Here is a 57,299-nt window from a genome sequence, read left to right as displayed (position 1 = left end):
GAGACCAGCGACCGCTCCAGCTCGCGCTCGACTCCCACCAGCGACGCCCCGCGAACCTCAGCCACAGCGCCCGACCGATCACCAACGCCCTGGAACGCGAGGGTCCCCAGGACGATCGTCGCTACGGCAATCGCGACAAGGACCCCAGCACGCAACGCCCGATGTGGCCCTCTGCCCGCGTGGCTCGCGCTCGGCCGGGCCGGCCGGAAGTCAATGGCATCGCCGGCTTCCGGCGCTTCAGGCTCCTCGTCGGCCGGAGACGACGACGCGTCACGCAAGGTCCTCTCAAGCGGCCCCGCAGTTGCCGCGTGGTCGCTCGGTCCACCGCTGGCGGAGCTGTCGGTTGGCTCGAGGCCGTCCGCAGCGCTCGCCCCCTCGGTCGCCTCGAGCTCGCTAGACGGCCTAGCACGTCGCGGCTCCTCATCGGGGTTCAGCCATGCGTGCAGCTCGGCATCGTCGATCTCCGCCCGCGGGACGCGGCTGACGCCGTCGAGGGCTTCGACCGGCAGCAGCCCAGCCGTTACCAAGTTCAACGGATTCGTATAGACCCGGCCACCGATCCGCACCACACCAACGCGACGTGCCCGGATTCGTGCCCGCAGCGCCGCCTCGCTGATCGGCGCAGACCCGCGCTGGGCGATCAGATCGACCGCCTGACGGACCGTCAAACGCTGCTCGGGGGACATGGGGATCAGGGCCCGGGGGGTTGGAGCCGCCCTAACGCTACACACGAAATGCGACCCTGTGTGTTCTTCGTGCATTGGCGAACGTCGTCGAAGTCCGGCCGACCGGCGAACCGGCAACTCGCGGGCCCGCGAGGGCGTGGCCGCACCGACGTTGGCGCTTGCTCGGGAACCTCCGCCCTTGGCACTCAGGCCGGTCTGTACGGGTAGGTCGCCTTCAGTTTCGTGCGGTCGACGACCTACGGGTCCGCCCCGGCGAGTGGATCGAGCGCGCCGGAGTCGCAGGCCCGACCCTCCGCGACGCCTTCGACGGCTAGGTCGATCAGATCTGTCCTCGCGAGCAGGCAACATCTGCGTTGGGCGGGGCGCCTTCCCAAGGCAGGAACACCGCATGTCCGACAGCGTCGAAAGCACCGCGATACTTCTGCCGCTCCGCACAAGCGTCGAGCTCTTCAGCGACCCGACCCAACCGTCGGCCCTCGCGCGAGCGAAGCAGGCCGCGGTACTCCACGACCACGTGTTCGTCGAGACCGGGTACCTCGATGTGACGCTGACGGACCGCGGCGGTATGAGCATTGTGATCCCGCCAGAGAGGCTGACCGACGAGCACATCGCTCGCGCGAGGAAGCCGCCGGCCATCGGAGCGCCGATGACGATGGCGTTCGGCAGAGAGCCCGCTCCCGGGGACGAGCCCCGCGAAATGGTCGCAGCCGTCTCGGGGGAGATTTCGATGTCCTACGGTGCCGAGTGGCACAGCGACGTGCTGCGCCCGCTGAAGGCCATGGGCGTCGATTGGATCGAAGAGGTGCACACCCCCGGTGGGGAGTTTCCGCGGCGCGACCCTATTGGGAAGGAGATCGCCGCTCAGAACTACGCGGATTGGACGGACAAGACGCTGTTGCCAGGTGTCAACCAGTTCCGGCGAGACTTCATCTACAAGTCGTTCAACCGGGACGCAGCGGTGGCCCGGGAGCTCGATGCGTCGTTCCAGATCACCTCGTTGTACGAGCCGATGCTTGTCCGCCATGGGTTTGGTAGCGCCCCTTCAGGAGCCACGGCTCTCGAGATCGCAGCCCCCAACCTCGGGGCGCTTCGGTGGGAGGAGATCCTGGACTTCCGAGAGCATCCGGGGGCCAAGGAAGCTCGGGCGCTTCTGTTGAGCTTCGAACGCGTCGCAGCCGCGGAGGAGCCGAGCGATGCGGCGGACTTCCTGCGCAAGGTCTCGCAACAGGTCACCGATGCCCTGCTTAACGCGCTGGCGGACCGCCGGACGAACGTGCCGAGAGCGGTGGCCGGCGAGGCAGTCAAGACCGGCATCTCGCTGATCCCCGTGGTCGGGCCTTTCCTGGAGAAGGCCGCTACGGCGGCCCAGATAGGTCGCGCGGTCTCGACCGAGCGCAGATCGGGTATCGCCGCGCTGATGAAGCTGCGCGAATAGTCGGGGCTGGCGATGACCTCGTCATAACGCCGCCCACATCCAAGGCCCGCGCAACGACGACAGCCGAGCAAAGAATCGAATCCGCCACTAGCCCGCGGGGGCCGCGTCCTGCGCCGGTTCGCTTGCGATGCTCAACCGTGCGTGCGCCGACGACCGTTCATCAGCTCGAAGTTCACCGTACGCCCGTCCGGCCTGCTGGTGCCCCGCGAGCACCCCTGGCGGCAGTCGCCCCGCGCGTGGGGATCGGCTGTGAGCGGAGATGGCCACCCGAAGCTCGTGGTTCCAATCGAGACGCTGGCGTCTGCGGAGATGTCGGTAGGGGTCACGGCCAGCCTCAGCGCCCTCGACGTAGCCCCCGTGCCCCTCGAAGACGTCCGCGAGGCGCTCCGTGCAGTGCCATTCGAGCCGGCGATGCGATTCCTCAGCCAGATCTCGGCCGAGCTGCATCACCATCCGACAGACCGAACGCGCCATCGGGCCCTCGTCGCGAAGCTGTTCGGCGAGGGGCCCGTCGCCGACGCGCTCCTGCGGTTCCTCGACGCTCCCGCCCATGTCCTTCTCGATCGCCGCATCGTCACGGCCCTCCAACGGCTCCTCCTCACCGACGCCTCCTGGGACGCGAGAGAGCTGACGGCGGACGATCGAGCGACGCTGCTCCTTGCCTTGCTTGCACTCGTGGACGCGTTGCCGGACGCGAGCCCGCCGGACTCCGACGACGAATCCACGGAGATCGAGGACCTCGAGCCGTGGCTCCCCTTCGTCATCCAGCTCGGGTGCGCCGCCGCAACCGACGTCTACGTCGTAGAGGGGATCGCCCGTGCCCATGCGATGTACCGCGTCTTCGCAACCGACGACGAGAGCCGAGGCCACCCGCAGTACTGCGACATCGCCGCGCTTCTCGAGCGTGCCGGCGACGGCCTGTCGGCTGATGAACAGCTCGCGGTCGCCTTGTCGATCATCAGCGGCACCTCCACGCTGGACCGCGACGCCGCCCCGGAGGACCGGCGCACGCTGGAGATCCAACCGACGTACCTGAAAGACACGTCGATGAATGATCGCTCGGACGGAGCCCTCGCCGCGATCGCCGCCGACCGTCGGTGGTTCGTCGACCGAATCGGAGAGACCAACGACGACCCCAGGCTCGTGGCCTGGGACCACAGCCTGTTCGAAGCCCGCCCGTTGTTGCGTTTGGAGAGCGGCAACATGCTGCTCTCAGGCCCCTCGGCACTCATGGCCTGGATGGGCCGCGGCGTGTACTTCCGCGCTCTCGCCGCAGCCCAACAGACCGCCGACCCAAGCAACCCGGGGCAACAGATGTCGAGGCGGTTCCTCAACTTCGCCGGAACGCTCGGCGAGCGATACGTCAGGACGTTGGTGAAGCGCTCGTTGGCTGCCGCCGAACGTGCCGGAGCGGTCGTGGTCTGTGGCGACCAGCCCTACAAGGTCCGGCGCCAGCTTCGCCGCGCGCCTGACGTGACGGTCGCGTCCGGTCCCGACCTCGTGCTCATCGAGGTCTGTAGTGGTCGCATCAGCCTGGACGCCCGCACCTCAGCCGCCCCCGCCCGCGTGCGTGAGCAGGTCGACAAGCTCGTCACCAAGAAGCTCATCGAGTTGGATCGCCGGGTCGCGGAGTTCCTCGACCCGAAGCTGCGTTTCACGCTCGATGGGATCGATCGGCCTGCCATCCAGCGCGTTCTGCCTTTGCTGGTGCTCTCCGGCGACTCGCTCGCCGTCGAGTCGGTGCTCCTGCGCTACGTGGCCACGGCGCGCCCGGGTCTGTTCGCCGACGCCCGCGTCCAGGCTCCCGTCATCACCGACCTCGAAGGACTCGAACGGGCACTCGCGCTCTGTGAGCACCGCGGCCACACCCTCACGGATCTTCTCGCGGATTTCGTGGCGGACACCGGCGGTCGGGTCCCGCTGGTCAACTGGATCGCCCAGCGCTACCGGCCGCCTGCCCATCTCCGGCCAACCTTCGTCGGCGAGATGTTCGACGAGGCGATCGGAACGGCCGGAGAGCGTCTGTTTCCCGGTTCCGCAGACCGATGGAGGGCCCGCCGAGACAGCCGCCACCGTCCGCCGGCCTGATCGCCGGCTATCGCGCCAGCGGCGTGATCTGCCCGCGGAGGTAGCTTGCGGTCTGAGCGAAGAGCTGCCAGGCCTGCACGAGTTGCTCGGCATCTGCCTGGCAGGAGGCCTCGGCGAGGCGATCCGCGGCGCCGGCGAGGGCGATCCACCCGTCGGGGTGCTCGGGGCGCTGGTCGGCGGAGAGTTCGCCGGGGAGGTCGTAGCGCGACGCTGGCCCGGGGAAGGGGTTCCAGGCGAGGCCGATCGCGGCGGCTCGGGTGAGGGTGCGGGCGCAGCTGTCGGCGGCTGCGGCGGTGATGGCGAGGCGGTCGGGGAGGGTGACGGGGTCGGTGTTGATCTCGTGGGCGTGGAGGGCGTCGCACCAAGCGCGGTCGGCGAGGCGGGCGTCTTCCCAGACCTGTCGGTAGGCGGGCAGGGTGTCGATCGGCTCGGGGGCGGTGTCGGTCACGAGGGTGCTCCGGATCGTGTCAGGTGGGTCGGCCGGGGAGGCGGGCGATCCCTATGTGGACGTGGTCGAAGTGGTTGCCGCCGACCGTCGACTTCCAGATGATCTGGAACCGCAGGCTGGCGTGGACGATCGTGAACGCGCCGCCTTGGCGGGCCATCCGCGCGGCCTCGGCGCGGGGCTTGCCGGCGACCATGAGCGCGGCGGTGGCGACCTGATCGCCGTAGCCGCCGCCGGTCGCGGGGAACCCGTTGGCGGAGGAGCAGAGGTCCACGGCGTTGCCGGACCAGTGGTCGGAGACGTTGCCTGAGGTCGAGCGGCGGTTGTGGTTGGTGCCGGTGCAGACCTTCAACCGGCGGGGGAGCCGGCCGGCGATCTGGCGCGTCACGCGAACCATGTCCGGGGTCAGCGGCACGCCGGGCCGGTTGGCGTTGGGCACCAGATCGAAATCCCTGCCCGGCCCGTCGGCCAACGACGCCAGCTGAGAATCGTCGGCGTCGCATCGCTCGCCGGTCGGCGGCGCAGTGTCGACGCTGGCCAGCTGGGTCGTGGGTTGGCCCGGGCGGAAGCCGTAGCGGCGGGCGCGGTCCATGACCTGGTCGCAGTAGGCCACGCCGTTGCCGCTGCAGGCGCCGTAGTAGCGGCCCGCCGCCTGGCGGTAGGCGGCCTCGCTACCGCCGGTCGGCGGCGCGCCCTTCTCCTTGCGAAGCCCCTTGGCGGCGGCGCAGATGTTGTCCCACGGATCCAGGACGTCCGTTTGGCCGTCGCGGTTGCCGTCGCACTGGTTGCGTTGCCAGTAGGTGCCGCACTTGCCGCCGACGCCGAGCTGCATCCAGCCGACGCAGCCGGCCCAGTTGACTTGGCGGATCGTGGGGCAGCGACCGTGGTCGCACTCCTGCGCCCCGATCGACGCGAGGAACGCGACGTCGATGTTCCAGCGCTTCGCGATCGCCTCGTACATCCGCGCGGCTCGGGTGGGGATCTCCTCCCGGCCCGTCTGCGACAACGCGCCTCCGTGACCGTCGGGGTCGCTGGGGTCGCAGTCGGCCGGCGCGCCGACGGTGAAGGAGACCAGCGCGACCACGACGACCAACGTCAACGTGCTCAGCAGCTTGAGTGCGCCGCCCATCGCCGGTCCTACCCGTGCCCGCCCGCGTTGGCGTCCACGACGATCAACCGTCCCCGCTGGTGCTCGAGACGGAAAGTCAACGACAGCCGCGCCGCCTCGCGCGACGCCGCTGGGGTCGTCGGGTCGGCCACCAGGACGGTCGCCGTGGCCAGCCAGCCCCGGCGGTCGGCCCGGACCACGACCCCCTCGACACGAGCCGACCCGCGCGCCGGTGGTGCGTGGAGGTTCGGCGCCGCGCCACGGGGCGTGGCGTTCGCGATCCGGTCGGCGAGATCGGACGCCGCACCGGCGGCTTGGAGCTCGCGAGCGGTGATCGGGCCGGAGAGCGACCGGGAGAACGTGGCCGTGAAGCGGTCCGCGGTGGCCTGCGCGGCCGCGCGCTGCGCCTGACTCGGTGCCAGCCGGCCGTCCGCGATCGGGGTGCCCTGGGCGGTGGTCCCGCTGCCGGTGGGGGCAGCCAGGGCGAGGATGACCGCGCTCGTGGTGAGGGCGGCCGTGGCGGCGGTCAGCGGCGGCAGCGGCCATCGCGTCGGGGACCAGGAGCGATCGAGGGGGCGGTGTCGGTGGTCAGTCGCGTCGGAACGGGTCACGGGTGAACGGTCCCCAGTTGGGGTCGTAGATCCCGCCGCCGGTCGGGGCCTGCTCGCCCCGGCCGAGCTTCGCTAGGAGCGAGGACTCCAGGACGTCGTAGGCGCGGCCACGCTTGCGCGCCTGCAGCACGCCCTCGCGGATCCAGCGGCGGATCGACTCGGGATGCATCCCGGCGATCCGGGCGGCCTCCTCCGTCGTGACGTACCGCACCTCCTCGACCCCGAGGGTCGGGTCGGTCGCAGGGTCGGTGTTGCGTGTCGTGGACGGCACGGGATCTCCAGTAGCTCGAACAACATACACAACGACACGCTGCACAAGTAGTGCAAAGTTGTCTTTTGTGCGCTATAGATCCCTCCAGACGCAACAAAAGCCACGACAAGACGGTTCCTAGTCGCGTGTCGTGGCCCGAATCGCAGCGGAGGGATCGAGCGATGTCTCACATCGTGTTGTACAAGGCGGGCGGGACGTCTGGTGTCCTGCTCGCCCAGGCGACCACCACCACGACCGACGACAGCGGCGGCGGCGCGGCGCCGCGCACGAAGACCAGCGGCGGCTCCGGGAAGAACGAGAAGACGACGGGCACCAGCGGCGCGGGCTCCTATCAGCCCGGCGGTGGGTTCCCGTCGCTGAAGGTCTCCCCCGACGTCCGCGCGCTGCCCGGTCTGTCGAAGGCCAACGACGGCGTCGACGGCCTCGCCGCTGCCGCACTGATCGTGCTGCTGGCCACCGGCGTGGTCGGGGTGCTGACGGTCGCGGCGTCGAACTTCGTGCAGCTGCCGCGGTGGGCGGAGCAGGGCAAGATCGGGATCATCATCGCGCCGGTCGGCGCGTTCGTGCTCGCGCTGCTCGGCCAGCTGATCGGCTGGGGCTGGTCGCTCGGGGTCGGGTGAACCGGCCGTGTTCGCCGACGAGACGATGTCGCGCCGAGGCGTGGTGCTGCGGATCCTGCTGGTGCTCGTGGCCGCGGGGGCGTTGGTGGCGATCGGACGCCTCACCGCCTCCGACCACCACCCGGTCCGGTTCGTGGCGGGGGTGCCGGTCGGCTACCCGCGCAGCGAGACCGGTGCCCGGGCCGCGGCGGCGACCTACGCCACCACCCGCGCCCAGGCGATCCTGCTGGAGCCCGCCGCGCGACGGCACGTCCTGGACGCGATCGCCATCCCGGCCTTCGCCCGCACCGCGGATCGCGAGGATCAGGCGCGCGATCTCGCGCCGCTGGCTGGCCAGGAGCAGGCCCGCTACCTGGTCGCCGCGTTGGGAACGACCGTCGACGCGTTCACCCAGGATCGGGCGCGGGTCACGGTCTGGCTGCTGCAGGCGCTGGCCTCCGACCGGGCCGTCGGGTCGTTCCTGACCCAGACCGTCGAGCTGGAGTGGGTCGACGGCGACTGGCGGCTGGCCGGCCAGGCCGACAGCCGGGTGCAGGCGGTGCCGGAGATCACCCAGGCCCCGCGGCATGCCGACTCCCGGCGGCTCGCCGCTCGCCTCCAGGCCCCGACCTATGGGCGCCCCTGACCCCCGGTCTCGTGGTTCGTCGACGGCAGCGGCCATGTCCACGCGCACGACCATCCCGGCCGAGTACCGCGACGCGTCGATCCGTGGCGCCGGCCAGGCGGGGCGGCCCTGTCCCGCCCGCCGCGCCGCTGCGCGCCGGTCGCTGTGGCGCTGCCGGCCGCGTCTGTGGCCCAGGCAGTCGCGCGGCCCGGTCGTCGCCGCGGCGGCGGCGCTGCTCGTGACGATCGTCGTCGCGCTGGCGGTCGCGCCGTCCGTTGGACGGGCGGCGTCGAAGCCCGACACGGACGACCGGCGCTCGGCGACCGATGACCGGCGCTCGGCCAGCGAGCCGCCGCCGTTGCGGGAGCTGACCCGCCAGGCGCTGCGCCAGTCGTTCACGCCGTCGGCGCTGCTGGGCAACGACGCGATCGGCGTCGAGGGCCTGAAGCCCGTCGTGGCGCGGGTCGGGCGGGCGTGGGAGACCGCCAAGCGCGTCTACCTCGGCCATCCCCAAGACCCCGCCAAGGCACGGGCACTCCACGAGGTGTTCAGGCGCGAGGAGCGCCGCGAGCAGCAGATGCGCGACGACGAGCACCTCAACGACGTCGCGATCGCGTCGGTCCGGATGCGGCTGATGAGCCCCAACCGGGTCTGGCCCGGCGAGAGCGACCGCCAGCGCCGCACCCGGGTGGCAACGATCCTGGCCCTCGATCGCACGACCTCCAAGGACTTCTGGGCGCAGGTCGCCGCGGCGAAGGGCAAGACCCCGTCGACCGGGGTGAAGACCGTCTGCGGCGTCATCACCCTCGGACCGTCCGTGCTCGGCGCCGTCGTCTCCGTCCTGGGGTCCGACAAGGGCACCGGCGAGGCCCGCAAGTTGCGGCGTGCGTGTCAGCAGACCGGGCAGCGCGCTCAGGACGCCGCGGTCGCAGTCGGCGGAGCCGCCGTCGACTTCGCCAAGGACCCGCTCGGCACCCTCGCCCGCGGCCTGTTCGGGCCGCTGTTGAAGGAGCTGCACAAGGCCACCGCGTTCGCCGCCCGCCAAGTCGGCAAGGGCATCGACCAACTCGCCGCCCCCGACCTCGACCAGGACTGGGTCGGTCAGATGCTCTCGCGCTCCGCCACGATCGCCGTCCTGATCGCGCTCGTCGCCGGCGTGCTCGGCGTGATCCACGCCGCGCTCACTGCCAACCTCGGCGCGCTCGCCTCGGTCATGGCCCGCGCCGGACTCTCCGGCGTCGTCGGCTCGGTCGTACTGACCGTGCTGAACGTCGCGGTGCTGTTCGTCGATCAGCTGACCACCATCGTCCTCGGCGCGCAATCGGGCGCGGCCGGCAAGCCGTTTCAGACGTTCGCCGACACCGCCACCGAGGCGATGGCCAAGGCCCAGGTCCCGTCGCTGTTGGCGCTGCTGCTGATGCTCGCGCTGCTGCTGGGGCTGGTGGTCGTGTGGTGGGAGATGTGGCTCCGCGCGCCCTTGCTCTACGCCGCAGCGTTCTTCTACGGACCGGCCTACAGCGCCTCGCTGTTTCCGCCCGCCCGCCAGGTCCTCGGCCAGCTTAACGCGCTCCTCGCCGCAGTGGTGCTGATGCCGCTGGTCGTCCTCTCGCTGCTGCAGATGGCCGTTGCCTCGCTCGACGGGCAGGACTCGATGACCGCTGTGCTTCAGGCCACCGGCCTGATCCTGCTCGCGGCCGCTTCTCCGGCGATCTTGGTGGCGTTGTTCTCGCCGTCGGTCGCGCTCGCCGCCGGCGCCGGGACCGCCGCGGCGCTGGGCTGCGGCCGCAGCGTGCTGCGACAGGGCCGCCGGGCGGGGTCGGCGTCGCTGTCGGCGGTGGGGTTCGCGCGCGAGCGGCTCGCGCAGACGCGTGGAGGACCACACCCCGACGGCCCGGCCAGCTCGACCGGTCCCGGGCGCGCCCTCGGGCCCGGATCGGGGCCAGGCGGTCCCGCCGGCGGAGCCAGTCAGCCCCGCGGCCAGGGTCCCGGCGGTGGAAGCCCCGGACTCGCGCCGGCCTCCGACGGACGCTGGGGCTCTGTTGCGGCTGCGGGGCGGGCCGGCCGCGCGCCGACCGAGGAGGCGCGCAGCGATCCGCGCACCACGGCTCCGCTCGGGCCGACACGGTCGTCGAGCCAGGAGCGTCCGGACCCCCGCGACCCGGACCACCCCGGCGCACCGTCGTCCGGTGCGTCGGGTCCGCCGGCCGGGCCACGCGCGCCCACCTTCGGCGGCGGCCTCGACCCCGCAGACGCGACGCCCGGCCGTCCCATCCCGCAGCGGTCCTCGGGCGGTGCATCGCGACCCACGACCGGGCCGCAAGGCCCTGGCCCGGCCGGTGTCGCCCATGACGGCCCGGCTACGAACCGGACTCCCGCACCGGCCCCGCGTCCCGGGACGGCCGGTCTGCCGTCCCCGGACGCGCCGCCCGCCGATCCCGGCGCCGCCAGCCGACGCCCACCGCGGCGGCGTCCCGGCGGACCGCCCCCCGGTGGCGGCCTGACCCCACCCACCCACTGACCCCCTTGTTTTGGAGGTGCTCTCGATGTCCTCGACCACCACAACGACCACGTCCGCGCCGCGGCGCTCGCATCAGCTCGGCAGCGAGGAGCCGCGCGTCCTGCTCGGGCTGCGCTGGCCCGAACTCACCACCCTTGGGCTGCTGCTCGGCGCCGGGCTGTTGGTGCTCTCCGCCCGCAAGGACCCCACCGGCGTCGCCATCGGTCTGCTGCTGGCCGCGATCGGCGGCGTCCTGGCGTGGGGTCGTCACGGCGGTCTCTCGCTCGCCGTCTGGACCGGCATCGCGATCCGCCACGCCACCGGCACCGCGATCGGCCAGCAGCAGTGGCGCCGCCGCGTCACCCACGGCACCCACACGGCCCAACGCGGACGGCTCGCCGAGCACGTCCAGCTGCCCGGCGAGCTCGGCCGCCTCCACCTCCTGGAGACCGCGTTGCACGAGGACGGGACCGGGCCGCGGATCGGGGTGCTGCACGACCGCCGCGCCGACACCTACACCGCCACCCTGTTGGTGCAGGCGACCGGGAACTTCGGGCTGCTCGGCCACCCCGACCAGGACCGCCGGCTCGCCGACTGGGCCGGCGCCCTCGAAGAGCTCGCCCGGGACCAGTCGCCGATCCGGCGCGTCGCGTGGGTCGAACGCACGTTGCCCCAGCCGTCGGACGCGCTGGCCGATCACCTCCACGAGCACCGCGACCCGCAGCTGTCGCTGGACCTGTCGCCGGTGCGCTCCTACCTCGAGCTGCTGGACCAGGCCGCCACCGCGACCGACCACCACGAGCTGCTGATCTCCCTCCAGATCACCGGCCGCGCCGCCCGCCGCCACGCCCGCGGCCGCGGCTGGACCCGTAGGGAGACCGCGCTGCGGGTCCTGGCCGGCGAGCTGGACCTCGCCGCCCAAGCGCTCCAGCACGCCGGCCTTGACGTCCGCCGGCCCCTCGACAGCCATGGGCTCGTGACGTCGGTGCGGCTCGGCTTGGACCCCTGGACCCGGCCCACCACCGCTGGCGCCGGCGAGGCGGGGGCGGCGAGCGGTCGCGTCGACCCCGCCAACGGCCCCTCTCCGTCGGACGACGGAGGATCGAGCGAGAGCGACCTGGCGGGGATGGCCCGCGACGCCGCGCGCGATCACGTGATCTGGGACCGCTCGCAACACGTCACCTGCTGGATCGCCCAGTGGCCCCGCCAACCGGTCCGGTCGATGTTCCTCGCCCCGCTGCTGATGCGCTCCGACACCACCCGCGCCGTCGCAGTGGTGATGGAGCTGCTGGGCCCGGATCGCGGGCTGCGGCAGGCCGAGACGACCGTCGCCGACGACGAGTCCGCCGAGTCGCTGCGCTGGCGCACCGGCATCCGCACCCGCCGCCGCGTGGCCAAGCGCGAGCAGGCCAACCGGGCACGGGAGGACGAGCTGGCCGACGGCCACATCGACATCCGCTTCACCGGGTTCGTCTCGATCGCCGTCCCCACCAGCGCCGGCGTCCACGCCCGTCACCAGGCGCTGGACCGGGTGCGGGCGCAGGCCGCCAGGTGCGGGTTGCGGTTGGAGGTCATGCACGGTCAGCAGCCCGAAGGACTCACCTTCACGCTGCCGCTCGCCCGGGGCCTCGCATGAGCACCGCACGGCCCCGCACCACCGCGCCGCGGCGCCGGCGCTCGACGCTGCGGCACGTCGGCGCGGCACTGGACTGGACCCTCAACCCGACGCGGATCGTGGGCGAGCGGCCCGGATGGCGTGCCTCGACGCTGCACGCCCGGGCGATCTACCCGGCGATGGCCTCCACCGGCCTGGGCACCACCGGGGTCTATCTCGGCCGCGACGTGTTCGGGTCGGCGTTCTGCTTCGACCCCTGGCACGCCTACGCCGCCGGGCTGATCGGCAACCCCAACGTCCTCGTCCTCGGCTCCCAGTCCATGGGCAAGTCCCTGTTGGTCAAGACGTACGTGCTGCGCCAGTACGTGTTCGGGCGCCGCGTCGAGCTGATCGACGTCAAGGACGAATACGGGCCACTGCTCGAAGCGATCGGCGGCTCCACGCTCTCGGTCTACCGCGGCGGCCCGACCCGCCTGAACCCCGTACGGCCCGGCCCCGACGGCGAACCCGCCCAGGAGCTCGTCGCCGCGGTCGCCGCCGCCGGACTCGCACGCCCCCTCGACCCGGCCGAGCGGGTCGGGCTGGCCGCCGCCGTCGAAGCCGTCACCGCCGCTGCGGTGGGGGAGCAACGGGAGCCGACGCTCCCCGAGCTCTTCGCGCTCCTTCTCGATCCGCACGGGGTGGTACGCGACGCGATGCGCTCGACCGGCACCGAGGAGCCCCGCCGCGAGCTACGGACCCTCGGCCTCGGCCTGAAGTCCCTCTGCGACGGCCCCTTGCACGGCATGTTCGACGGGCCGACGACCGCGACCGTCGACTGGGACGCCCCCGCGATCCGGCTCGATCTCTCCCAGGTCCGCGACCCGACCGCCAAGGCCGTCCTGATGACGTGCTGGCTGGCGTTCCTGCGCCAACAACACGACGCCCGGCTCCGTCTGCACGAGCAGGACGGCACCCGGCCGGCGGCGACCACGAGGGTCAACGAGGAAGGCTGGTCCGTGGCTCCGGTCCCCGGGGTGGCGGCGCACTTCACCGCCGAGTTCAAGCTGAGCCGCCGCCACGCGATCTCCAACTGGCTCGTCCTGCACAAGCTCCGCGACGCGGCCGCGGGCGCCGACGACGGGACCGCCGTCGCGAAGCTCATGGACGCGCTGCTGGCCGACATCGACACCCACGCCGTCCACCAGCAAGACGACGCCGCCGTCGCGGAGACCACCAGCCGGCTCGGGATGTCGGAGACCCAACGCGAACTCCTGACCGACCTCCGACCGCTCCAGGCGCTCTGGCAGATCGGCGCGCTGCAGTTCCTCGTCAACCACGAGATCAGCTCCTACGAAGCACCGATCGTCGACACCGACCACGCCATGCGCACCAGCACCACCCCCAGCCCCGGAAGGAGCCCGCAATGAGCACCCGCACCACCCGCCCCAGCACCCTGACCAGCGGCGACCTCGCCTTCCCCGCGCTGCTGACCTCCCTCGCGCTCGCGTTCCTGCTGTTCGCTTGGACCTGGGGCGCGCTCGCCGCGCTCGCCGTCGGGCACGGCCCGCCCGTCGGGCTCCTTGACGCCGGCGGCGCGCTGCTCCGGCTCCCGTTCCACGCCGACGACCCCGCCCGGGCGTTCGCCGCCGACGGGCATGGCCTCCCTGGACCCGCCGTCATGTGGGCGGCGTTCCTCGCGACCATCGCGCTCGGCTGGACCGCCGTGATCCTGCTCATCCCGCGCCTCGCGGATCGGCTCGGGCACCACCGCCCCGGCCCGTGGGCCAGGTGGGCCAAGCCCCGCGACCTCCACGCCCTGATGGTCCGACCGGGACAGCACGGCGACCGCACCATCCTCGGCTCCGTCGCCGGCCGCCCGGTCGCCGCGGAGCGGCAGGTCTCGACCATCGTCATCGCGCCCACCCGGAGCGGCAAGACGAGCGGGTTGATGATCCCCGCGATCCTTGAGCACCAAGGCCCCGTCATCGCCACCTCGGTGAAGGGCGACCTCCTCGCCACCGCCGCCCATCGCCAGACGATGGGAGAAGTCCGCGTCTTTGACCCGACCGGCGCGACCGGCTGGCCCGCCTCCGGATGGTCCCCCGTCGCCGCCTCCCAGACCTGGCTCGGCGCCAGACGCACCGCCGACCGGCTCCTCCGCCAGGCCCGCCAAGGCAACGGATCGCACACCGACTTCTGGCAAGGCATGGGCATGCGCTTCCTCGCCCCCTTGCTCTTCGCCGCCGCGCAGGGCGGCGCGTCGATGCGCGACGTCCTGCGGTGGGTCGAGCTGGTGCAGCAGGACGAGCCCCGCGCCGCGCTGCAGTCGGTCGCCGAGACCGCCGAAGGATTCGGCGCGCTGACCTCGCTGGAATCGCTCTGGCGCGAGGACCACCGCATCCGCGGCTCCGTCGTGCAAACCGTCGCCACCGCACTGGAGGCCTACCAAGATGCCGGGGTGATGCAGGCCGCCTCGCGGCACGACATCACCGCTGACTGGTTGCTCGATCCCGCGCGGCACCACACGCTCTACGTCATCGCCCCCGCCGACGACCAAGAACGCCTCGAAGGGGTCTTCGCCGCCCTGCTCACCGACCTCATCGCCGCCGCCTTCGCCAAAGCCACCGAGCAAGGACGCCCGCTGGACCCCGTCCTGCAATGCGTCCTCGACGAAGCGCCCTACATCGCCCGCCTGCCGAACCTCGCGCGGATCGCCTCGACCGGTGCGGGCGAAGGCATCCGCCTCCTCACCGCCGCACAGACCATGTCGCAGTTCGTCGAGCGCTGGGGCCAAGCCGAAGCCGAGACGATCATCGCCGGCCACCCCTCCCGCATCTTCGGCGCCGGACTCTCCGACCCCACATCTTTGAGCTACTTGCGGACTGCGCTCGGCGACGAGGAGATCCAGACACTCACGCATCGTGGCGGCCTCGGCCAGACCGACCGCACCCACGCCACCACCTTCCGGCCGCTCGTCGACGGACCGACCGCCCGCCAACGCGACCGCACCACCGGCATCCTCGTCTACGGCACCCTCCCACCGGCACGACTCCGGCTCCGGCCGTGGTTCCAGGACCGACGACTCCGAAAGATGGTCGAGACGACGTCCCCGGCCACCCGGACCGCGCACGCAGCAGGGCGACCCGGCACCGAGGAGGCAGATGCCCGATGAGCACCTGGCCGCACGACCCGCCCGTCCGCCGCTGGCACCAGGCCCCCGCGACCGCCAGCGACGAGGTCGACTGGAAGCCCGCCCACGCGACCTCGGGCTTCTCTGCCCGCGACGTCATGACCGTCGCCGAAGCCGCCAGCCTCCTGCGCTGCTCCGAGCGGCACATCTACAACCTCGTCGCTCGCGACGAGCTGCCCGGCGCCCGCTACCTCGGCCGCAACATCATCATCGTCCGGCCCGTGCTCGTTGCCTGGTTGCTTGACGGCGAGCCCAAGCTCTCCAGCTGATCTGCCCAAAGCCGCGAAGCGGAACCGGCGAGAATCGCCGGATGCGCCTCTCTGCCGCCGACCTGACTGACCTTACCGTTGACGTGATCGCTTGGGAGCTGCTCAGGTGGATCGCGCAGGAGCACCCGCGAGGTGTGCGGCGGGACAACGCGGTGGCGATACATGCGGACGGAGCACAGACTGGTGTTGCGCAACCCCGGCACGACGTGCGCGACGCCTGCCGCGTGGCGCTTGCCGAGGCGTGGGGGTATCTCGAGCAACACGGGCTGGTGGTGCAATGGCCGGCGCGCATTCCGGGCCGTTCGAGTGAGGCATTTCGGGAGCCGTACCAGGCATCCCGCCTCGGTCGCGAGCTGATCGCGCTTGGCAACGACGGGCCGCGGCATCTAGCGGCGCGCCGGCGCCTGGGGGTCGAGCTGCACCAGGCGCTTCGGGACAAGCTCCAAACGCTGGTCGCAGTTGGCGCGTTCGAGCAGGCTACGCTGCTCGCGTTGCGGGCCGTCGAGGCGCGTATCCGCTCGCTCGCCAACGACCCGCGCAAGGACAACGGCAATCGATTGGTCGGCGTCGCGTTGATGCAAGCCGCGTTCAAGGCCGACGGTCCGCTCGCTGACCCCGATGCCGAACCTGCCGAGCAGATCGGCACGATGAACCTCTTCGCGGGTGCTTTCGGTGCCGTGCGCAACGTCGTGGCGCACACCGAGGACGAGTGGGTCGACCCGACCGAAGCGGCGGAGATGGTGCTCCTCGCCGATCCTCATGCGCCAGCTCGACCGGGTCGAGCAACGCCTACGCGCCTGACGATCGGTCAGTTCGAGCGACCATCCGCTACGCACTTGCGCTACGCACCTGCCGGGACGGGGGCGAATCAGCCTGTTGCCGTAGCACCTCTCAAACGCAAGAAACGCCCGCTGGGCGGGCGCTTCTCGTGTCTCATGGAGCTAGCCGGGCTCGAACCGGCGACCTCCTGGGTGCGATCCAGGCGCTCTCCCAGCTGAGCTATAGCCCCGGGAGGGACCCGAGAGGATAGCCACCCCGGGCGGGGTCGTGTCGCGCGGTCTCGGGAGGCGCCGGCGGCGACCGCGCGGAGCCGTGGGATGGGCTTGCCTCGAGTTCGGTCGCCCTATGATGAGGCGGCGTCCCGGCGCGCTGCCCGCTTCGGGCGCCGTTCCGCGAGCCGGCCGCCGAAGCCCCGTGCCGCTCGCTGCCTCCGACCCGATCACCGACGCGCTCTCGAGCTTCGCCGAGGCGCTCGAGACGCCCGTGCACGCCCTGGCGCTCGTGCTGCTGCTCGTCCTGGCGCTCGAGCTCGGGCGCGGCGGGGTCGAGGCGTGGCGGCGGATGCGCCGCGGGCGCGGACGGCTCGTCGACGTCGCCACCACCGCGCTGCGCGAGCCCCAGCGCGGGCGCGAGCTCGCGCGGGACGTCGCCAGCCCGATCGCGGGCCGCGCGCTGGAGCGGATGGCCGACGCCGTCGGCACGGGCGACCCGCGCGGGTCCGAGCCGGCGCTCGCGGAGTACGAGCTGGCCGTGCAGCGACGCCTGGACCGCACCCGGGTCCTCGTCCGCGCCGGACCGGCGGTCGGCCTCATGGGCACGCTGATCCCCCTCGCGCCGGGCATCGCGTCGCTCGGCGAGGGCGACATCGCGGGCCTGGCGTCCGACCTGCGCACCGCGTTCGCGGCGACCGTCGTCGGCATCCTCGTCGGCACGACGTCGTTCGTCCTCACGCTCTGGCGCACGCGCATGTACACCGAGGACCTCACCGCGCTGGAGCAGGCCGTGGCGGCCCTCGACGCCGACGGCCGCGCGCCGAAGCGGATCACCGAGGCCGTCGGGGAGCACGCGACGTGAGGCGCACCGGCCTCGGCAAGCACGGGCAGCTGGACACCGACGTCGGCGACCCGCTCGACGGGCTGGTGAACCTCTTCGACGTCGGGCTCGTGCTCGCCGTCGCGTTCCTCATCGCCGGCCTCGGCCTGACGGTGAACCAGGAGTCGGGCCGGATCGAGGCCCGCACGACCGAGACGCGACCCAGCGGCCAGGAGCGGACGCTCACGCAGCCCTCGCAGCCGTCGCAGGCCACCGGCCGCGGGCAGGCGGTCGGCACGGTCTACCGGCTGCCCGACGGGCGGCTCGTGCTCGTCGACCCGAACGGCAACCGCCAGACGCAGCCGTAGGTCGCCGACGACCGTCGCCGGAGCCCGCGGCCCGGTGCGGCCGCCCATCGTCGGCGTCCCGCGGCCCCGACCCGAGACGGCCCGCCACGCGAGACCACCCCGCAGTCCGGTGCCACCCCGTCTCAGCGCCGGGCTTCCCCTGGCCACCCGCCGCGCGGCCGCCCCGCTCAGCGGCGGAGCGTCACCGCGACGGCCCGCTTCTGCCGGCGCCCGGTGCCGTCGCGCGCGACGACCGTCAGGCGGTAGCGCGTGCGCGCGGCGAGCTTCGGCGTCGCGATCGTCCAGGTCGAGCCGCCGACGAGCGTCCCCCGGATCGTGCGGCTGCGCGCCCGGACGCAGGTCGTGGCTCGACCCTTGCGCCGGCACGCCGCGCGGGCGCTCCACTGCAGGGTGCCGCGGACGGAGGAGATGCCGTCGCTCGGCGCCGGGTCGAGGACCCGCAGGCGCACGGCGCAGCGCCCGCGCCGGCAGAGGACGTTCGCGACGCGCACCGTCGGCGCGGCGACATCGACGGTGCTCGTCGGGGAGGCGCCGGGCGCCGTGGAGCCGGATGGCGCGGTGCCGGCACCCGTGGGCGTCGCGGGACGCGGCGCCGTGGGCTCCGTCGCGGTGGTCGTCGGGCTCGGCGCCGAGGCCGTCGTGGTCGTGGTCGTCGTCGCGGGCGTCGTGGTCGTGGTCGTGGTGGTGGTCGTGCCGCCCGCACCCGCGTCGAGCCCTGCGCTCGACCGCAGGAAGGTCCCGATCACCGACGCCGCCACGCGCGAGTAGACCCCGGGGTAGCCCGCCTGCGCGCAGCCGCTGCCCCAGCTGGCGATGCCGGCGAGCACCGGCGCGCCGGCGACGGTCGCCGTGAGCGGCCCGCCGCTGTCGCCCGAGCAGGTGTCGACGCCGCCGGTGGGCTCGCCCGCGCAGAGCATGACGCTCGGCACCAGCGCGCTGCCGTAGCCCTGCTGGCAGGCGGCGGAGCCGACGACGTGCGTCGTCGTCGCGTACAGGTCGAGGGGGTAGGACGCCCCGGTGGTGTCGTCGCCGACGTGGGCCGTCGTGTCGCCCCAGCCGCTGATGCCGACCGCCGCCCCGGAGGCCGTCGCGCCGGTCGGATCGTTCGTGCCGACGAGCGCGATCGGCGCGATCCTCGTCGCGCCGTCGATCGTCGGCGCCCCCTCGTAGATCGGGCTCGCGAGCGTCAGGACGGCGGCGTCGTTGGCCGTCGTCGCCCGGTCGTAGGACGAGAGGACCGCCACGGTCGAGACCGCGATCGAGCGCGCCCCCGCGGGCGGCGTGCGCGTGTCCGGCAGCCGGGCGGTGCCGGCGAGCACCTCGATGCTGCTCGGCGGGGAGACGGTGCCGTCGTCCTCCACGACGCAGTGCGCGGCCGTGACGATCTTCGTCGGCGCGACGATCGTGCCGCCGCAGAACTGGGTGACGGACGGGACGTTGAGCGACGGGTTCGAGAAGTGGTTCGGGCTCCAGAGCGCGACCTGGAACGGGCGGGCGGTGATCGCCGCCGTCGTGCCCCCGACGACCCGACCGTCGGCGCGCCGCTCGGCGCCTGCGGAGGCCGCCACGAGCAACGCCGCGCCGGCGGCGCCGAACACGACGAGCCCCATCACGGCGAGGCGGAGGAGCGCGGAGCGAGGAGCAGCGGACATGGCTGTGGCAAGTATCGGCGGCGGCGGCCGCGGGACGCTGAGCTTTCGCCGAGTCCCCGGCCGTTCGTCCACCGGGCAGCCCGCGGACGCGTCGACCGAGCAGGACGACGACGCGCGCGAGCGGGCTCGGGCGCACGGCTGCGCGTGCCGCCCACGGTAGCGGCCACCGCTCCGCGAACCATTGGGACAGATGGCGCAAGGCCGGTTCGGTCGTACGCCGTACAGGCCATTCTGCGTCGCGTCCGTCGTTCCTAGGCTGTCCGTTGTTCGATGGTCGTCGCACCGACCAGCGGGCTCCTTCCGGCGTCTCCGGCGCCTCCAGCGACACCCCCTCTCCCCATGCACGACTCATCCGTCACGACGGAGCCGCTCGTCGATCCGGTCGACGCGCCGCTCCCCACCACCGAGGCCGAGCGCGGCGTCAGCCGCCGGGGCCTGCTCGGACGCGCCGGCGTCGTCGGCGCCGGCGCCGCGCTCGCCACGACCGGCATCGGAGCGGCGACCGCGGCCGCCGCGACCACCACCGATCCGACGGCGGCGAGCACGACGCTCCTGCCGAAGGCCTCCGCCGTCCGGGCACGCCTGCGCGACGTCCCGCTCGTCGACCTCGAGATCAACGAGCTCGCGGCGCTCCTGCAGGCCGGCGACATCACGTCGGTCGAGCTCACGAACGCGTACCTCGATCGGATCGACCGCTACAACGGCGATTTCGAGGTCTACATGGACAACGACGGCTACAACGCGTTCGTCCGGGTCGACCGTTCGAAGGCGCTGGCGGAGGCCCGCGCCGCCGACGAGCGCCTCGCCGCCGCGCGCAGCGGCGGCCCCGCCGTGTCCCCGCTCTGCGGCGTCCCGATCGGCGTGAAGGACTCGATCGGCCTCGAGGGCCGCCCGGCGCAGAACGGCGCCTACGCGTTCAAGGGCAACGTGGGCACCGCCGACGGCCCGGCGATGGCGAAGCTCCGCGCTGCGGGCGTCGTCTTCCTCGGCCACACGATCTGCTCGGCGTTCTCCGGCTCGATCACCGGGACGTTCGCCGGCAACGCCTGGAACAAGGACTACTTCCCCGGCGGCTCGAGCCAGGGCTCCGGCGTCGCGCCGATCGCCCGCCTCTCCGCCGCGGCGATCGGGGAGGAGACCGGCGGCTCGATCATCTTCCCCTCGTCCGCCAACGGCGCCTCGGGCATCAAGCCGTCGCTCGGCCTCGTCTCCTCGGCCGGCGTCATGCCCCTCACCCCGGGGCACGACGTCATCGGCCCGATCTCGCGCTCGATGCGCGACTCGGCCCTGTTGCTGAACGAGATGATGGGCCCGGATCCGGAGAACGACCAGCAGACGCTCTCCGCGCCGCTGCCGCTGGCGCCCATTCCCGCCGCGCCTCGCGGTGGCCCCAAGCCGCTGGCGGGGATCACGATCGGCGTCCCGCAGACCGACTGGCTCACCGGCACGGGCGGCGCGGGGACGTCGCCCCAGGCGCTCTACGCCGCCGACAACCTCGCGGTCTTCAACCGCGTGCGCAGCGAGCTCCAGGCCCTGGGCGCGCGGGTCATCGACTTCCCCGGCCTGGACATGCGCGACGCGACGCTGAACACGTACTTCAGCTCGGCGGACGTCCTGGAGCGCGTCGACGGCGCGAACGTCAGCCCGTCCTCGGCGGTCCGCTACTCCAACCTCTACGAGATCGGGTACGCCGACGCCGTGCGGCAGTTCGCGGCCGGCCGGCTGCAGTCGCAGGCCGACAAGCTGCTGGCGCAGTACGGCCGCACCGCGAACGGCGAGACGACGTTCGAGAACGCCACCCGCCTCTACGGCGGCGTCAGCAGCGGCGCGCGCCGCGAGGGCGAGCGGCGGCGGCGCCAGACCGCCGCGAACTACGCCGCCGCGCTGGACGCCTTCGATGTCGACTTCATGCTCGTCATGAACTTCGGGACGAAGATCACGAAGCGCGGCGCCTCGACGACGGGGCTGCGGTACCGGACCTACTACCAGGTGCCCAACGCGCTCGGCTGGCCGATGATCTCGTTCCCCGCCGGGTTCGGAACCGATGCGGACGGCCTGCCGATCTCGGTCCAGTTCTGGGGCACCCGCTTCAGCGACGGGGAGATCGTCCAGGCGGCGATCGACTACCAGGCCGCGTACCCGCAGTACCACCGGACCCTGCCGCCGGACCCCGCCATCGCGGTCGACCCGCGACGCAAGCGGCTCACCCAGGAGCAGGTCGACGCCGTCGAGGTCGACCCCGACCCGCTGCTCTCCAACGACCCCGACGTCCACGAGGCCGGCCTGCCGGCCGAGTACCGGCCCCGCTGATCCCCAGGAGGACTGACCCATGCCCTTCATGACCGTCGGCTGGCGCGCCCCTCGCTCGATCGGTGCGCTGCCCGCAGACCCCGGCTACGTCCAGGAGTCGCCCCTCACCGTCCCGTGGACCGGGAAGGTCAGCGCGTACGTCCTGCCGTACGACGTGACCGACCTCACCGTCCGCCCCGGCGCGCCCGACCCGCCGGTGATCGTCAACCCGCCGCTGGATCCCGGCGATGCCCCGCCCACCGGCGTCGGTCCCGCCCCGGTGCCGGACACCGGCGTCGCCCCGGGCCAGGTCCGCCCGGCGTCGCCGCCGCGGATGCAGATCCAGCCGCGCGTGGCGCCGAGCAACTTCCGCCGTCGCGGCGTCCGCGTCCGCCTGACGCTCGCCGAGCCGGCGCGCGTGAAGGCGTACGGCCAGGCGCGCGTGGTGAAGAAGCTCAGCCGGCGGCGCTCGAAGCTCGTGACCGCGAAGCTCACGCGGACTCGCAACGTCAAGGCGACCGCCGGCGCGAACGTCTTCTTCCTGCCGCCGAGCCAGACCGGCCTGCGCACCGTGCGCACGAGCCGCACCCGCAAGACGATCACCGTCGTCATCGCGACGACCTACAGCGGTGGCCGCACGGTCACCACCCGCCAGCGCGTCGTGATCGGCCCGCGCCCGTGACCCGCCACCTCGACCACCAGCCCTCTGCCATGCACGACCACCACTCCTCCGACGCGGACGACGGCGCGACGACGACCGTCGAGCGCGCCGCCGCCGCGGCGCCGGCATCAGGCCACTCGCGGCGCGGCTTCCTCGGCCGGGCCGGCGTCGCCACCGTCGCCGGCACGGCGATCGGCAGCGCCGCCGGCGTGACGCTGCCGGCGGCGGCCGGCGCGGCCGCGCCCCAGCTCGTCCCGAAGGCCCGGACCCGAGCCCGCACGCCGCGCGCCGCCGACGCGCCGCCGCTGCCGAGCGCCGCGTCGGTCAAGGCGCTGAACAAGCCGCTCGTCGACCACGACGTCGTCGAGCTCGCCGCCCTGCTGCAGGAGGGCGAGATCACCTCCGTCGCGCTGACGAACGCCTACCTCGACCGGATCGATCGCTTCAACGGGCCGTTCGAGGTCTACGGCGACAATGGCGGCACGAACACGTTCGTGCGCGTCCACCGCGACGACGCGCTCGCGCAGGCGGCCGAGGCCGACCGCTGGCTCGCCGACGCGCGGGCCGGCGGCGCCCCCGCGCCGTACCTCTGCGGGATCCCGATCGGCGTGAAGGACTCCGTCGGCGTCGCCGGCCACCCGGCGAAGAACGGCAGCGCCGCGTTCGCCGGCAACATCGCCGTCGAGAACGCGACGGCGGTCCAGCGCCTGCGCGATCAGGGCGTCGTGATCCTCGGTCACACGATCTGCTCGGCGTTCTCGGGCGTGATCGCCGGGAACTTCGCCGGCAACGGGTGGAACAAGGACTACATCCCGGGCGGCTCGAGCCAGGGCTCCGGAGCCGCGCCGATCAACCGCCTCGCGGCCGCCGCGATCGGCGAGGAGACCGGCGGCTCGATCATCTGGCCGGCGGCGATCAACGGCGCCTCGGCGATCAAGCCGTCGCTCGGTCTCGGCTCGGTCGCCGGCGTCATGCCGCTGTCGGCGACCTACGACGTGCTCGGGCCGCTCTGCCGGTCCGGACGCGACGCCGCCCTCATCATGAACGCGCTCGTCGGCCCGGACCCGCTGAACGACCCGCAGACGACGGCCGCGCCGATCCCGTTCCCGCAGCTGCCGATGACCCCGCGCGAGGGGTCCAAGCCGCTGACCGGCCTGACGATCGGCATCCCGCAGACCGACTGGCTCACCCGGACGACGTACAAGCAGGACGGCTCGACCGACACGACGACCGTCGTGAAGGAGTCGCCGCAGTCGCTCTACGACCCCGACCACAAGGCGGCGTTCGACCGGCTGCGCGGCGAGCTGGAGGCGCTCGGCGCGACGGTGAAGGAGATTCGCGGCCTCGACATCACGAACTACGGGACTGCGCCGGACTACCTCGACGGCGAGAACCCGTACTACAACAACCCCGCGGTGCTCGAGACCATCGACGGCACCCCGGTGACCCCGCGCAACGCGGTCGTCCTGTCCAACCGGACGGAGATCCGCTACGTCGAGGCGGTGAAGGAGTTCGCCGCCACCCAGCCGGCGGACGTCCAGGCGACGCTCACCACGCAGTACGGCCGGGTGCCGGGTGGCGCCTCGAGCGGCACGCGGACGCTCGACGCCTCGATCGCGCTGAACGCGGGCGTGACGGCGAAGGCCCGCTACGAGGGCGAGCGCCGGCGCCACGCCCTCGTCGACGGGTACCAGAAGTCGCTGGACGACGAGGGCGTCGACTTCCTCCTCGTGCTGTCGATCGGCCAGGAGGTCGGCAAGCGCTCGCCGAGCAACGCCAGCGGCGGCCTGCCGCTGCGGCGCTACAACCAGATCGCGAACGACCTGTCGTGGCCGATGGTGTCGTTCCCGGTCGGGCAGACGTCGAACGTCGGCCTGCCGATCAGCGCCCAGTTCTGGGGCCCGCGCTTCAGCGAGCCGCGGCTGGTGCAGGCGATGATCGATTACCAGGCGCACCACCCCGAGCACCACACCCGGCTGCCCGCGGACCCGCCGACCCCGACGACGACCGGCCTGCGCGACCTGCTCCGCCGGCAGGCGCCCGAGACGGAGGTCGACCCGACGATGACGAACGACCCCGTCGTCACCGAGCTCGACGCGCTCTCCAAGCGCTGAGCCGCGCACCCGACCCGGTCGCGCCGTCGTGGCGTGGCCGGGTCAGGCGCCCCCGGCGGATCCGTCCGTCGTGGCGCGGCCGCCCGTCGCCTCGGCCGGTCAGGCCGGGTCGGCGGCGCCGGCGAGCTGCTCGTCCAGGAACGGCACCAGCGCCCCGGCGACCTGCTCGGGGTCCTCGAGGAAGCACCAGTGCCCGAGGCCGGGGAAGCGCACGATGCGCGCCTGCGGGAAGGTCTGCCGCTGGCGCTCGATCTGGACGTCGGGGAGGTAGCGGTCCGCGTCGCCCCAGGCGACGAGGACCGGCACGTCGAGCGCCCGCAGGAGGTCGCGCTCGGCCGCGAGCCAGTGGGGCCCGGTGGCGCGGTAGAGGCGCAGGACGGCGCGCTTCGTCCCCGGTCCGACGAGCTGGTCGTAGATCCGGTCGAGGTGCTCGGCGCTCAGGCGCGGGTTCTCGTGCCCCAGGACCCGCGTCAGCAGCGGCCGGTTGCTCAGCGCCATCGCCAGCTCCCCGAGGACCGGCGTCCGCCAGACCTTCGCGAAGTGGTGCCAGCGGTAGTCGACGAGCACCCCGGTGTTCATCAGCACGAGGCTCGCGACGCGCTCCGGGTGGTACGCCGCCCAGTGCAGGCCCCACGGGCCTCCGAAGTCGTGCAGCACGAGGTGCGCGCGCCGCACCCCGACGGCGTCGAGGATCCCGCCGAGGTGGTCCGCGTAGCCCGCGACGGTGTAGGCGAAGTCGCGCGGCGCATCGGCGTCGCCGAAGCCCGGCATCTCCGGCGCGACGACCCGCGCGCCCTCCGGCAGCCGACCGAGCAGGTCGTCCCAGTCCGCCAGCGCCCCGGGGTTGCCGTGCAGCAGGACGATCGCCTCATCGGCGTCCTCCGGCCCCTGCTCGAGCACCGGCGAGCGCACACCGGAGACGGACACCTCGTGCAGACGCCGTGTCGTCATGGCCGGCACTCTACGCCCGCGGCGCCGCGACGCGGACCGTGGCGCCTGCGGCCTCCGCGGCCACGACGGCCACCGCGAGCGCCGTCGCCTCGTCGACCGGCGCGCCGTCGCGCGGCGTGACGGTCACCCGCGTCCCCTCCTCGAGCGCCCCGGCGGCGCCGGAACCGACGGTCGACGCAGTCCGCGGCAGCCGGATCCGGCGTCCGCCGACCTCGACCGCGTCGGTGGGTCGCACGTCGATCATCAGATCGGGGAGATCGTCCGGCGCTTGCCCGGCACGCGCGGCGGGCGGCGGCGCTGGGCGCGGCGCAGGGCGTCGACGAGCAGCGGGCGGGTCGCCGACGGCGCGACGACGTCGTCGATCCCGAAGCCGCTCGCGGCGCGGTACGGGTCGACGTTCTGCCGGAACCGCTCGACGAGCGCGGCACGGTGCGCGGCCGGGTCCTGCGCCGCCTCGACCTCGCGGCGATAGGCGATGTCGACGGCGTTCTCGATCGGCATCGCACAGAGCTCGGCGGTCGGCCACGCGAGCGCGAGGTCGGCGTCGTTGCTGCGCCCGCCGCCCATCGCGATGTAGGCCGCGCCGTAGCCCTTGCGCAGCGCGACGGTCAGCAGCGGCACCGTCGCCTGGCCGAGCTCGAGCATGAGCCGGCCGCTGCGGCGCGCGAGCTGGCTGCGCTCCGCCTCGCGGCCGACGAGGAATCCCGGCAGGTCGATGAGCACGACGACGGGCAGGCCGAACGCGTCGCAGAGCGCGACGAGGTGCGCCGCCTTCTCGCACGCGCCGCTGTCGAGCGCGCCGCCGAGGTGGCGCGGCTGGTTGGCCACCACGCCGACCGGCCGGCCCTCCAGGCGCACGAGCGCGGTGACGAGGTTCGGTGCCGCCACCTCGCGCAGCTCGAGCACGGTGTCCGCGTCGGCGATCCCGGCGACGACGTCGCGCACGTCGTAGGCGCGGCGCGGATCCGCCGGCACGACCCCGTCGAGCGCGGCCGCGGCGTCGGGATCCGGAGCGACCGGGCCGGCCGTGAACGGCAGGTCGCCGTCGGCGTGCGACGGCAGGTACCCGAGGAACGCGCGGATCGCGTCCAGCGCCTCCCCCTCGTCGCCGGCGACGAGGTCGACGATCCCGTTGGCGGCCTGTGCGTCGGCGCCGGCCAGCTCCTCGTTCGTCAGCCGCTCGCCGGTCGCGGCTGCCACGAACGGCGCGCTGGCCATCCCGATCAGTCCCTGACCGCGGACGACCACGACGAGGTCGGCCAGCGCGGCGAAGGTCGTCGAGACGCCGAAGCCGGGGCCCATCATCGCCACGACGATCGGCACGAGGCCCGACAGGTCGACGAGCCGCTGGAGGATCGGCGAGCCGAGCGCGGCGTGGCGCGCGTCGAGGCCCTCCTGCATCCGGTGCCCGCCGCCGTCGCAGAGCAGGACGAGCGGCAGGAGGTCCCGCTGGGCGCGATCGATCAGCCGGCCGATCTTCGCCATCCCGACGGTGCCGTTGCTGCCGCCCAGGACGGTGAAGTCGAACGAGGCGACCATCACCGCGCGCCCGTCGACCCACGCCGCGCCGGTGACGACGCCGTCGCCGGGACCGTCGAGGGTCCCGCCGCCGGGCTGCGCCTCCCCCGGGGTGGCGAACGCGCCGAGCTCCGCGAACGCGGGACCGGGCGTCGCGCCTGCCGGGGCGACGCCCGACGCCGACGGCCCAGCCGGGTCCGCCAGGCGGGCGATCCGCTCGCGCGCCGTCAGGCGCCCGCGGGCGTGCTGCTTGGCGACCGCGTCCGGTCGTCCGGCGTCGTCGAGCGCGGCCCGGCGCCGCGCGAGCTCCGCGAGGTGGTCGGGGCGATCGGCGGGACCGGTCATCGTCTCGGGGCTCCGCCGGCGACCGTCGCCGTCGGGGCTCGGTCAGATGCTCCCACCTGGTGGAAGCTCCTGGCCGAGCCCCGAGGGCCGGCGCTCGCCGCGTCAGGCCGTGGCGGCGGCCTTCAGCGGATCGGCGTAGGGCTCGTTCGCCTCGGCGGCGGCGACGAGCGACGCCGGCGGCTCGAACCGCTCGCCGTACTGCTCGGCGAGCTCGCGGGCGCGGGCGACGAACGCCTTCGGGCCGACCTCGGTGCCCGCGGCCTCCGTCGTCGACGCCGGGTGCGGGTAGCCGTTGATGTACTGCAGCACCCCGCCGGTCCAGGCCGGGAAGCCGATGCCGAGGATCGAGCCGACGTTCGCGTCGGCGACGCTCTCCAGCACCCCCTCGTCGACGCACTTCACCGTCTCGAGCGCCTCGCGGAAGAGCATCCGCTCCGTGAGGTCCTTCAGCGGGATCTGCGCCGCCGGGTTGCTGTCGCTGTGGACGGCGCCGAACGCGTCAGCGAGGCCCGGCCAGAGCTTGCCGCGCTTGCCGGCCTCGTCGTAGTCGTAGAAGCCCGCGCCGCCCGCGCGTCCGGGCCGGCCGAGCTCGTCGACCATCTTGTCGAGCACCGCGAAGGCCGGCTCGTTGTCGAACGTGCCGCCCTCGGCCTCGATCGCGGCGACCGTCTCGTCGCGGACCTTGCGGAAGAGCGTCAGCGTCAGCTCGTCCATGAGCTGCAGGATCGGCGCCGGGTAGCCGGCCTGGCGGGCGGCCTGCTCGACGGAGGCCGCGGGCACGCCCTCGGCGAGCTCGTTCATGCCCTCGTAGAGGAACGTGCCGATGACGCGGCTCGTGAAGAACCCGCGGCTGTCGTTGACGACGATCGGCGTCTTGGCGATCTGGCGCGCGAGGTCCAGCGCCCGCGCGAGCGTCTCGTCGCTCGTCTGCTCGCCCTTGATGATCTCCAGCAGCGGCATCTTGTCGACGGGGCTGAAGAAGTGCAGGCCGATGAAGTCGGTCGGGCGGCTGACGCCCTCGGCGAGACCGGTGATCGGCAGCGTCGAGGTGTTCGAGCCCAGCAGCGCGTCGGGCGCGAGGTGCGGCTCGATCTCGGCGAAGACCTTCGCCTTCAGCGCCGGATCCTCGAACACGGCCTCGATCACCGCGTCGGCGCCGGCGGCGTCCTCCGGCTTCTCCGTCGGCAGGATCCGCGCCAACAGGGCGTCGCCCTTCTCCTGCGTCACCTTGCCGCGCTCGACGCCCTTCGCGACGAGCTTCTCGCTGTAGGCCTTGCCCTTCTGCGCGGCCTCGAGGGAGACGTCCTTCAGGACGACCTCGATGCCGGCCTTCGCGCACACGTACGCGATCGCGGCGCCCATCATGCCCGCGCCGAGCACGACGACCTTCGTCGCCTTCCACGGCTCGCGGCTCTTGTCGCGCGCGCCGGCGGCCTGCATGTCGAAGAAGAACGCCTGGATCATGTTCTTCGCGACCTGCCCGCCGGCGAGGTCGATGAAGTACCGCGATTCGATCTTCAGCGCGTTGTCGACGTCGACCTGGGCGCCCTCGATCGCGGCGGCCATGATGTTGCGCGGCGCCGGCATGTTCGCGCCCTTGAGCTGCTTGCGCAGCGTCGCGGGCAGCGCCGGCAGGTTGGCGGCGATCTTCGGCGAGGACGGCGCCCCACCGGGGATCTTGTAGCCCTTGACGTCCCACGGCTGGGCCGCCTCCGCGTGCTCGCCGATCCACTTCAGGGCGGCGGGGAGGAGGTCGTCGGGGCTCGCGACGAGCTCGTCGACGAGGCCGATCTCCTTCGCCTTGCCCGGACGGTGGCGCTGGCCCTGGAGCAGGACCTGCATCAGCGCGTTCGTCAGGCCGAGCAGGCGGACCGTCCGGACGATGCCGCCGGCGCCGGGCAGCAGGCCGAGGGAGACCTCGGGCAGGCCGATCTGGATCTTCGGGCTGTCGACGACGATCCGGCGGTGCGTCGCCAGCGCGATCTCCAGGCCACCGCCGAGCGCGGCGCCGTCGATGATCGAGACGACCGGCTTGCCGAGCGTCTCGAGGCGCCGCAGGTCGCCCTTCATGCCGTCGATCCGGGCGGCCATCTCGACGATCGCCTCGGGGCCGGCGGCCCGCAGGTCGTTGAGGTCGCCGCCGGCGAAGAACGTCTTCTTCGCCGAGGAGACGACGACGCCCGTGATCTGGTCCTTCCTGGCCTCCAGGCGGTCGACGGTCTCGCGCAGCGAGGCCATGAAGTCGGCGTTCATCGTGTTCGCCGACTGGTTGGGGTCGTCGAGGATCAGGTGGACGACGCCACCCTCCAGCGACTCCCAGCGGATGGTGCTCGTGAAGCTCATCGGGTCTTCCGTTCCGTGCTCGTTCCGAGGGCGGGAGCCGCTCAGATCGCCTCGACGACGGTCGCGATGCCCATGCCGCCGCCGACGCAGAGCGTCGCCAGGCCGTAGCGCTTGCCGCGGCGGTGCAGCTCGTCGATGAGCGTGCCGAGGATCATGCCGCCGGTCGCGCCGAGCGGATGGCCCATGGCGATCGCGCCGCCGTTGACGTTCGTGATCTCCGGGTCGATGTCGAGGTCGCGGATGAGCCGCATCGCGACCGACGCGAACGCCTCGTTGATCTCGACGAGGTCGAGGTCGGAGGCCTTGAGCCCCGCCTTGGCCAGGGCCTTCTTCGACGCCGGGCCCGGCGCGGTGAGCATGATCGTCGGGTCGTCGCCCGAGACGGCGGTCGCCAGCACGCGGGCGCGTGGGGTCAGGCCGTGGCGCTTGCCGGCCTCCTCGTTGCCGACGACGAGCAGCGAGGCGCCGTCGACGATGCCGGAGCTGTTGCCGGCGTGGTGGACGTGGTCGATCTCCTCGACCCAGTGGTACTTCTGCAGCGCGACGGCGTCGAAGCCGCCCATCTCGCCCATCGCGGCGAACGACGGCTTGAGCTTGCCCAGCGTCTCGGCGGTCGTGCCGCGGCGGATGAACTCATCGTGGTCCAGGACGACCTGGTCGTTGAGGTCCTTCACCGGGATGACGGAGTCCTTGAAGTAGCCGGCGTCCTCGGCGGCCGCGGCGCGCTCCTGCGAGCGGACGGCGAACGCGTCGACGTCGTCGCGGCTCCAGCCCTCGACGGTCGCGATGAGGTCGGCGCCGATGCCCTGTGGCACGAAGTAGTTGTCGTAGCCGAACTCGACGTCGTGGAAGAGCGCGCCGCCGTCGGAGCCCATCGGCACCCGCGACATCGACTCCACGCCGCCGCAGAGGATCAGGTCGTCGCCGAGGCCCGAGGCGACCTTCTGCGCCGCGGTGTTCACGGCCTCCAGGCCCGACGCGCAGAAGCGGTTCAGCTGCACGCCCGCCACCGTGTTCGGCAGGCCGGCCTTGATCGCGGCGGTCTTCGCGATGTCGGCGCCCTGATCGCCGATCGGGGAGACGCAGCCAAGCACGATGTCGTCGATGCCGCTGGGATCGAGGCTCGCGTTGCGGGCCAGGGTCTCGTGGACGAGGCCGACGACGAGGTCGACCGGCTTCGTCGCGTGGAGGGACCCGTTGGCCTTGCCCTTGCCGCGTGGCGTGCGGATCGCGTCGTAGACGAGTGCGTCGGTGGCCATTGCTGCGCTCCTGTGGTCCAGCCGGCACCCGCCGGCACGATCGGATGACAGGAACCGTACACCTTGACCAGACGCGGCGTCCGTCCAGGCTGGCCAACCAGCCAGGACGTGCGGGCCGCCGTCACGGCGGGGCCAGCTACACGATGCCCAGCCGCGCCGTTGGACGATATGTCCATTATCGGCGCCCCGTAACGGAAACCGAACGGGAGCCGCCGCGTCCGTCAGCCCCAGCGGGCGGTGTCGGTGACCTGCTCGAGCGCGACGAGGCGGTCGCCCTCGCGACGGAACACGTGCGCGAACGCGGCCTCGACCGCGCGGTCGTCCTCGCGCGCCCGACCACGATAGGTCCCCAGGACGGTGAGGCTGTGGCCGTCGTCACCCACGATCCAGCGCTCCGGCTCGGCGAGCACCGCGAACCGGCGGCCGATCGCCCACCAGCCCTCGCGGATCATCGCGTCGGGACCCCGGCGCACCCCGCCGAGCGCGTCGGGCATGCCCGCGGAGAGCCGGCCCTCGAAGCCGGGCGCCAGCAGCTCGCGCAGCGCGGCCTCGTCGCCGGCGGCCAGCGCCGCGTAGAGCCGGCGCACGAGCCCGACGATCACGTCCTCGCCGTCCCCCGCCCCGCCCGCGGCGGCCGCCGCGCCACCGGACGGCGCCGGGTCCGCGGCCCCGTCCCGGCCGGGTCCGGGGACGCCCGCGCCGGTGAACCGCGGGGCCCGGCGCTCGCCGAAGGCCCGCAGGCCCTCCTGGGCGTCCGGGGTCCGTGCGAGCTCGCGCATCGCCGCGGCCTCCTCGACGAGGCGGGCCCGGACGTCGCGCCCGTCGGCCTCGCGCAGGAGCCGGCGCATCCGGCCCAGCGCACGGGTCGGGCCCGCGGCGAGCCGACGCGCCTCGGCCAGCGCCGCCGCCTCGAGCTCGGCCACCGGCACCGACCGCGTGGCGATCCCCCAGGCGACGGCCTCCTCGGCGCCGAGCAGGCGCCCACCGACCAGCAGCTCCTGGGCGCGCCGCAGCCCGACGAGGCGCGGCAGCCACCAGCTGGAGTTCCCGTCGCCGCTGAGGCCGAGCCGGTCGAACGCCGTGGTGAGCTTCAGGTCCTCGGCGACGAGCACGACGTCGGCGAGCCACGCGAGGCCGAGCCCACCGCCGGCGGCCGCGCCCTGCACCGCGGTGACGATCGGCACGTCGAGCTCGCCGAGGTCCCCGAGGGCGGCGTGGAACGGCGCGATCATCGCGTCGAGCCGCTCGGCCACCCCTGCCGGGTCCTCGACGATGAACCGCAGGTCCCCGCCGACCGTGAAGGCCGGGCCCTCCGCCGTGATCAACAGTGCGCGCAGGTCATCGGCCGCACGCGCCCGGACGACCGCGGCGGCCAGCTCGTGGACCCAGCGCAGGTCGATGGCGTTGCGCCGCGCGGGCGCGATGAGCCGGAGGCGGCCGAGGCCGTCGTCCTCCAGCGCGAAGGAGACGCGCTTCGGCGCGCGGTCCGTGGCGACCACGTCAGCGCTCCGCCGGGGCGAGCCGGTCGGCGGCGAGGCGCACGAGCCGGAACTTCTGGACCTTGCCGGTCGGGGTCGTGGGCAGGTCGTCCGCGTCGAGGAACAGGACGTGCTTGGGCACCTTGAAGCGAGCGAGGTGCTCGCGGCAGAGCGCGAGGACCTCGTCCGCGTCGATCGTCGCGCCCGGGTGGCGGACGACGCAGACGCAGCCCGCCTCGCCCCAGCGGTCGTCGGGCACGCCGATGGCGTAGACCTGGCTGATCGCGTCGTGGCGGCTCAGCAGCTCCTCGATCTCCTTCGGCATCACGAGCTCGCCGCCGCTCTTGTAGAGCTCCTTGCTGCGGCCGGTGATCTCGAGGTAGCCGTCCTCGCGGACGATTCCGAGGTCGCCCGAGTGGACCCACCCGTCGCGCAGCGCCTTCGCGGTCTCCTCCGGCTTGTCCCAGAAGCCGACCATCGTCGTCGGGCCGCGCGCGATGAGCTCGCCCTCGGCGCCCGCGGCGAGGTGCTCGCCCGTGACCGGGTCGGCGGTGCGGTACTCGATCAGCGGGCCGTCGCCCTGCGGCAGGCCGGCGGCCCCGGCGATCTTCGGCCGGCCGACGGTCGTCGAGCTCACGAGCAGCTCGTCCTCGGGCAGGGTGAGCGTCATCGCGCCGCCGGTCTCCGTCATCCCGTAGCCCGTGACGATCTCGTCGACGCCGAGCGCGTCGCGGACCTTCTCCCACAGCCACACCGGCGCCGGGGCGGCGCCGGAGAGGATCGCCCGCAGCGACGAGAGGTCGCGCTCGGCGAGGTCGGGTTGCTCGAGCAGCGCGACGGTCATCGTCGGCACGCAGAGGATGTCCGTGGCGCGGTGGCGCTCGATGCCGTCGAGGTAGGCCCGCGGGTCGAACGCCGTCTGCAGCACGACCGCGCCGCCGACCATCGTGGCCGCGAGCAGGCCCTCGACGTAGCCGAACATGTGGTAGCAGGGCAGCGAGAACAGGATCCGCCGGCCGTCCTCGAACGCGCGCGTCAGCGCGGAGCCGTGCGCGGTGCGCAGGACGGCGTCGTGGGTGACCTGGACGCCCTTCGGCGAGCCCGTCGTGCCCGACGTGTAGAGGATGTCGCCGACGTCGTCGGGGCCACGGACCCCGATCCGCGCGCTGCCCGGCGCGTCGGCGCCGAGCTGCTCGAGGCCGTCGACGGTCAGCGCCCCCGGGCGGGCCGGCCCGGCGTTCTCCAGCTGCACGACCCGGACGAGGTCCGCCAGCGGCGCGCCGACCGGCGCCTCGCCGGCGCGCTCCGCCCACCCCGGCGCCACGGCGTCGAGCATCGCGGGGTAGTCGAGCCCGGCGAACCCCGTCATCGTCACCAGCACGCGGCAGCGCGACTGGCCGAGGACGTAGGCGAGCTCCTCCTCGCGGTAGAGGTAGTTGAACGGGATCGCCACCCCGCCGGCGCGGGCGATCGCGAACTTCAGCGGCACGAACTCCGGCTCGTTCGCCATGAGCAGGCCGACGTGGTCCCCCGGCCGGACGCCGACGGCGGCGAGCCCGTCGGCCAGGCGCGACGCTCGCGCGTCGACCTCGGCGTACGTCCACGTCACGTCGTCGGCGACGACGAGCGGACGGTCGCCGAAGCGCTCCGCGCAGGCGGTGAGCCAGCCGTCGAGGGTCTGCGGGGTCCAGGTGCCGAACCGCGCGCGCAGGGCGGCGCGCCGCTCGTGGATGTCGCGATCAGAGCTCATGACGCCGTGCCTCCCCAGGCCGCTCGGACAGTCCGTCCAGACCGACCGTAGCAGCGGCGGCGCGCCAGCTCGCCGGTCCCCGGAACGGCCCCTGCGCGCGAACGTCCGCACGCACCTCGCCTCGCATTTTCGTACAAGATGTATGTTGCCGAGAGCTCCGCGACGCGCGGCCGGTCCACGGCCCGCCGGCGGACCCGCCGCCGATGCCCGCCCCCGACGCCCCCGTTCCGTCCGACGCGTCGCGCTCGCGGGTGCGGGACGCGCTGATGGTCGGGACGTGCTGCGCCTCGATCGCCGTGATCATGGGCCTCACGGCCGGCGCGATCGCCGTCGTGCCCGACATCGGCCGCGACCTCGGCGGCGACCAGAGCCGGCTGCAGTGGATCACCGACGCGTTCCCGCTCGCGGTGGCCGCGCTGCTCCTGCCGGCCGGAGCGCTGCTGGACCGCTACGGCCGCCGACGCGGGATGCTCGTCGGGCTCGTGGTGCTCGTCGCCGCGGTCGCCTGGACCGGCGGCGCGGACTCCGTCGACGCGGTGATCGCGAGCCGGCTGCTGGCCGGGATCGGCGCCGCGCTGCTCTTCCCCGGCACGTTGGCGACGATCACGGCCACGCTGCCGCCCGAGCGACGCCAGGTCGCCGTCGGGCTCTGGGCGGTCTCGGTGATCATCGGCGCCGTCGTCGGCCTGCTCGTGTTCTCCGTCGGCGTCGAGTGGTGGACCTGGCGGGCGCCCTTCCTGCTCATCGCGGGGTTCACGGCACTCGTCACCGTCCTGACCCTCGCCCTCGTGCCGGAGACGACCGCCGAGCACGAGGTCGCCCTGGACCCGGTCGGCGCCCTCACGTCGGTCGGCGCCGTCGGCGGGCTGACGCTCGCGGTCACCGAGGCCCCCGTCCACGGCTGGCTCGGCGCGACGACGCTCGTCGCCGGCGGCGTCGGCGCGACGCTGCTCCTGGCGTTCGTGCGCTGGGAGCTGCGCCACCCGAACCCGCTGCTGGACGTGCGCCTGCTGCTCGACCGCCGCTTCGGCGCCGGAGCGGGCGCGCTCTTCTTCCTCTTCTTCGCGCACTTCGCGCTGTTCTTCCTGTCGATCCAGTACCAGGGCTACGTCCTGGGCTCGTCGACGCTGGAGAGCGCGCTGGGGGTCGTCCCGCCGGTCCTCGGCTACGCCCTCACGCCGCTCGGTCCGCTGCTGGCGCGCCGGGTCGGGCGCCGCGCGGTGATCGTCCTCGCGATGCTCGTCGCGGCGCTCGGCGCCGCGGTCTGCGCCGGGATGGCGATCGGCGGCACGGAGAGCTACTGGACCTTCGCGATCGGCGCCGGCCTCATCTGGTCCGGCGTCGGGCTCGCGATGGCGCCCCCGACCGAGATGATCATCGAGTCGGTCCCGCGCGAGAAGCAGGGCGTCGCGTCGGCGGTCAACGACCTCTCGCGCGAGCTGTCGGCGGCGCTCGGGATCGCGATCGCCGGCTCCGCCTTCAACGCCGCCTACCGCGGGTCCGTCGACGATCACGTCGCCACCCTGCCGGAGCAGGTCGGCGAGACGCTGCTGGCGTCCCCGGCCGCGGCGCTGCAGCTCGCGGCGGAGCGCCCCGACGGGGCGGCGCTGACCCGGATCGTCCAGGACGGGGTGATCGCCGGATGGACGTGGGGCTTCGCGATCGTGGCCGCGGTGCTCCTGCTCGGCGCGGCGCTCGTCGCGCGGCGCTGTCCCGGGCGCGCGGAGGAGCGCCGGATGGCGTCGCCGCTGGACGTCGCCCGCGACGAGGGCGCCGCCGTTCCGGCCTGAGGCGGGTCCGCTGCGGGCGGGGTCAGGCACCGGCGGTCAGCGCCGCCCGCTCGTCGTCGCGCACCGGCCGCGCCACCCGCCGCTCGAGGTCGAAGGCGACCATCAGCGAGGTCCCCTCGGCCGCGACCGCGCCGTCGGGGCGCAGGACCCGATGCCCCACGGTCACCGACGAGCGGCCGATCGCGAGGATCGCCGCCTCGACGGTGACGCGGTCGTCGGCGCGCAGGAGCTCCCGACGGTGATCGAGCTCCACGCGCGCGAGGACGAAGGGGAACAGCCCGTCGGGGCCGGCGATCGGCGCGAACACGTGGCCCCGGGCCTCGTCGAGGAACTCGTGGTAGCGCCCGGACCAGACGTGGCCCATGACGTCGAGGTCCCGCCAGCGCAGGTCGATCGTGAAGCGGACGACCGGCGAGAGCGGGGCGTCCCAGCGCGGCGCCGTCGAGGCGACGTCGGTCATCGCGCCCGCCTCAGATCCCGTAGCTCTTGCCGATGACGTCGAGCAGGATCTCGTCGGCGCCTGCCCCGATCCGGTACAGGCGGATGTCGCGGAAGACGCGCTCGACGTCGTACTCGGTCATGTAGCCGGCGCCGCCGAGGACCTGGACGCACGCGTCGGCGACCTCGAAGGAGACCTGGGTCGCCTTGAGCTTCGCCTGCGAGATCTCCCGGACCGGGTAGGCGCCGTTGGCGTACGCGTGGGCGGTGCCGTAGATGAGCTGGCGGGCGGCGGCGATGTCCGTGGCCATCTGCGCGAACTTGTGCCGGATCGCCTGGTGCTTGCCGAGCGGCCGCCCGAACGTCTCGCGCTCGTTCGCGTACGCCAGCGCCTTGTCGAAGGCGTACTGGGCGTAGCCCAGGCACCCGGCCGCGCCGATCAGGCGCTCGGCCTGCAGCTCCCACATGATCTGGAAGAAGCCCTTGCCCGTCTCGGGCCCGAGCAGCGCGTCGGCGCCGACCCGCACGTCCTGGAAGGCGAGCAGCGCCGTGTCCGAGGCGTGCATGCCCATCTTCGAGAGCTTCTGCTCGCGCACGACGCCGGGGGCGTCCATCGGCACGAGGAAGATCGAGAAGCCGTCGTAGCCGGCGTCGAGGTCGGTCTTCGTGACGAGCATGATCATGCCCGCGCGGTGGCCGTTGGTGATGTAGGTCTTCGAGCCGTTGATGACCCACTCGTCCCCGTCCCGGACGGCGTGGGTCTGGATCGCGGCGACGTCGGAGCCGGCCCCCGGCTCGGTGATGCCGAGCGCGAAGATCGTCTCGCCGCGGACGCCGGCCGGCACCCATCGCTGCTTCTGCTCCTCGCTGCCGAACTGCAGCAGCGGCGGGATGACCATGTCGGTGTGGACCGAGAGGCCCATGAGCAGGCCGCCCGAGCCGCCACGGGCGATCTCCTCGGCGAGCACGAGGTTCGCGTAGTAGTCGCCGCCCTGCCCGCCGTACTCCTCCGGCACCGAGAGGCCGAGGAACCCGACCTCGCCGAGCCGCCGGACGATCGCGTCGGGGAAGGTCGTCTCCTCCCACTCGTGGACGTGGGGCACGATCTCGCGGTCGACGAAGGCGCGGATCGACGCGCGCAGCTCGTCGTGCTCGTCGCCGAAGATGAAGTGCCGCGTGGACGCGGCGTGGTCGGGCTTCAGGACCTCGGACGTGGCAGCCATGGCGCGATCGTAATGCACGTGCTTCACTTCGTGCAACGCGCCTGGACAGGTCGTCCACACGCCGTGGCCCGCCGTCGCGATCCCGTCGAGCGCGCCCCCTGCGAGAAGATCCGCCCGGCGCCCGGCGCCGCACCCCGCCATGCCTCCCAGCCCCGAACCCGCCCGCCGTCGCCTCGTCGCCGCCGGCGAGCGCCTCTTCGCCGAGCGCGGGATCGACAACGTGAGCCTGCGCGAGATCTCGCGCGCGTCGGGCGCGCGCAACGCCGTCGCGCTGCAGCACCACTACGGCGACCGCGACGGGCTGCTGCAGGCGATCCTCGACAAGCACGCCGCCCGCGTCGACGCGCGCCGGGATCCCCTGCTCGACGCCGCGGCGTCGACCGCTCGCCCGGACCGTGCCCGGGCGCTCGCCGCGGCGCTCGTGCTGCCGGAGGCCGCCAGCCTGCAGGACGACGACGGCGGTCGCGAGTACCTGCAGATCGTCGCCGAGGTGCTGACGCGCGAGCGCACGGCTCGCCGCGGCGCGCCGCAGCCGAGCATCGCCCGGTGGCGGGACCTCGTCGCGCCGGTCCTGCCCCCGGACGCCGCCGCCACGCACCGCCGGTTCGGCGCGGTCCTCTACGTGACGATCACGCTCGCGCGCCGCGCGAAGCTCAGCGACCGCCCGGAGTCGGCCCGCGAGGCGGCGATGCTCACGAGCTCGATGGTCGACGTCGTCGCGGGGATGCTCACGACACCGGTCTCCGCGGACACCCGTGCGCACCTGGCGCCCTGACGCGCCTCCCGCAACGCCCTGTTCGGATATCGAACATCGTGTACGCTGCGCGCAGCCCGGCCGCCCGGCCGGCGGGAGAGCACGTGACGAGCACGCGGATTCAGCGGTGGTGCGCCTGGTCGGGCATCGCCTTCCTGGTGATCTTCTTCACCGGGGCGATGATGGCCCAGGTCCTTCCGCCCCCCTCGCCGACGCAGACGCCGGCCGAGGTCGCCGCGCAATGGAGCAGCCACGCCGACCTCAAGCGCGCGGGGCTCTGCCTCATGATGATCTCGGCGGGCTTCCTCTTCCCGTTCACGGCCGCGATCTCCGCCCAGCTGCGGCGGATCGAGGGACACACGGGGCCGCTGACGATGCTGCAGCTCATCGCCGGCGGCGTCGGCGTCTTCGCGATCCTCATGCCCACGATGCTCTTCATGGGCATCGCGTTCCGGCCCGAGCGCGCGCCCGAGGTCACGAGCGGCCTGATGGACGCGGCCTTCGTCCCGTTCGTCATCAACTTCCCGCCGGTCTTCGCGCAGTGCGTCGCGTTCGGCCTCGCGGTCCTGCTGCAGCGGGGCGCCGTCCGGCCGTTCCCCCGCTGGTCCGCGTGGTTCAGCTTCTGGGTCGCCTTCCTCTTCCTCCCCGGCGTCCTGCTGCTCTTCTTCCGGACGAGCGCCTGGGCGTGGGACGGGCTGCTGTCGTTCTGGCTCGTCGCGGCGATCTTCGGCGGCTGGATCCTGCTCGTCTCGATCCTGCTCCTGCGGACGCTGCGCCAGGGCGACGACGCAGCCGCCGGCGCGCCCGCGGAGGCCGTGGCGTGAGCGCCGTCGAGCGCCCGGTCGAGCCCGCGGCGGCGGTACGGCCCGCCGAGCCGGAGCCGGCGGCCGACGCGCGCCGCACCCCCGGCGAGGGCGGCATCTGGGTCTTCATCCTCGCCGACATGACGGTGTTCGCCCTGATGTTCGGGGCGCTCGTCCTGCTGCAGGCCGACGATCCGGCGCGCTACGAGCTCGGCCAGGACCACCTGCACGTCGGCGTCGGCGTCGCGAACACCATCGTCCTGCTCGGCAGCTCGCTCGCCGTCGCCCTCGCCGTCCGCCACGCCCGCGCCGGCGCACTGGTCCCCGCGCGGCGGCTGTTCTCCGTCGCGTTCGGCTGCGCCCTGCTCTTCTGGGCGCTGAAGCTCTACGAGTACACGAGCCTCGGCGGCGACGGCGTCTCCGCACGCGAGAACGAGTTCTTCCTCTACTACTTCTCCTTCACCGGCGTCCACCTGCTGCACGTGACGCTCGGGCTGGCCGGTCTCGCCGGGGTCGTCCGCCTGACGCGGCGCCCGGCGCTGAGCGACCACGAGCGCTCGCTCGTGGAGACCGGCGCCTCGTACTGGCACATGGTCGATCTGCTCTGGATCGTCCTCTTCGCGCTCCTCTACCTCTACGGCTGATGCGACGCCCGAACTCCGCGCTCTACGCCGTGCTGGCGGTCCTCGTCGTCGCGACGATCGCGTCGTGGTGGCTGGGCGACGACCACGGCCTGGGCACGGGCGACGTGGCGATCGTCGCGGTGCTCGCCGTGACGTTCGCGAAGGTCTGGCTCGTCGGCATGCACTTCATGGAGCTGCGGCACGCGCGCCCCGTCGTCAAGGGGCTCTTCAACGCCTACGTCGTCGCCGTGCCCACGGCGCTCTTCGCGTTGCACCTCGCCGCTTGATCGCCGGACGCCGGACGGGCGCTCGCCGTACAGCACGTTCGGCCATCGAACACCATGTACCATCGGCGCCGATGCCTCGTGCCGGCGACCGGCCCCTGCAGCCGGGCCCCGACGAACGCCGCCGCCGCCTGGTCCGCCGCTTCGCCGACACCGTCGAGCCGCTCCTCGCCGCGGGGCGGAGCTATCCGGAGCTCAGCGTCCGCGAGCTCATCACGGAGGCGGGCATCTCGCGGTCGACGTTCTACGCGTACTTCGCGGACAAGACCGCGCTGCTGGACGCGATGACCGACGACGTGAGCCGCGAGGTCTTCGAGGCGGCCGAGACGTGGTTCGCGCTCGATCGGCCGACCCGGCGCGCGGACTTCGACCGCGCGCTCGAGCCGCTGTTCGCGTCGTACGTCGAGCACCAGGAGCTCTTCCGGGCGATCGCCGACGCCGCCGCGCAGAGCCCCGCCGCCCGCCGGAACCTCGAGCGGATCGTGGGGCGCGCCGCCGACCAGCTGACGCAGCACATCGCCGCGCAGCAGGCGCGCGGGCACGCGGCCCCGGGCGACCCCCGGACCACGGCCGCGTGGCTGGCGTGGATGGTGGAGCGCGGGCTCCACCAGCTCGTCCCGGGCGCCGACGAGGAGGAGATCGCGGCCCTGCACCGCTCGCTGTCCGACGTCGCCTGGCGCGCGCTCTACGCCGGGACGGACGCCGCCGGCTGACCCGAGCAGCGGCCCGGGGACGCGGGACGCCCCGAGGCCCCCGACGGCACCGCGCGAGCGAGCGGCGGCGGCGCGGACGGGGTCGACGTACGAGGTGTATAGAGATCGAACATGGTGTTCGGCCATGTGGTACGGTCGTCTCGACGTGGCGCGAGCGCGCTCGTCGCAACGCGGTCGGCACCGGGCCGACCGGGGAGAGAAAGGACCACCGTGCTGCCGAACGTCTTCACGCTCGCGGCCATCGGCGACACGCCGCCGCCGTACCACGACGTGCCAGGCCTGCCCCCCAACGTGGCGCCGCTGCCATCGGGCATCGAGGCCGGCGTCACGAACGAGCTGATCTTCTTCTTCGTCGCCGGCGCGGCGGTCGTGATCTTCGCCCTGCCGTGGGCCCTGCGCGCGGCCTCCAAGGGCAACTGGATCCCGTTGCTCGTGATGGGCGGCGGCCTGATCTGCTCGCTCGAGGAGGCGATGCTCGACATGCTCGGGCACCTCCACTGGGCCGACGACCTGACGGTCGTCTACACGAACTTCGGGATCAAGGTGCCGCTCCTGATCCCCCTCTGCTACGTCGCGTTCCTCGGCCTGCAGTCGTACTTCTGCTACTTCGTGATCAAGAACGGCGCGAAGCTGCGCCACTTCTTCATGCTGCTCGCGATGGGCGCGATCCTCGACGCCGTCATGGAGACGATCGGGATCAACCTCAACGTCTACGAGTACTACGGCCTGCAGCCGTACGAGCTGTTCGGCTTCCCCTACTGGTGGGCCTTCATCAACTCGGCGTCGTTCGTCACCGTCGGCGCGATGCTGGCGTTCGCGGTGCCGCGCCTGAAGGGCTGGAAGCAGCTCCTGGTGCTGTTCATCCCGGCCTACGGCATGGCGGCGACGTACTTCACCGTGGGCTGGATCCACATCCTCGCCCACAACTCCTCGCTGCCGGACTGGATGCGCTGGGTCGCGGCGACGATCATGATGATCGAGGCCTGCTTCTACATGAAGCTCCTCCACCACCTGCTCGGGGTGAAGGAGGACCAGCCGGCGGCCGCCTGGACCCTCCCGCGGATGTTCCAGTACACGATGGTCCCGGCCAAGGCCCGCGACCGCCTCTGGGCCAAGATGGCCCAGGAGGGCGGGCTGCCGCCGGAGCGGCACGCCGCCGCCTACTGAGCACGCGTGGGCGGCGCGGACGCGCCGCCCACGATCGGCCCGGGAGCGCCCGGGCCCGGACCACGACCCCGGCCCCGGCCGGGGTCGTCGCGTCTCGCGTCGGCGTCCTTCGCGTTGCGGACCGCGCCGCAGGACGGACGGGCACCGGACCTCACCTCCCGCGGCCCTCCGGGGCCCACGCGGGGCCGGCCGCCGCGGCGCGCTCAGGCGTCGTCGCGGTAGCCCTCGTAGAGCACCCGCCACACGATGTCCGTGGCGGTGTCGAGCAGGCGCTTGAACTCGGCGGGCTTCGCCGGCGCGACGAGCTGGTAGAGCCCGCGCTCGAGCATCCAGACGAGCCAGCGGGCGGTCCGGGGCGCGTCGAGCGGCGCCGCGCGGCCGAGCTTCTGCTGGGCGCGGAAGTGCCGCGTGATCTCCGTGACCGCCCGGTCCACGAGCGCCGCGTGCTGCTCCCGGATCTGCTGGTCGTAGGCGGCCGTCTCCGTGATCGCGCCGAGCAGCATCTGGTGCTGGTGGTAGGCGTCGAAGAGCGGCTGCAGCGCCTTGCGCAGGTCCTTGCGGGTCGCGTCGGGACCGAGCTCGAACCACGGCGCGGCGGCGTCGGCGAACGCCTGGGTGACGTCCTCGACCATCGCCCGCAGGAGGTCGCCCTTGTCGTCGAAGTAGACGTAGAAGGTCGACCGCGAGATGTCGACCGCCGTGATGAGGCGCTCGACGCTGATCTCCGCGTACGTCTCGCCCTGCTGCAGGAGCGGCTCGACGACCTCCACGAAGAGGCGCGCGAGCTGCTCCCGCCGCACCTCCCGTGGGGGCTGCAGGGGCTTGCTCGCTCGCGGGGCCACGCCCAGACCCTAGCGCGTTGTTCGACGACCGAACGGGATGTTCGGCCGCCGGCCGCGAGGGACGGCGGCCCCGCGGCGGACGCGGGACCCGCCGGGCCGTCAGAGGCCGTACGTCTTGCCGATGATGTCGCGCTGGATCTCGTTCGTGCCGCCGTAGATCGTCGCGCCGAGCGCGATCCGCAGGTGGCGCTCCATGCCGTACTCGTTCGCGTAGCCGTAGCCGCCCATCATCTGGACGCCCTCGAGCGCGACGCGCTTGGCGACCTCGGTGACCTTGAGCTTCAGCATCGAGGACTCGCGCGGGCCGACGCGCCGCGGGTCGGCCTCGAGGCGTCGCGCCAGCTCGTGGACCATGAGCCGCGAGATCTCGACCTCGGTCGCGAGCTCCGCGAAGCGGTGACGCATCGCCTGGAACGAGCCGATCGGCTGCCCGAACTGCTTGCGCTCGGTGATGTAGTCGAGCAGGTCCTGCAGCGCGCGCCGCGCATGCCCGATGAAGATCGCGGCGATCAGGACGCGCTCGCGGTTCAGGCCGCCCATGAGCTGCTTCCAGCCGTTGCCGATCTCGCCGATGACGCGGTCCTCGGGGACGAAGACGTCGGTGTAGAAGACGTCGTTCGTCTCGCGGCCGCCCATCGTCGGGATGTGACGGATGTCGATCCCGTCCTGCTCGAGGTCGACGTCGAGCATCGAGATGCCCTCGTGCTTGCGGCCGCTGGAGTCCGTGCGGACCATGAGCATGCAGCGCTTGGCGAAGTGCGCGTTGGAGCTCCACGTCTTCTGGCCGTTGACGAGCCAGCCGCCGTCGACGCGCTCGGCCTTGCAGCGGAGGTTCGCCAGGTCCGATCCGGCCTCCGGCTCCGACATGCCGATCGCGAAGGTGTCGCCGGCGCAGACGCGCCCGATGAGGTCGCGCTTCAGCTCGTCGCTGGCGTGGCGCTCGATCGCCTCGCCCGCGACGAGCGAGGTCGAGATGCCCATGATCGGCAGCTGGCCGAAGAACGCCTCCTCGAGGAAGAGGCTGACGTCGACGATCGACCCGCCGCCGCCGCCGAGGTCCTCCGGGAACCCGATGCCGACGAAGCCGAGCTCGGCGAGCTCGCGGTAGACGCCCTCGTGGTGCTGCTCGATGCCGTCCTCGGTCAGCGCGGCGCGCTGCTCGGGCGTGCCGGCCTTGTTCGCCGAGTACTCCCGGAGCGTCTCGACGAGCGCGCGGCGCTCGTCGTTGAGGTCGACCAGGTCGTTGGCGAAGGCGTTGACGGCCATAGCGGGATCCTCGGAGGTGCGGTGGTGACCACGACCGGCTCGGCACCGGCCGGACCGGGCGAGCGCAAGCGGCGCGGCCCCGGCCGCCGGAGTATCGCACACACTGTCCAGACGACATGGCCCGTCGCGGCGGGGCCGGTCGCGGATCGTCGGCGCGAGCGACCGGCGGACGCGAGCGGCTCCGGTAGCGTCCGGCCATGGGCGAGATGCGCGACCGCCGGCTGCAGGGGCGGCCCTACCGCGCCGGCGACCCGGAGGACGTCGCCGGCTACGACCGCACGCAGGACCTGCTGGAGCGATACGACGCCGCGCCGAGCGCGAGTCGCGGCGACGCCGAGCGGGCGGCCCTGCTGCGCGAGCTGCTCGTCGAGGTCGGCGAGGACGTCGTCGTCCGGCCGCCGTTCTTCTGCGAGTTCGGGGACGTGCGGATCGGCGCCGGGACGTTCGCGAACGTCGGCCTGCTCGTGCTCGACGTCGCGCCGGTCACGATCGGCGCCCGCTGCCAGATCGGCCCCCGCGTCCAGCTGCTCGCCGCGACCCATCCGCTCGACGTCGCCTCGCGGCGGGAGGAGTGGGAGTCGGCGGCCCCCGTGACGATCGACGACGACGTGTGGCTCGGGGCCGGGACGATCGTCTGCCCCGGCGTCACGATCGGCGCCGGGACGGTCGTGGCGGCGGGCGCCGTCGTCACCCGCGACCTGCCGGGCGGGGTCCTGGCCGCCGGCGTGCCGGCCCGCGTCGTGCGCGAGGGCCTCGACGTCGACGAGACGGCGGCCGGCTGAGGCTGGCCGCCGCCCGCCCGCACTCCGCGATCCGCGCCGGACCCGCGCCCGCCGTTTGCTCGGCGGCCGCTTCGGGCACCCGCGCACCGGCATGGACGTCGACGATGTCGTGGAGCTGACGCTCGAGACCGAGGACCCGGACGCGCTCGCGGCGTTCTACGAGCGGGCGCTCGGGCTCGAGCCGCTGAGCACCGAGCGCGGCCGTCGCTGGCTGAAGCTCGGCGAGCGAACGCGGTTGGGGCTGTGGGCCCCCGGCCGGCACGAGCACGGCGACGAGGGCGGGCGCCACGTCCACTTCGCGGTCTCGGCGCGGCCCGCGCAGCTGGACGCGGTCCACGCCCGGCTGACGAGCGAGCTCGACGTCGCGGTGGAGGGCCCCGTCGAGCACGACGGCGGGGACCGCTCGATCTACTTCCGCGACCCGGCCGGCAACCTCGTCGAGGTCTGGGACTACTTCGAGCGCCGGGAGGGCCGGCGCGAGGGCGTCGACGGCCTCGGCTGACCCGGGCGCCGCCCGCGAGCGCTCGCGCTCGCCGCGCGGCGAGCGCGGGGACGGCCGCGTCCCACCCGTGGGGAGCCGTTGGCACGGCCGCGCCCGCGAGGCACGGCCGTGGCGCCGCTCAGCCGCGGCGCAGGAACCCGCGGCGGCGTTCCTTGCGCAGCTGCCGCAGCAGCGTCTTGGAAGCGTTGTGGCCCGGCATGCCCGAGATCCCGGGGATCGAGTGGGTGCCCGAGCCGGTCATCCAGAGCCCGTCGATCGGCGCCTGGAAGTTCCCCATCCCCAGCGCGGGCCGCAGCGGCCCGAGGCGCGTGATGATCGGATCGACGTGGTAGACGTTGCCGTCGATCGCGTTGAACCGCTCCGCGATGTCCGGCTTCGCGAGCGGCCGGCGTCCGATCTCGAGCTCCTCGAGGCCCTCGTAGAAGAGCGCGGACTCCTTGATCACCCGCTCGGTGATCTGGTCCCGCGCCACGTCCCAGCCCTCGTTCGGGGTGCCGGGCGTCAGGCCGGTCCAGAACCAGTACGTGTCGTGGCCCTCGGGCGCCATGCTCGGGTCGAACGCGGTGGTGATCTGCGCCAGACCGGCGACGTGCTCGGGAACCTCGCCACGCACGCACGCGCGGAACGCGTCCAACGCCTGCTCATGCGTGTTCCACGTGACGCACGGCAGCTTCAGATCGACCGTGTCGCCCGGGAACGTCCTGGCGCGCCACTCCTGATGGCGCGGCATCCGGAGCTTGCCCTTCAGCGCGATGTTCAGCTTGTAGTCCCGCGCCCCGGTCTCGTTCGTCGGGATGTGGCGGACCTTCACCTGGTCCTCGTGCGAGAGGAGCTCCTGCGGGACGAGCTCCCCGAGCACCCGCTTGGGCGAGAACGACGTCATCACGGCCTTGCGCGCGCGGACCTCCTCGCCGCCCTCCAGCCGCACCCCCACCGCACGACCCCCGTCGACGAGGATCTCCTCCACCCGGGCGTTCGCGCGGACCCGGCCACCCGCGTCCTGCAAGCACGCGATCAGGGCCTTCGGGAACGCGCCGGTGCCGCCCTCGAACATCGCGACCCCGGTCCGGTGGTAGACGCCGAGGTAGATCAGCGCATACGCCGACGCGTCGGAGTCGAAGGGCATGAACGGCAGGTTGATCGTCAACGGACCACGCACCAGCGGGTGCTCGAAGCGCTCCTCGATCGCCTCCGCATGCCCCTGCAGGATCCACCGCGCCAGCGGCAGCAGCTCCTTGCGGTGCTTGCCCATCTTCGCCAGCGCCTTGGCGAGCTGCTTGGGCTCCGGCCGCACCGCGCTCGTGAGCATCAGCGGCAGGCCGATCTCGACCCCGGCGGTCACGGACTCCACGAAGTCCAACCACGACCGCGCGTCCTTCTTGGAGAAGTGCGCGATCTCCTGCGCCGTGCGATTGGCGTCCTGCCACATCGCGATCGACTCGCCCTCGAACCCCAGATGCACGTGCGCGGGGTCCACGCGACGCATCCGCAACCCGTACTTCGACGTCAGCTCCAGCTCCGCGTCGATCGCGGTGTTGCGAAACAGCGACGCGTGGATCGACGCCTCGTTGATGAAGTGACCCGGCGCCTCCGGCACCATCTCGTTCGTCGCGGTCATCCCGCCGATCACCGGCGAGGCCTCGAGCACCTCGACGTCGAGACCCGCACGCGCGAGGTAGCACGCGGCCACCAAGCCGTTGTGGCCACCACCGGCCACGATCACATCGGCCACGGAACTGCTGGAAGGAGTCATCGATCGCTTTCGCGTGGAGGGACGTCAGGCGCCGGCGGGCCGGCGCGAAGAGGACGGCTGGGGTGCGCGGGTCATCGCGGTCACCGCTTGCCGGTCACCCACCCCGACGAGGCGACGCTCGGCGCGGGCAGGTCGAGGATCGTCGCCAGCAGGTTGCTGGCCGGGTTGGAGAGCCACATCTGCGCGTCGGGCGGCACGAGCCCGAGCTCCACCATGTAGTGCCCCACGCGCGTGAAGATGATCGAGGCACGCACCGCCGACCAGGCGACGTAGAAGTCCGCATCGGGCACCGCGTGCCCGCTCAGCTCCTCGTAGCGCGCGATCGTGCCGGCCTGGTCGGGGAAGCCGGGCGGCAGCGGCAGCCCGAGGGCCTCGCTGTGGTGGCGGTTCATGAAGATGAACCAGCCGAGGTCGACGCCCCGGGGACCGAGCGAGGCCATCTCCCAGTCGAAGACGCCGGTGACGGCGAGGTCCTCGCCGAACATCATGTTCCCCAGGCGCGCATCGCCCCAGCTGATGACGTCGGGGTCCTCGGGCGTGCCGATCGTGGCCGGCAGGTGCGCCTTGATCCAGTCGAGCCCGGCGTCGACCGTCGGGTTCGCGACGCCCCGGGAGCCCCACGCGTAGTAGCGCTCGTAATAGGCGATCTCGCGCTCGAGGGCGGTCGCGCCGACGTCCTGGCGCTCGAGGCCCTGGACCCCGAGGGCCACCGGGTCGGCGGCATGGATCCCGGCGATCGCCGCCAGGGCGTTGTCCACGAGGCGGCCCTGATCCTCCGGCGCGAGGTCGAGGACCCATCCGGAAGCGGTGAAGGGCGGATCGTCCGGCGGGACCTTCCCGTAGCAGCGCTCCATCACGACGAACGGCGCGCCGAACAGGGCCTCGTCGCCATCGCCGGCCCAGACCCGCGGCGCGGGCACGTCGGTGTGCCGCGCCAGCGCGTCCATGACGAGTGCCTCGCGGGGGAGGTCGTAGTCCATGAACAGGCCGTCGCCTCGCGGGGCGATCCGGGCGACGAAGCCGGCGGTGCGACGCTCGCCGTCGACGGTCCGCGTGACGTCGAAGAGGACCGACTCGCTCGACATGCCCGAGGCCTCGTTGACCTCGATGCCGCCGATCTCGATGTCGCCCTCGCCCGCCCCGAACCGCTCCGCCAGCCACGGACGCAGCGCCTGGGCCGCCGCCTGGAGGTCGATGGTGTTCTTCAGCGCCATCCGTTCGTCCCTCGCTTCGCTCTCGCAGGCCGAACATGCTGTCCGGCCTTCGCCACCATACATCATGTTCGAACGTCGAACGACACGGCGCCGGCCGTCCCGCTCGACGGCGGCGCCGCCGGCTCGACGGCGCCGGACTCGTCGCCGGCCTACGGGTCGGGCAGCGTCAGGCGCGGGTAGGACGCGCTCTTGCCGTTGAACGTCCACGGGCCCTGCGTCTTGCAGGTCGGGGCGGCCCCGAACGGCGGCAGGATCAGCGGGTTGTTCTGGTTGCGGCAGTCGTAGGCCTGCAGGCCGCCGCGCGCCATCTCGTCGGTCGCGCCCGGGCGCGGGTACGGGTTCGCGCGGTTCGTCGGCAGCTTCTTCGTCCAGCCGCCGACGATCTCGTTCCACGCCGTGAGCATGCCGCCGGCGTACTGGCCGAGCTTGCCGCCCGGGACCACCGTGCGGCCGTTGAACGTCGCGGCGACGTTCGCGAAGTTCGCCACGAAGCTGTCGCGGCTGGCCGCCGACAGCTGCACGAACGGCAGCAGCTGGCGCGCGGCGAGATGGACGTTCGCCAGCGACGGCCCGACGCCGTCGAGCAGCCGGGTCACCGACGGCAGGGCCTTCGTCGTGTCGCGGAACGCCGGGGCGACCTTCCGGAAGCCGGCCTGCAGGCGCTTCGTGTCGTCGCGGAGGGCGACGAGCGCCGGGGCGACGAGCGGCGCCGTCGGGCGCAGCGCGGCGACGGCGCGCCGCAGATCGCCGCTGGCGCCCTGCAGCCGGCCCGACGCGACGCGCAGGTCTCCGAGGAAGGGCGGCAGCGCGTCGACGAGGGCCGCGAGGTCGCGGTCGCGCGCGGCGGTCGTCGCGAAGACGCGGGACCCCTGGCGGATCGCGCCGACGAGCGCCGCGTCCTGGCTGCCGAGCGCCTCGAAGACGTCGGTCGAGGAGCCCAGGAGCGACCGCAGCGGCTCCTGCTGACGCTGGAGCCGGCGCGCGACGGCCTCGAGGTTGCCCACGACGCCCGGAGCGCGACCGAGCGCCTGGTTCAGCGCCATGGCGCGACCGTCGAAGGCGCCCGCGAGCCCTGCGAGCATCCGGCGCATGTCGCGGCGCGTGGACTCCGGGAAGGCCTGCAGCACGTCGTCGAGGCGCTGCGCGCGCACGACCCCGGACCCGGGGATCCGGCCGCCGTCGGCGATCGGCGCCGCCTTCCGGTCGCCCGGGGCCACCTCGAGGTAGCCCTCGCCGAGCAGCGTCTTGGAGCGCACGACGATCCGCGCGTCGCGCCGCAGCGGGGCGAACTCCGGGTCGATCTCCAGCTCGACCCGCGCACGGCGGCCGAGGCTCTCGACCGAGACGACGTGACCGACGTCGACGCCGGCGATCCGCACGTCGGAGTTCGCCAGGACGGAGTCGGCCTCGGGCAGGTCCGCCGTGATCCGGTAGCCCTGGGGCTGGAAGGGCACGACGCCGCCGAAGCCGCGCCAGACGCCGATCGCCAGGACGGCGGCGATCAGGGCGAACGCGATCGGGAGCAGCAGCTCCCGCGGGCTGGGGATCCTCGTCAGCATCTCAGGTCGCCGGGCAGAGCTGGGCCGAGCCCGTGAGGGCCTTGAACAACGGGCCGAGGTCGACCAGCGTCGTCATCTGGTGGCAGTTGACCATCACGAGCGCGCGGAACAGCGCGCCGTGGGCGTCCGCCGTGCTCGTCGCCGAGCCGAAGTTGTGGAACGCCCAGGCGATCCAGTAGAGCATCCCCTCGTCGCGGCCCGGCGGGTTGTAGGCGAGCTCGTTCGTCAGGTACGTCGCGGCCTGGACGATCCGCGACACGTCGGGCAGCGCCGCGCTGAGGTTGCGCAGCGTCGGCTGCAGGTCGCGGACGGTCGGCTGCGCCTCGTGGACGAGCGGCTTGATCTGGCCGCGGACGGCCGTCGTGAAGTCGTCGGTGAGGGGCTTCAGCGCGCGCAGCGTCGTGGGCAGCTCCCGCACGGGCGGCACGAGCTCGCGGGCCGCCGGTCCGAGCTCGTCGGAGAGCCGCCCCGCGGAGGACAGCGCCTGCTGGGCGGTGCTCACGGTGCTGGGCAGGTCGGCGAGCGAGCGTCGCAGCGACGTCTCCTCCTGCGCGATCGCCTCGAGGGTGCGGTTGCCGGTGACGACGACCTCGCCGAGGCGCCCGTCGCTGCGAGCCGCGTCGGTGACGTCGGCGAGGTTCGTGACGAGCCGCGCCAGCTCGCGCCGGCGCCCGTCGAGGGCCGTCGTGATGCGGCGCACCTGGTCGGCCGTCGGGCCGAGCGAGCGCAGCAGCGCGCGGAAGTCCGGAGCGCGGTCCTTCGTGCCCTGGCCGAGGCCGGTCAGCAGCTGCTCGAGGAAGCCGCGGGTGTCGGCGTCGAGCGTCGAGAGCAGATCCGAGAGCGGGACCGGCGAGCTCGTGCGCGACAGCGGGATGACGCCGTCGTCGGCCATCCGTCCCCGCTTCGCGTGCCCGGGATCGAGCTCGACGAGCATGTCCGAGAGCGGGGTGATCGGTCGCAGGTCGGCGCGGGCGTCGCGGTAGACGGCCGGCAGCTTCGTGCGGTCGATCTCGAACGTCACGTCGGCGGTCTCGCCCTCGATCGACGCCTCCGAGATCGTCCCGACCTTCACGCCCGAGACGCTCACGGCCTGCCCGAAGCCCGGCGCGACGCCGTCGGCGGCCGGGAGGATCGCGCGGACCTCGTAGACGTCGCGGAACGGCACCGGGAAGCGCTGCTTCACGAGCACGTAGCCGGCGGAGACGACGCCGAGGACGACGAGGACGAGGATCGGCCCGAGCAGGACCCAGGGATTGCGCGAGCGGCTCATCGGTCGCTCCCGGTCGCGGTCGGCAGGAGGCGGCGCGCGATCGCCGCCGCGCCCGTGGCGGCGGCCCGGGCGGTGTCGCGATCGCGACGGGGGGTGACGGCGTCGGCGGCCTCGCCGCCGACGAGGCCGCGGAGCGTCGAGCGCAGGCGCTCCAGCCCCGCGGTGTTCGCGGCGCGGCGATCGGCCGCGACGTCCGGCGCGATCCGCGTGCGGGCGAGCGACGCGAACGGCTTGTTGCTCTCCGAGCGGAGGTTCACCGGGTCGTTCTGCAGGCAGGGCACGTCGGGCCGCTTCGGCGGCAGGACGCCGCTGCCCAGCCAGATCGGCCGCATCCCGCTGAGCGCGTTGTTCGACGAGGTCACGAGCTGTCCGACGCCGGGCAGCACGCCCTGGAGCGAGAACTCGCCCTGCGACAGGCCCGCGCGGAAGGTCGTACCGTTGCCGTCGAAGCCCGGTGCGGTGCCGGTGAGGTTTGCCGCCGCGTGCAGCACGTCGAGCCAGGCAGGGTCGCCGCTGCTGAGCTTGTCGTCCGGCACCTGCGCGTTCAGCACGGGCTGGATCCGCTGCTCGAGGCACTGCCCGAGCGGCGCGAGCTTCGGCGTCACCCACGCGAGCTGGCGCTCGACGGTCGGCAGGCGACGGACCGGGTCGTCGAGGTCGCGCAGCAGCGCCGGGAGCGCGCCGGGCAGCGTCAGCGCGCCGAGCTGCGCGAACGCGCGGTTCGCCGAGGGCAGGACGGACGGCAGCAGCCGCAGCGCCGGGGTCGCCGCGTCGCCGAGCGCCTCGACCTGCGGCAGCGCGCGGTCGAGCGAGGCGAGCGACGCCGGTGCCGCGCGGAGCATCGCGTCGGCGTTGGCGATCGTCCGGCCCAGCGCGACGTCGGAGTCGGCGAAGATCCCCATCACGCGGTCGTAGCTCGTGACGATCCGGGCCAGCGCGGCCGGGTCGGCGGCGAGCGTCTCCGTGAGCGACGCCGTCGAGCGGATGCTGCGTCCCAGGTCGCCGGGGCGCCGGCCACGGGCCGCGGCGACCACGCGCGAGGCCGGGGCCAGCGCGCGGTCGAGCTTGCGGGTGGCCCGACGCAGCTCCGCCGCGCCCGAGTCCCGGCCGTCGTCGCCGGGGGCAAGCCCCTCGCCGAGCGTCCGCACGAGCTCCTTCGCGGACGCGCGCGTCGGCGCGTCGAGGACGTCGAGCGCCTCGTCGAGCTGGACCGGGACGGTCGTCCGTCCGACCGGGATCGTGTCGTTGGCGCCGAGCGCCGGCGCGCCCGGGGTCCCGAGCGTCGCCTGGATCATGAAGTTGCCCTCGAACGCCAGGCGCGGCTTGATCGCCATCCGGCTGTCGCTGCGCAGCGTCGGGGCGTCGGGCTTCAGCCGGATCCGGACGAGCGCGTTGCCGTCCGGCCCCTGCTCGATGCCGGTGACCCGGCCGATGTCGAGGCCGCCGATCCGGACGGGGTTGCCCTTGCGGAGGTTGTTCGCGTCGGTGAAGACCGCGTTGATCTGCGTGCCCCCGGCGAACAGGGAGTGGCGACCGAACGCGTAGACGAGCGTCCCGGCGATGACGAGGACGACGACGACCGCGGCGATCTGTCGGTGGCGCGCGGTGCGCCGCAGGTGGTCGCGCGTGGCCGCGCGACGGCGGGGCATCGGGCTCATCGGCTGCTCCCGGCCGGCGGCTCGTCGTAGAGACCCGCGTCCTGCGCGCGCTTCCGGACGGCCGGATCGATGGTGGTGCGGAACGTCGGCGTGCTCTGCAGGCCGGGCGGGTTCGTCAGCAGCTGGCGGCCGTCGACGAACGTCTCGTTGCCGGACTCGCACTCCTGCGCGTTCGCGTGCGGCGTGTAGTTCTGGTGGAGGTTCGGCAGGGCCGTCGGGTTCTGCAGCAGCTCCAGCGGGCTCGTGCCCAGCTGCGACAGCACGACGTTGCCGACCGGCGGTCCCGCCCCGTCGCCGATGGTGCCGAAGACGTTGTGCCAGCCCTGGCCGAAGAGCGTGATGTAGTTGCACGCCGTCTGGGCCGGCGTCACGCGCTCGAGGAACACCCCGGCGGCGTCGAGCACGTCGCCCAGCCGTCGCAGCGAGCCCTCGGTCTGCGGCAGCTCCGTGAAGCGCCGCAGGGAGCCGGCGGTCGTCGTCAGGCGACGCGCGAGCGCCGGCGTGACCCGCAGCCAGGGGATCGTGTCGCCGAAGAGCGCGTTCGTCTGCCGCAGGGCGCCGGGCAGCACGGTCGCCGCCGGGCGCAGGTCGGTCGAGATCTCTGCGAGGTCGTCGAGCGCCGGGCGCAGCGCGCCGAGCGCGGCGGTCGTCGCGCGAGCGGTCCGCGGGAACGCGTCGACCGTCCGGGCCAGCGACGCGCGGCTGCGGCTCAGGGCGGCGAACGTCCGCGCGCCGTCGCTGACGAGCGTGCCCAGCTCGGGCTCCGCGGCCGCGAACGCGCCGATCGCGCGCTGGTAGGCGCTGAGGAGCGATCCGAGCCGTGCGTCGGAGGCCTCGAGCGTGCGGGAGATCGCGCTGAGCGCCGGCAGCATCCGGTTCGCCTCGCGGATCGTGTCGCCGAGCGCGATGCCGCGGCCGGCGAGGCCGCCGGCGAACGCCGTGACGAACTGCTGCAGGTTGCGGCGCGTGGGTGCGTCGAAGACGTCGAGCAGGTCGGTGAGCTCGGTGTTGTCCGAGGTCTGCTCGAGCGGGAGGTTGCCGCCGGAGGCGATCGTCGCTGCGGCGCGGCCCGGGACGATGTCGAGGTACGTCGCGCCGAGGATCGACGCGGGCCGGACCTTCGCGGTGCTGTCGGCGGGCACCCGCGGCGCGTCCGGCTCGACCTTCACGCCGAGGCGGGCGTAGGCGGGGTGATCGCCGGTCGCGGGCACCGGCGTGATCGTCGAGATCTGCCCGACGCGCACGCCCGCCATCCGGACCTGGTTGCTGCGCACGATCCGATTGGCGTCCGGGACGTCGACGGAGAACTCCCGGTACTGCTCGCCCGGGACGCCGTCGTTGGCCGTGTACGAGACGTAGACGGCGAACAGCAGCCCGATGATCGCGAGCGTCCCGATCCACGGGTAGAGCCGCTCGGGACCGCGGCGACGCTGACCGGTGCTGGGCCTGCGCGCCATCACTTGCCCGCCATCCGGTCGAGGGTCTTCAGGAGGTCACGACGCGTCGCCTCGGGAAGGTCGGCGGCGCGGACCTTCGACGGACCGTCCAGCGACGGCGCCGTCGTGCGCAGCTGCGAGCGGCCCTGCACGACCTTGCCTCCCTGCGTCACGGGACCGGTGGTCCCGGACGTGGCGATCGAGCCCTTCCACTCCGGATCGTTGATCGGCAGGCCGACGCCGTCCTTGGAGTTGAAGTTCGCGTTGCACGCGCGCGCCTGGGGCTGGGCGATGCAGCGGGCCGCGACGCTGAGGATGATCGGGACCATGTGCGACGTCTCGTCGTAGAGCCCGGACACCGTGGACAGCGTGTAGAACATGTTCAGCAGCTGCTCGTTGCCGCCCGTGTCGCGGAGGCTCACGAGCAGCTCGCGGGCGAGCCGGCTCGGCTCGAGCGCGCGCTGGGAGAAGCGGTTCAGCTCGCCGACGACCTTCCGCGTGGGCGGCAGAGCCGGGCGCGTGGCCTTCGCGGCGCGCGCCAGGGACGTGAGCGCCGGCCGGCCCGTCCTCGACAGCTGCTGCAGCACCCCGTTGACGCGGACGAGCTCGGGGACCGCGCGACGCAGGGCCGCGGCCGTCGGGGTCAGCTCGTCGCCGACGCGGTCGATCGATCCGAGGCTCAGGCGGACCTCCCGCAGGAGCCCCGGCAGCGCGCGGATCGACGCCCGCGTGCCGTCGCGATGCGCGGCGAGCGTCGAGGTGACGTCGGCGGCGCCGGCGACGAACCGGCGGACGTCGCCGCGGCGCTCGCGCATGTCGGCCAGGACGGTGTCGGTCTGCCCGATCGCGTCCCGCAGGGCGGTGCGCTGGCGATCGATGAGCGCCAGGACGCGGTTGGCCTGCGTCAGCGCCGGGTTGGCACGGCGCAGGACCGCGTTGAAGTCGCGCCCGGTGCCCGACGCCGCGAGCCCGAGCTCGCCCAGCATGACCCGGATGCGCTGGTCGACGGGCAGCGAGAAGGTGTCGATCACCTGCTGCAGCTGGACGGAGACCTCGGTCCGGGAGACCGGCACCGTCGGCCGGTCGTGCCCGGGCACGCGCCCCAGCGGGGGCTCGCCGGCCGAGCCCGCGTCGCACTGGACGAAGCTCTCGGAGATGAACCCCTCCGGCAGGATCTTGCAGGAGGCGTCGGCGCGCAGCGGGCCGAAGCGCTCCTCGATCGAGAGCCGGAACGACGCCTTGCGGTCGGACGTCAGCGTGACGTCCTCGACCCGGCCGACGCGCGCGCCGGCGATCTTCACGAGCTGCCCCGGCACCATGCCCCGCGCCGTGTCGAAGACGGCGTCGAACTCGTAGCGCTTCGCGTCGCCGCCGCTGCGCAGCGCGAGGGCCAGGGCGACGATCGCCAGGACGAGCAGGGTCGGGAGGACGAGGCGCCTCATCGGCTCGCTCCGGCGGGCGGGGTCGGGCGCTGGGGGTTGCGGCCGTCCGGGTCGGGCTTCAGCGACCGGTCGTCACCGTCGCACCGGCTGTACGTGCGGCAGAGCGCGGGCGGCGAGTTGACGAGCCGCGACATGCTCGTCGTCGGGTCGCAGATGCCCTCCTTCGGGTACCACGGGTTGGACCCGTCCGGCGCGGGGGGCGCGTTGCCGCCCGGGCAGCGGCGGTTCTGGTGCGTCGCGAGGTTGATGACGCCCGGGATGACGCCGTCGGTGATCTTCGCCAGCGCGGGGATCAAGCCGCCGAGCGCGCCGCCGAGCAGGGTCTGCGGGCTCTGGACGAACTCGATCTTCAGGTAGTGACCGTGCTGGTGGTAGCCGCCGGTGCCGATCGAGACGAGGCCGTTGACGATGCCGAGGATGAAGTCGGAGCCGTAGAAGCGCAGGCCCTCGAGCATCGGCATCGCCTCGTCCAGGCCGTCCGAGATCGCCTTCGCGCCGTCGACCGTCGGCCGCTCGAGCTGCGGCAGGCCGTTGACCGCCGTGCGCAGCGGACCGAGGATCCGCTCGAGCTGCGCGCCGACCGGGTCGGTGCGGCGCAGGACCTTCGGCAGGCGGCGCAGCAGCACGCGGAGGTCGGCCTGCGGCTCGGGCACCGCCCGCAGGGCCGGGCGCAGCGCCTGCGCGGTGCTTCCGGCGCGGCGCAACGTGCCGCCGGCCTGGCGCAGGACGGCCGGCGCCCGCTGCAGGACGCCGGAGAGGGCCTGCTGCTGGTCGGCGACGGCGCGGAAGGTCCGCTCCGTGCGGCCGACCGCGGTCACGAGGCTCGCGCGGCGGTCGGCGACCGCACCGGCGGCGGTGGCGCCCGATCGGACGAGGCGGTCGATCGCGTCCTGGTCGGTGCGCAGGTCGCCGAGGAGGCCGTCGAGCGAGGCGAACGCCGGATCGATCTTCGCGAGCATCCGGTTGAACGACGGAGCCCCCGAGCCGGCGAACACCTCGGAGCTGCGCTGGATGAGCGCGCGCAGATCCTCGCGGAACGGGCCGTCGAGCGAGCTGAGAATGGCGTCGAGGTCGACGATCCCGCGGGTGTCGGTCGCCGCGAGCGTCGCGCCGTCGCGCAGCGCGGGACGGTTGTCGGGGCCCGGGGTCAGCGCGACGTAGCGGTTGGTCAGGGTGGCCTGGCCGACGGCGCGGATCTGCGCTCGGGTGCCCTCGTTCAGCGGCACGAAGTCCTCGTCGGTGATCCCGAGCTCGAGGTCGGCCTGGCCGTCGTCGCTGATCGAGATCCGGTCGATCTGGCCGACTTTCACGCCACCGACCTGCACGAGGCCGCCCTGCACGAGCTGCCCGGCGTTCTGGAAGCGGACGTGGAGCTTGTAGTCGCTGCCGCCGGAGAACGCCAGCAGGTACACGAGCCCCGCCACCACGATGGCCAGGCCCGCGACCGCCAGGGTCCGGACGTTGCGGGTCCGCCGCGCGTGGCGGCCCTCGATCGTCATCGGCTCCACGTCAGCCGCCGATCGGGAGTCGCGGGCGGGCGGGGACCAGATCGACCTGGGAGACGATGCGCAGCACGAGCACGCCTCAGCCGCCGATCGGGAGTCGCGGGACGCCGCCCCAGAACAGCTGCGAGCCGATGATGCCGATGACGTGGATCCCGATGAGGTTCACGATCATCGCCCGCGCGGTCGCGGTGCCGACCTCGACCGGGCCGCCCCGCACCCGGTAGCCGTAGTAGCAGCCCACGAGCACCACGAACGTCGCCATCGCGATCGTCTTGATGCCGGAGAACAGGTAGTCCTGCGGCGACTGGAACTTC

49 protein-coding genes, 1 tRNA gene and 1 pseudogene (1 of these 51 running past the window's edge) are annotated in these 57,299 nt (G+C 73.3%); 24 read left to right on the top strand and 27 right to left on the bottom strand.

Features of this window, described 5'->3' with window-relative positions; genetic code table 11:
• On the bottom strand, positions 1-686 hold the 5' portion of the coding sequence (locus tag SK069_RS17375) for a hypothetical protein (RefSeq protein WP_319955522.1). It extends 478 nt beyond the left edge of the window; the window shows 686 of its 1,164 coding nt (coding positions 1-686); the start codon lies at positions 684-686; its stop codon lies beyond the left edge, outside the window.
• Positions 687-1,074: 388 nt separating this feature from the next.
• On the opposite strand from SK069_RS17375, the gene SK069_RS17370 reads away from it, so the two are divergent.
• Positions 1,075-2,121, top strand: coding sequence for a hypothetical protein (locus SK069_RS17370; RefSeq protein ID WP_319955521.1), 1,047 nt, complete (start codon positions 1,075-1,077; stop codon positions 2,119-2,121).
• Between the two features lie 141 nt (positions 2,122-2,262).
• The gene (locus SK069_RS17365; protein ID WP_319955520.1) at positions 2,263-4,209 is read left to right on the top strand and encodes a hypothetical protein; all 1,947 of its coding nucleotides are present in this window, start codon (positions 2,263-2,265) and stop codon (positions 4,207-4,209) included.
• Positions 4,210-4,216: 7 nt separating this feature from the next.
• Here SK069_RS17365 and SK069_RS17360 read toward each other — a convergent pair whose 3' ends face one another.
• From SK069_RS17360 to SK069_RS17345, 4 genes are read right to left on the bottom strand one after another with little or no spacing between them, the layout of a single operon-like run.
• The gene (locus SK069_RS17360; protein WP_319955519.1) at positions 4,217-4,657 is read right to left on the bottom strand and encodes a hypothetical protein; all 441 of its coding nucleotides are present in this window, start codon (positions 4,655-4,657) and stop codon (positions 4,217-4,219) included.
• A gap of 19 nt (positions 4,658-4,676) precedes the next feature.
• The gene (locus SK069_RS17355; RefSeq protein ID WP_319955518.1) at positions 4,677-5,783 is read right to left on the bottom strand and encodes a lysozyme family protein; all 1,107 of its coding nucleotides are present in this window, start codon (positions 5,781-5,783) and stop codon (positions 4,677-4,679) included.
• An 8-nt stretch (positions 5,784-5,791) separates the two neighbouring features.
• Complete coding sequence (locus SK069_RS17350; protein WP_319955517.1) at positions 5,792-6,373, bottom strand: hypothetical protein; 582 nt, start codon at positions 6,371-6,373, stop codon at positions 5,792-5,794.
• Complete coding sequence (locus SK069_RS17345; protein WP_319955516.1) at positions 6,351-6,644, bottom strand: helix-turn-helix domain-containing protein; 294 nt, start codon at positions 6,642-6,644, stop codon at positions 6,351-6,353. Before SK069_RS17345 ends, SK069_RS17350 begins: the two co-directional genes overlap by 23 nt.
• Before the next feature lie 161 nt (positions 6,645-6,805).
• Here SK069_RS17345 and SK069_RS17340 point away from each other — a divergent pair, with 161 nt between their 5' ends.
• From SK069_RS17340 to SK069_RS20320, 8 genes and pseudogenes are all read left to right on the top strand, one after another.
• Complete coding sequence (locus SK069_RS17340; protein WP_319955515.1) at positions 6,806-7,264, top strand: hypothetical protein; 459 nt, start codon at positions 6,806-6,808, stop codon at positions 7,262-7,264.
• A gap of 7 nt (positions 7,265-7,271) precedes the next feature.
• Positions 7,272-7,889: a hypothetical protein gene (locus SK069_RS17335; protein ID WP_319955514.1), complete on the top strand. Its 618-nt coding sequence runs from the start codon at positions 7,272-7,274 to the stop codon at positions 7,887-7,889.
• A gap of 34 nt (positions 7,890-7,923) precedes the next feature.
• A complete protein-coding gene (locus tag SK069_RS17330; RefSeq protein WP_319955513.1) occupies positions 7,924-10,386 on the top strand; it encodes a hypothetical protein in 2,463 nt (820 codons plus the stop codon).
• Positions 10,387-10,411: 25 nt separating this feature from the next.
• Positions 10,412-12,001 (top strand): SCO6880 family protein, encoded by a 1,590-nt coding sequence (locus SK069_RS17325; RefSeq protein WP_319955512.1) that lies wholly within the window; start codon positions 10,412-10,414, stop codon positions 11,999-12,001.
• A complete protein-coding gene (locus SK069_RS17320) occupies positions 11,998-13,389 on the top strand; it encodes a TraG/VirB4 family ATPase (protein WP_319955511.1) in 1,392 nt (463 codons plus the stop codon). Before SK069_RS17325 ends, SK069_RS17320 begins: the two co-directional genes overlap by 4 nt.
• Positions 13,386-15,134, top strand: coding sequence for a type IV secretory system conjugative DNA transfer family protein (locus tag SK069_RS17315; protein ID WP_319955510.1), 1,749 nt, complete (start codon positions 13,386-13,388; stop codon positions 15,132-15,134). The genes SK069_RS17320 and SK069_RS17315 overlap by 4 nt, the downstream gene beginning before the upstream one ends.
• On the top strand, positions 15,131-15,421 hold the full coding sequence (locus SK069_RS17310; RefSeq protein ID WP_319955509.1) for a helix-turn-helix domain-containing protein: 291 nt from the start codon (positions 15,131-15,133) through the stop codon (positions 15,419-15,421). Before SK069_RS17315 ends, SK069_RS17310 begins: the two co-directional genes overlap by 4 nt.
• Positions 15,422-15,462: 41 nt before the next feature.
• Positions 15,463-16,116 (top strand): annotated as a pseudogene (locus SK069_RS20320) (TIGR02391 family protein); the annotation flags it as partial.
• Between the two features lie 241 nt (positions 16,117-16,357).
• Here the strand turns inward: SK069_RS20320 and SK069_RS17300 are convergent.
• Positions 16,358-16,430: transfer RNA gene (locus tag SK069_RS17300), tRNA-Ala, on the bottom strand.
• 185 nt (positions 16,431-16,615) lie between these two features.
• Between SK069_RS17300 and SK069_RS17295 the strand changes: the two genes are divergently transcribed.
• Positions 16,616-17,275: a MotA/TolQ/ExbB proton channel family protein gene (locus SK069_RS17295; RefSeq protein WP_319955507.1), complete on the top strand. Its 660-nt coding sequence runs from the start codon at positions 16,616-16,618 to the stop codon at positions 17,273-17,275.
• Positions 17,272-17,601, top strand: a complete 330-nt coding sequence (locus tag SK069_RS17290) for a DUF2149 domain-containing protein (protein WP_319955506.1) — start codon at positions 17,272-17,274, stop codon at positions 17,599-17,601. The genes SK069_RS17295 and SK069_RS17290 overlap by 4 nt, the downstream gene beginning before the upstream one ends.
• Before the next feature lie 167 nt (positions 17,602-17,768).
• On the opposite strand, the gene SK069_RS17285 is transcribed toward SK069_RS17290, so the two are convergent.
• Positions 17,769-19,253, bottom strand: coding sequence for a serine protease (locus tag SK069_RS17285; RefSeq protein WP_319955505.1), 1,485 nt, complete (start codon positions 19,251-19,253; stop codon positions 17,769-17,771).
• A 339-nt stretch (positions 19,254-19,592) separates the two neighbouring features.
• Here SK069_RS17285 and SK069_RS17280 point away from each other — a divergent pair, with 339 nt between their 5' ends.
• Genes SK069_RS17280 through SK069_RS17270 form a run of 3 tightly spaced genes read left to right on the top strand, consistent with a single transcriptional unit; the run spans position 19,593 to position 24,317 of the window.
• Positions 19,593-21,563 carry an amidase gene (locus SK069_RS17280; RefSeq protein ID WP_319955504.1) on the top strand — a complete coding sequence of 657 codons (1,971 nt, stop codon included), beginning with the start codon at positions 19,593-19,595 and terminating at the stop codon, positions 21,561-21,563.
• A 19-nt stretch (positions 21,564-21,582) separates the two neighbouring features.
• Entirely contained in the window at positions 21,583-22,224 is a 642-nt protein-coding gene (locus SK069_RS17275; protein WP_319955503.1) for a hypothetical protein, read from the top strand.
• Complete coding sequence (locus SK069_RS17270; protein ID WP_319955502.1) at positions 22,221-24,317, top strand: amidase; 2,097 nt, start codon at positions 22,221-22,223, stop codon at positions 24,315-24,317. Before SK069_RS17275 ends, SK069_RS17270 begins: the two co-directional genes overlap by 4 nt.
• Before the next feature lie 99 nt (positions 24,318-24,416).
• On the opposite strand, the gene SK069_RS17265 is transcribed toward SK069_RS17270, so the two are convergent.
• The 7 genes from SK069_RS17265 to SK069_RS17235 form a co-directional block, all read right to left on the bottom strand.
• Positions 24,417-25,268, bottom strand: a complete 852-nt coding sequence (locus SK069_RS17265; protein ID WP_319955501.1) for an alpha/beta fold hydrolase — start codon at positions 25,266-25,268, stop codon at positions 24,417-24,419.
• Between the two features lie 10 nt (positions 25,269-25,278).
• Positions 25,279-25,512: a hypothetical protein gene (locus SK069_RS17260; protein ID WP_319955500.1), complete on the bottom strand. Its 234-nt coding sequence runs from the start codon at positions 25,510-25,512 to the stop codon at positions 25,279-25,281.
• Positions 25,512-27,131, bottom strand: coding sequence for an acyl-CoA carboxylase subunit beta (locus tag SK069_RS17255; protein ID WP_319955499.1), 1,620 nt, complete (start codon positions 27,129-27,131; stop codon positions 25,512-25,514). The genes SK069_RS17260 and SK069_RS17255 overlap by 1 nt, the downstream gene beginning before the upstream one ends.
• Before the next feature lie 102 nt (positions 27,132-27,233).
• Positions 27,234-29,474 (bottom strand): 3-hydroxyacyl-CoA dehydrogenase NAD-binding domain-containing protein, encoded by a 2,241-nt coding sequence (locus SK069_RS17250; RefSeq protein WP_319955498.1) that lies wholly within the window; start codon positions 29,472-29,474, stop codon positions 27,234-27,236.
• 41 nt (positions 29,475-29,515) lie between these two features.
• Complete coding sequence (locus SK069_RS17245; RefSeq protein WP_319955497.1) at positions 29,516-30,733, bottom strand: acetyl-CoA C-acetyltransferase; 1,218 nt, start codon at positions 30,731-30,733, stop codon at positions 29,516-29,518.
• Between the two features lie 221 nt (positions 30,734-30,954).
• Positions 30,955-32,232 (bottom strand): enoyl-CoA hydratase-related protein, encoded by a 1,278-nt coding sequence (locus SK069_RS17240; protein WP_319955496.1) that lies wholly within the window; start codon positions 32,230-32,232, stop codon positions 30,955-30,957.
• A 1-nt stretch (position 32,233) separates the two neighbouring features.
• Positions 32,234-33,961 carry a class I adenylate-forming enzyme family protein gene (locus SK069_RS17235; RefSeq protein ID WP_319955495.1) on the bottom strand — a complete coding sequence of 576 codons (1,728 nt, stop codon included), beginning with the start codon at positions 33,959-33,961 and terminating at the stop codon, positions 32,234-32,236.
• A gap of 203 nt (positions 33,962-34,164) precedes the next feature.
• On the opposite strand from SK069_RS17235, the gene SK069_RS17230 reads away from it, so the two are divergent.
• The gene (locus tag SK069_RS17230) at positions 34,165-35,751 is read left to right on the top strand and encodes an MFS transporter (RefSeq protein ID WP_319955494.1); all 1,587 of its coding nucleotides are present in this window, start codon (positions 34,165-34,167) and stop codon (positions 35,749-35,751) included.
• Positions 35,752-35,773: 22 nt separating this feature from the next.
• Here SK069_RS17230 and SK069_RS17225 read toward each other — a convergent pair whose 3' ends face one another.
• Together SK069_RS17225 and SK069_RS17220 are read right to left on the bottom strand one after the other, a co-directional pair.
• The gene (locus SK069_RS17225; protein WP_319955493.1) at positions 35,774-36,211 is read right to left on the bottom strand and encodes an acyl-CoA thioesterase; all 438 of its coding nucleotides are present in this window, start codon (positions 36,209-36,211) and stop codon (positions 35,774-35,776) included.
• Between the two features lie 10 nt (positions 36,212-36,221).
• Positions 36,222-37,412 carry an acyl-CoA dehydrogenase family protein gene (locus SK069_RS17220; protein ID WP_319955492.1) on the bottom strand — a complete coding sequence of 397 codons (1,191 nt, stop codon included), beginning with the start codon at positions 37,410-37,412 and terminating at the stop codon, positions 36,222-36,224.
• Between the two features lie 139 nt (positions 37,413-37,551).
• Here SK069_RS17220 and SK069_RS17215 point away from each other — a divergent pair, with 139 nt between their 5' ends.
• From SK069_RS17215 to SK069_RS17190, 6 genes are all read left to right on the top strand, one after another.
• The gene (locus tag SK069_RS17215; RefSeq protein WP_319955491.1) at positions 37,552-38,187 is read left to right on the top strand and encodes a helix-turn-helix domain-containing protein; all 636 of its coding nucleotides are present in this window, start codon (positions 37,552-37,554) and stop codon (positions 38,185-38,187) included.
• 38 nt (positions 38,188-38,225) lie between these two features.
• Positions 38,226-38,990 carry a hypothetical protein gene (locus tag SK069_RS17210; RefSeq protein WP_319955490.1) on the top strand — a complete coding sequence of 255 codons (765 nt, stop codon included), beginning with the start codon at positions 38,226-38,228 and terminating at the stop codon, positions 38,988-38,990.
• Positions 38,987-39,613 carry a cytochrome c oxidase subunit 3 gene (locus SK069_RS17205; protein ID WP_319955489.1) on the top strand — a complete coding sequence of 209 codons (627 nt, stop codon included), beginning with the start codon at positions 38,987-38,989 and terminating at the stop codon, positions 39,611-39,613. Before SK069_RS17210 ends, SK069_RS17205 begins: the two co-directional genes overlap by 4 nt.
• Positions 39,613-39,879 carry a cytochrome C oxidase subunit IV family protein gene (locus tag SK069_RS17200; RefSeq protein WP_319955488.1) on the top strand — a complete coding sequence of 89 codons (267 nt, stop codon included), beginning with the start codon at positions 39,613-39,615 and terminating at the stop codon, positions 39,877-39,879. The genes SK069_RS17205 and SK069_RS17200 overlap by 1 nt, the downstream gene beginning before the upstream one ends.
• Positions 39,880-39,950: 71 nt before the next feature.
• Positions 39,951-40,589, top strand: a complete 639-nt coding sequence (locus SK069_RS17195) for a TetR/AcrR family transcriptional regulator (protein WP_319955487.1) — start codon at positions 39,951-39,953, stop codon at positions 40,587-40,589.
• Positions 40,590-40,799: 210 nt separating this feature from the next.
• Positions 40,800-41,756, top strand: coding sequence for a hypothetical protein (locus SK069_RS17190; RefSeq protein ID WP_319955486.1), 957 nt, complete (start codon positions 40,800-40,802; stop codon positions 41,754-41,756).
• Positions 41,757-41,959: 203 nt separating this feature from the next.
• Here the strand turns inward: SK069_RS17190 and SK069_RS17185 are convergent, their stop codons facing one another.
• Positions 41,960-42,598, bottom strand: a complete 639-nt coding sequence (locus SK069_RS17185) for a TetR/AcrR family transcriptional regulator (RefSeq protein ID WP_319955485.1) — start codon at positions 42,596-42,598, stop codon at positions 41,960-41,962.
• Between the two features lie 99 nt (positions 42,599-42,697).
• Complete coding sequence (locus SK069_RS17180) at positions 42,698-43,864, bottom strand: acyl-CoA dehydrogenase family protein (protein ID WP_319955484.1); 1,167 nt, start codon at positions 43,862-43,864, stop codon at positions 42,698-42,700.
• Positions 43,865-44,061: 197 nt separating this feature from the next.
• On the opposite strand from SK069_RS17180, the gene SK069_RS17175 reads away from it, so the two are divergent.
• On the top strand, positions 44,062-44,646 hold the full coding sequence (locus tag SK069_RS17175) for a sugar O-acetyltransferase (RefSeq protein ID WP_319955483.1): 585 nt from the start codon (positions 44,062-44,064) through the stop codon (positions 44,644-44,646).
• A 91-nt stretch (positions 44,647-44,737) separates the two neighbouring features.
• Positions 44,738-45,148, top strand: coding sequence for a VOC family protein (locus SK069_RS17170; protein WP_319955482.1), 411 nt, complete (start codon positions 44,738-44,740; stop codon positions 45,146-45,148).
• Positions 45,149-45,266: 118 nt separating this feature from the next.
• Here the strand turns inward: SK069_RS17170 and SK069_RS17165 are convergent, their stop codons facing one another.
• From SK069_RS17165 to SK069_RS17125, 9 genes are all read right to left on the bottom strand, one after another.
• Positions 45,267-46,880: a phytoene desaturase family protein gene (locus tag SK069_RS17165; RefSeq protein ID WP_319955481.1), complete on the bottom strand. Its 1,614-nt coding sequence runs from the start codon at positions 46,878-46,880 to the stop codon at positions 45,267-45,269.
• 101 nt (positions 46,881-46,981) lie between these two features.
• Complete coding sequence (locus SK069_RS17160) at positions 46,982-48,115, bottom strand: phosphotransferase family protein (RefSeq protein WP_319955480.1); 1,134 nt, start codon at positions 48,113-48,115, stop codon at positions 46,982-46,984.
• Between the two features lie 149 nt (positions 48,116-48,264).
• On the bottom strand, positions 48,265-49,674 hold the full coding sequence (locus tag SK069_RS17155) for an MlaD family protein (protein ID WP_319955479.1): 1,410 nt from the start codon (positions 49,672-49,674) through the stop codon (positions 48,265-48,267).
• A 1-nt stretch (position 49,675) separates the two neighbouring features.
• Entirely contained in the window at positions 49,676-50,944 is a 1,269-nt protein-coding gene (locus SK069_RS17150) for an MlaD family protein (protein WP_319955478.1), read from the bottom strand.
• On the bottom strand, positions 50,941-52,602 hold the full coding sequence (locus SK069_RS17145; protein ID WP_319955477.1) for an MlaD family protein: 1,662 nt from the start codon (positions 52,600-52,602) through the stop codon (positions 50,941-50,943). Before SK069_RS17145 ends, SK069_RS17150 begins: the two co-directional genes overlap by 4 nt.
• Entirely contained in the window at positions 52,599-54,059 is a 1,461-nt protein-coding gene (locus tag SK069_RS17140; protein WP_319955476.1) for an MlaD family protein, read from the bottom strand. The genes SK069_RS17145 and SK069_RS17140 overlap by 4 nt, the downstream gene beginning before the upstream one ends.
• Positions 54,059-55,480, bottom strand: a complete 1,422-nt coding sequence (locus tag SK069_RS17135; RefSeq protein ID WP_319955475.1) for an MlaD family protein — start codon at positions 55,478-55,480, stop codon at positions 54,059-54,061. The genes SK069_RS17140 and SK069_RS17135 overlap by 1 nt, the downstream gene beginning before the upstream one ends.
• Positions 55,477-56,979: an MlaD family protein gene (locus SK069_RS17130; RefSeq protein ID WP_319955474.1), complete on the bottom strand. Its 1,503-nt coding sequence runs from the start codon at positions 56,977-56,979 to the stop codon at positions 55,477-55,479. Before SK069_RS17130 ends, SK069_RS17135 begins: the two co-directional genes overlap by 4 nt.
• 85 nt (positions 56,980-57,064) lie before the next feature.
• A partial coding sequence (locus tag SK069_RS17125; protein WP_319955473.1) for an ABC transporter permease occupies positions 57,065-57,299 on the bottom strand: 235 nt, incomplete at its 5' end.

The sequence above is a fragment of the Patulibacter brassicae genome (genome assembly GCF_033949425.1).
Lineage (GTDB): Bacteria > Actinomycetota > Thermoleophilia > Solirubrobacterales > Solirubrobacteraceae > Patulibacter > Patulibacter brassicae.
This window is presented reverse-complemented; position numbering and strand designations above follow the sequence as displayed.

Excerpts from the sequence above, each read along its gene's own strand:
- SK069_RS17285 (WP_319955505.1), bottom strand. The coding sequence starts at position 19,253 with ATGTCCGCTGCTCCTCGCTCCGCGCTCCTCCGCCTCGCCGTGATGGGG.
- SK069_RS17225 (WP_319955493.1), bottom strand. The coding sequence starts at position 36,211 with ATGACCGACGTCGCCTCGACGGCGCCGCGCTGGGACGCCCCGCTCTCG.
- SK069_RS17150 (WP_319955478.1), bottom strand. The coding sequence starts at position 50,944 with ATGAGCCGCTCGCGCAATCCCTGGGTCCTGCTCGGGCCGATCCTCGTC.
- SK069_RS17180 (WP_319955484.1), bottom strand. The coding sequence starts at position 43,864 with ATGGCCGTCAACGCCTTCGCCAACGACCTGGTCGACCTCAACGACGAG.
- SK069_RS17215 (WP_319955491.1), top strand. The coding sequence starts at position 37,552 with ATGCCTCCCAGCCCCGAACCCGCCCGCCGTCGCCTCGTCGCCGCCGGC.
- SK069_RS17200 (WP_319955488.1), top strand. The coding sequence starts at position 39,613 with ATGCGACGCCCGAACTCCGCGCTCTACGCCGTGCTGGCGGTCCTCGTC.
- SK069_RS17170 (WP_319955482.1), top strand. The coding sequence starts at position 44,738 with ATGGACGTCGACGATGTCGTGGAGCTGACGCTCGAGACCGAGGACCCG.
- SK069_RS17255 (WP_319955499.1), bottom strand. The coding sequence starts at position 27,131 with ATGACCGGTCCCGCCGATCGCCCCGACCACCTCGCGGAGCTCGCGCGG.
- SK069_RS17135 (WP_319955475.1), bottom strand. The coding sequence starts at position 55,480 with ATGAGGCGCCTCGTCCTCCCGACCCTGCTCGTCCTGGCGATCGTCGCC.
- SK069_RS17145 (WP_319955477.1), bottom strand. The coding sequence starts at position 52,602 with ATGAGCCCGATGCCCCGCCGTCGCGCGGCCACGCGCGACCACCTGCGG.
- SK069_RS17250 (WP_319955498.1), bottom strand. The coding sequence starts at position 29,474 with ATGAGCTTCACGAGCACCATCCGCTGGGAGTCGCTGGAGGGTGGCGTC.
- SK069_RS17370 (WP_319955521.1), top strand. The coding sequence starts at position 1,075 with ATGTCCGACAGCGTCGAAAGCACCGCGATACTTCTGCCGCTCCGCACA.
- SK069_RS17175 (WP_319955483.1), top strand. The coding sequence starts at position 44,062 with ATGGGCGAGATGCGCGACCGCCGGCTGCAGGGGCGGCCCTACCGCGCC.
- SK069_RS17140 (WP_319955476.1), bottom strand. The coding sequence starts at position 54,059 with ATGGCGCGCAGGCCCAGCACCGGTCAGCGTCGCCGCGGTCCCGAGCGG.
- SK069_RS17320 (WP_319955511.1), top strand. The coding sequence starts at position 11,998 with ATGAGCACCGCACGGCCCCGCACCACCGCGCCGCGGCGCCGGCGCTCG.
- SK069_RS17155 (WP_319955479.1), bottom strand. The coding sequence starts at position 49,674 with ATGCTGACGAGGATCCCCAGCCCGCGGGAGCTGCTGCTCCCGATCGCG.
- SK069_RS17265 (WP_319955501.1), bottom strand. The coding sequence starts at position 25,268 with ATGACGACACGGCGTCTGCACGAGGTGTCCGTCTCCGGTGTGCGCTCG.
- SK069_RS17355 (WP_319955518.1), bottom strand. The coding sequence starts at position 5,783 with ATGGGCGGCGCACTCAAGCTGCTGAGCACGTTGACGTTGGTCGTCGTG.
- SK069_RS17220 (WP_319955492.1), bottom strand. The coding sequence starts at position 37,412 with ATGGCTGCCACGTCCGAGGTCCTGAAGCCCGACCACGCCGCGTCCACG.
- SK069_RS17315 (WP_319955510.1), top strand. The coding sequence starts at position 13,386 with ATGAGCACCCGCACCACCCGCCCCAGCACCCTGACCAGCGGCGACCTC.
- SK069_RS17325 (WP_319955512.1), top strand. The coding sequence starts at position 10,412 with ATGTCCTCGACCACCACAACGACCACGTCCGCGCCGCGGCGCTCGCAT.
- SK069_RS17235 (WP_319955495.1), bottom strand. The coding sequence starts at position 33,961 with ATGAGCTCTGATCGCGACATCCACGAGCGGCGCGCCGCCCTGCGCGCG.
- SK069_RS17195 (WP_319955487.1), top strand. The coding sequence starts at position 39,951 with ATGCCTCGTGCCGGCGACCGGCCCCTGCAGCCGGGCCCCGACGAACGC.
- SK069_RS17330 (WP_319955513.1), top strand. The coding sequence starts at position 7,924 with ATGTCCACGCGCACGACCATCCCGGCCGAGTACCGCGACGCGTCGATC.
- SK069_RS17275 (WP_319955503.1), top strand. The coding sequence starts at position 21,583 with ATGCCCTTCATGACCGTCGGCTGGCGCGCCCCTCGCTCGATCGGTGCG.
- SK069_RS17260 (WP_319955500.1), bottom strand. The coding sequence starts at position 25,512 with ATGATCGACGTGCGACCCACCGACGCGGTCGAGGTCGGCGGACGCCGG.
- SK069_RS17130 (WP_319955474.1), bottom strand. The coding sequence starts at position 56,979 with ATGACGATCGAGGGCCGCCACGCGCGGCGGACCCGCAACGTCCGGACC.
- SK069_RS17230 (WP_319955494.1), top strand. The coding sequence starts at position 34,165 with ATGCCCGCCCCCGACGCCCCCGTTCCGTCCGACGCGTCGCGCTCGCGG.
- SK069_RS17310 (WP_319955509.1), top strand. The coding sequence starts at position 15,131 with ATGAGCACCTGGCCGCACGACCCGCCCGTCCGCCGCTGGCACCAGGCC.
- SK069_RS17280 (WP_319955504.1), top strand. The coding sequence starts at position 19,593 with ATGCACGACTCATCCGTCACGACGGAGCCGCTCGTCGATCCGGTCGAC.
- SK069_RS17160 (WP_319955480.1), bottom strand. The coding sequence starts at position 48,115 with ATGGCGCTGAAGAACACCATCGACCTCCAGGCGGCGGCCCAGGCGCTG.
- SK069_RS17245 (WP_319955497.1), bottom strand. The coding sequence starts at position 30,733 with ATGGCCACCGACGCACTCGTCTACGACGCGATCCGCACGCCACGCGGC.
- SK069_RS17340 (WP_319955515.1), top strand. The coding sequence starts at position 6,806 with ATGTCTCACATCGTGTTGTACAAGGCGGGCGGGACGTCTGGTGTCCTG.